The organism is Nevskia ramosa DSM 11499 (genome assembly GCF_000420645.1).
In the GTDB taxonomy this organism is placed as follows: domain Bacteria; phylum Pseudomonadota; class Gammaproteobacteria; order Nevskiales; family Nevskiaceae; genus Nevskia; species Nevskia ramosa.
This window is the reverse complement of record NZ_ATVI01000012.1, coordinates 56,959-114,629: the sequence shown is the minus strand read 5'-3', so window position 1 is coordinate 114,629 and position 57,671 is coordinate 56,959. Positions and strand designations below refer to the sequence as shown.

The 57,671-nt window shown below is 66.2% G+C and carries 43 protein-coding genes and 1 tRNA gene (2 of these 44 only partly in view); 28 read left to right on the top strand and 16 right to left on the bottom strand.

Going from position 1 to position 57,671, the window contains the following annotated elements; all coding sequences use genetic code 11:
* From G513_RS0119320 to G513_RS0119295, 6 genes are all read left to right on the top strand, one after another.
* Positions 1 to 580, top strand: the end of a protein-coding gene (locus G513_RS0119320) for a putative porin (RefSeq protein WP_022978510.1). It extends 1,226 nt beyond the left edge of the window; the window shows 580 of its 1,806 coding nt (coding positions 1,227-1,806); the start codon falls outside the window, past its left edge; its stop codon occupies positions 578 to 580.
* Positions 581 to 614: 34 nt separating this feature from the next.
* Positions 615 to 1,253: a hypothetical protein gene (locus G513_RS0119315; protein WP_022978509.1), complete on the top strand. Its 639-nt coding sequence runs from the start codon at positions 615 to 617 to the stop codon at positions 1,251 to 1,253.
* A complete protein-coding gene (locus G513_RS24195) occupies positions 1,250 to 1,735 on the top strand; it encodes a YbjN domain-containing protein (RefSeq protein WP_022978508.1) in 486 nt (161 codons plus the stop codon). The genes G513_RS0119315 and G513_RS24195 overlap by 4 nt, the downstream gene beginning before the upstream one ends.
* An 87-nt stretch (positions 1,736 to 1,822) precedes the next feature.
* Entirely contained in the window at positions 1,823 to 13,723 is an 11,901-nt protein-coding gene (locus tag G513_RS24190) for a filamentous hemagglutinin family protein (RefSeq protein WP_156891810.1), read from the top strand.
* 199 nt (positions 13,724 to 13,922) lie between these two features.
* Positions 13,923 to 15,386, top strand: coding sequence for a substrate-binding domain-containing protein (locus G513_RS0119300; RefSeq protein WP_022978506.1), 1,464 nt, complete (start codon positions 13,923 to 13,925; stop codon positions 15,384 to 15,386).
* 209 nt (positions 15,387 to 15,595) lie between these two features.
* On the top strand, positions 15,596 to 16,441 hold the full coding sequence (locus G513_RS0119295) for an SDR family oxidoreductase (RefSeq protein WP_022978505.1): 846 nt from the start codon (positions 15,596 to 15,598) through the stop codon (positions 16,439 to 16,441).
* A gap of 119 nt (positions 16,442 to 16,560) precedes the next feature.
* On the opposite strand, the gene G513_RS24185 is transcribed toward G513_RS0119295, so the two are convergent.
* The 5 genes from G513_RS24185 to G513_RS0119270 form a co-directional block, all read right to left on the bottom strand.
* Positions 16,561 to 17,805 carry an alpha/beta fold hydrolase gene (locus tag G513_RS24185; protein WP_022978504.1) on the bottom strand — a complete coding sequence of 415 codons (1,245 nt, stop codon included), beginning with the start codon at positions 17,803 to 17,805 and terminating at the stop codon, positions 16,561 to 16,563.
* Between the two features lie 15 nt (positions 17,806 to 17,820).
* Positions 17,821 to 18,978 carry an alpha/beta hydrolase family protein gene (locus G513_RS0119285; RefSeq protein ID WP_022978503.1) on the bottom strand — a complete coding sequence of 386 codons (1,158 nt, stop codon included), beginning with the start codon at positions 18,976 to 18,978 and terminating at the stop codon, positions 17,821 to 17,823.
* A 7-nt stretch (positions 18,979 to 18,985) separates the two neighbouring features.
* A complete protein-coding gene (locus tag G513_RS0119280; RefSeq protein WP_022978502.1) occupies positions 18,986 to 20,125 on the bottom strand; it encodes an acyl-CoA dehydrogenase family protein in 1,140 nt (379 codons plus the stop codon).
* A 195-nt stretch (positions 20,126 to 20,320) separates the two neighbouring features.
* A complete protein-coding gene (locus tag G513_RS24180; RefSeq protein ID WP_022978501.1) occupies positions 20,321 to 21,091 on the bottom strand; it encodes a DUF1223 domain-containing protein in 771 nt (256 codons plus the stop codon).
* A gap of 100 nt (positions 21,092 to 21,191) precedes the next feature.
* Positions 21,192 to 22,208 (bottom strand): hypothetical protein, encoded by a 1,017-nt coding sequence (locus G513_RS0119270; protein ID WP_051144512.1) that lies wholly within the window; start codon positions 22,206 to 22,208, stop codon positions 21,192 to 21,194.
* A gap of 136 nt (positions 22,209 to 22,344) precedes the next feature.
* On the opposite strand from G513_RS0119270, the gene G513_RS0119265 reads away from it, so the two are divergent.
* Both G513_RS0119265 and G513_RS24175 read left to right on the top strand, forming a co-directional pair.
* Positions 22,345 to 24,096: an FMN-binding glutamate synthase family protein gene (locus tag G513_RS0119265; protein WP_022978500.1), complete on the top strand. Its 1,752-nt coding sequence runs from the start codon at positions 22,345 to 22,347 to the stop codon at positions 24,094 to 24,096.
* A gap of 141 nt (positions 24,097 to 24,237) precedes the next feature.
* Positions 24,238 to 24,774 (top strand): GDSL-type esterase/lipase family protein, encoded by a 537-nt coding sequence (locus tag G513_RS24175; protein ID WP_169560696.1) that lies wholly within the window; start codon positions 24,238 to 24,240, stop codon positions 24,772 to 24,774.
* A gap of 19 nt (positions 24,775 to 24,793) precedes the next feature.
* On the opposite strand, the gene G513_RS0119255 is transcribed toward G513_RS24175, so the two are convergent.
* The 6 genes from G513_RS0119255 to G513_RS0119230 form a co-directional block, all read right to left on the bottom strand.
* Positions 24,794 to 25,570, bottom strand: coding sequence for an SDR family NAD(P)-dependent oxidoreductase (locus tag G513_RS0119255; protein WP_022978498.1), 777 nt, complete (start codon positions 25,568 to 25,570; stop codon positions 24,794 to 24,796).
* A 66-nt stretch (positions 25,571 to 25,636) separates the two neighbouring features.
* On the bottom strand, positions 25,637 to 26,383 hold the full coding sequence (locus G513_RS25200; RefSeq protein ID WP_156891809.1) for a hypothetical protein: 747 nt from the start codon (positions 26,381 to 26,383) through the stop codon (positions 25,637 to 25,639).
* A gap of 413 nt (positions 26,384 to 26,796) precedes the next feature.
* Positions 26,797 to 26,872 (bottom strand) — tRNA-Phe (locus G513_RS0119245).
* Between the two features lie 110 nt (positions 26,873 to 26,982).
* Positions 26,983 to 27,225, bottom strand: a complete 243-nt coding sequence (locus G513_RS0119240) for an oxidative damage protection protein (RefSeq protein ID WP_245563151.1) — start codon at positions 27,223 to 27,225, stop codon at positions 26,983 to 26,985.
* Positions 27,111 to 28,364: an A/G-specific adenine glycosylase gene (gene mutY, locus G513_RS24165; protein ID WP_022978495.1), complete on the bottom strand. Its 1,254-nt coding sequence runs from the start codon at positions 28,362 to 28,364 to the stop codon at positions 27,111 to 27,113. The genes G513_RS0119240 and mutY overlap by 115 nt, the downstream gene beginning before the upstream one ends.
* A gap of 17 nt (positions 28,365 to 28,381) precedes the next feature.
* Positions 28,382 to 30,919: an AsmA family protein gene (locus G513_RS0119230; protein WP_022978494.1), complete on the bottom strand. Its 2,538-nt coding sequence runs from the start codon at positions 30,917 to 30,919 to the stop codon at positions 28,382 to 28,384.
* Between the two features lie 196 nt (positions 30,920 to 31,115).
* On the opposite strand from G513_RS0119230, the gene rimO reads away from it, so the two are divergent.
* The 6 genes from rimO to G513_RS24160 are packed head-to-tail and all read left to right on the top strand — an operon-like array spanning position 31,116 to position 36,267.
* Entirely contained in the window at positions 31,116 to 32,444 is a 1,329-nt protein-coding gene (gene rimO, locus G513_RS0119225) for a 30S ribosomal protein S12 methylthiotransferase RimO (protein WP_028475773.1), read from the top strand.
* Positions 32,445 to 32,455: 11 nt separating this feature from the next.
* Positions 32,456 to 32,734, top strand: a complete 279-nt coding sequence (locus G513_RS0119220; RefSeq protein ID WP_022978492.1) for a hypothetical protein — start codon at positions 32,456 to 32,458, stop codon at positions 32,732 to 32,734.
* 31 nt (positions 32,735 to 32,765) lie between these two features.
* Positions 32,766 to 33,467 (top strand): pseudouridine synthase, encoded by a 702-nt coding sequence (locus G513_RS0119215; protein ID WP_022978491.1) that lies wholly within the window; start codon positions 32,766 to 32,768, stop codon positions 33,465 to 33,467.
* Positions 33,464 to 34,648 (top strand): BaiN/RdsA family NAD(P)/FAD-dependent oxidoreductase, encoded by a 1,185-nt coding sequence (locus tag G513_RS0119210; protein WP_022978490.1) that lies wholly within the window; start codon positions 33,464 to 33,466, stop codon positions 34,646 to 34,648. The genes G513_RS0119215 and G513_RS0119210 overlap by 4 nt, the downstream gene beginning before the upstream one ends.
* A gap of 44 nt (positions 34,649 to 34,692) precedes the next feature.
* The gene (tesB, locus tag G513_RS0119205) at positions 34,693 to 35,574 is read left to right on the top strand and encodes an acyl-CoA thioesterase II (RefSeq protein ID WP_022978489.1); all 882 of its coding nucleotides are present in this window, start codon (positions 34,693 to 34,695) and stop codon (positions 35,572 to 35,574) included.
* A gap of 39 nt (positions 35,575 to 35,613) precedes the next feature.
* Positions 35,614 to 36,267, top strand: coding sequence for a TetR/AcrR family transcriptional regulator (locus tag G513_RS24160; protein WP_022978488.1), 654 nt, complete (start codon positions 35,614 to 35,616; stop codon positions 36,265 to 36,267).
* Between the two features lie 18 nt (positions 36,268 to 36,285).
* Here the strand turns inward: G513_RS24160 and G513_RS0119195 are convergent, their stop codons facing one another.
* Positions 36,286 to 37,278 carry an NAD(P)H-dependent flavin oxidoreductase gene (locus G513_RS0119195; protein ID WP_022978487.1) on the bottom strand — a complete coding sequence of 331 codons (993 nt, stop codon included), beginning with the start codon at positions 37,276 to 37,278 and terminating at the stop codon, positions 36,286 to 36,288.
* 141 nt (positions 37,279 to 37,419) lie between these two features.
* On the opposite strand from G513_RS0119195, the gene G513_RS0119190 reads away from it, so the two are divergent.
* From G513_RS0119190 to G513_RS0119175, 4 genes are read left to right on the top strand one after another with little or no spacing between them, the layout of a single operon-like run.
* Positions 37,420 to 37,722 (top strand): hypothetical protein, encoded by a 303-nt coding sequence (locus tag G513_RS0119190; RefSeq protein WP_022978486.1) that lies wholly within the window; start codon positions 37,420 to 37,422, stop codon positions 37,720 to 37,722.
* Positions 37,719 to 38,675, top strand: coding sequence for an esterase/lipase family protein (locus G513_RS24155; RefSeq protein WP_022978485.1), 957 nt, complete (start codon positions 37,719 to 37,721; stop codon positions 38,673 to 38,675). Before G513_RS0119190 ends, G513_RS24155 begins: the two co-directional genes overlap by 4 nt.
* A 33-nt stretch (positions 38,676 to 38,708) precedes the next feature.
* Positions 38,709 to 39,674, top strand: a complete 966-nt coding sequence (locus G513_RS0119180; RefSeq protein ID WP_022978484.1) for an alpha/beta fold hydrolase — start codon at positions 38,709 to 38,711, stop codon at positions 39,672 to 39,674.
* Positions 39,675 to 39,700: 26 nt separating this feature from the next.
* The gene (locus G513_RS0119175; protein WP_022978483.1) at positions 39,701 to 40,477 is read left to right on the top strand and encodes an enoyl-CoA hydratase/isomerase family protein; all 777 of its coding nucleotides are present in this window, start codon (positions 39,701 to 39,703) and stop codon (positions 40,475 to 40,477) included.
* 17 nt (positions 40,478 to 40,494) lie between these two features.
* Here the strand turns inward: G513_RS0119175 and G513_RS0119170 are convergent, their stop codons facing one another.
* Positions 40,495 to 41,181 (bottom strand): hypothetical protein, encoded by a 687-nt coding sequence (locus G513_RS0119170; protein WP_022978482.1) that lies wholly within the window; start codon positions 41,179 to 41,181, stop codon positions 40,495 to 40,497.
* A 151-nt stretch (positions 41,182 to 41,332) separates the two neighbouring features.
* The gene (locus tag G513_RS0119165; RefSeq protein ID WP_022978481.1) at positions 41,333 to 42,556 is read right to left on the bottom strand and encodes an FAD-binding domain-containing protein; all 1,224 of its coding nucleotides are present in this window, start codon (positions 42,554 to 42,556) and stop codon (positions 41,333 to 41,335) included.
* 117 nt (positions 42,557 to 42,673) lie between these two features.
* Between G513_RS0119165 and G513_RS0119160 the strand changes: the two genes are divergently transcribed.
* The 10 genes from G513_RS0119160 to G513_RS24145 all read left to right on the top strand — a co-directional run bounded on the left by G513_RS0119160 (position 42,674) and on the right by G513_RS24145 (position 57,216).
* The gene (locus G513_RS0119160; protein WP_028475770.1) at positions 42,674 to 44,461 is read left to right on the top strand and encodes an ABC transporter transmembrane domain-containing protein; all 1,788 of its coding nucleotides are present in this window, start codon (positions 42,674 to 42,676) and stop codon (positions 44,459 to 44,461) included.
* A gap of 26 nt (positions 44,462 to 44,487) precedes the next feature.
* A complete protein-coding gene (locus tag G513_RS0119155) occupies positions 44,488 to 45,537 on the top strand; it encodes an AraC family transcriptional regulator (RefSeq protein WP_022978479.1) in 1,050 nt (349 codons plus the stop codon).
* Positions 45,538 to 45,637: 100 nt separating this feature from the next.
* A complete protein-coding gene (locus G513_RS0119150; protein WP_022978478.1) occupies positions 45,638 to 46,522 on the top strand; it encodes a metal-dependent hydrolase in 885 nt (294 codons plus the stop codon).
* Between the two features lie 78 nt (positions 46,523 to 46,600).
* Positions 46,601 to 47,428, top strand: a complete 828-nt coding sequence (locus G513_RS0119145; protein ID WP_022978477.1) for a transporter — start codon at positions 46,601 to 46,603, stop codon at positions 47,426 to 47,428.
* 116 nt (positions 47,429 to 47,544) lie between these two features.
* Positions 47,545 to 48,747, top strand: coding sequence for an ammonium transporter (locus G513_RS0119140; RefSeq protein WP_022978476.1), 1,203 nt, complete (start codon positions 47,545 to 47,547; stop codon positions 48,745 to 48,747).
* A 188-nt stretch (positions 48,748 to 48,935) separates the two neighbouring features.
* Positions 48,936 to 51,464: a Calx-beta domain-containing protein gene (locus G513_RS25195; RefSeq protein WP_022978475.1), complete on the top strand. Its 2,529-nt coding sequence runs from the start codon at positions 48,936 to 48,938 to the stop codon at positions 51,462 to 51,464.
* 63 nt (positions 51,465 to 51,527) lie between these two features.
* On the top strand, positions 51,528 to 52,979 hold the full coding sequence (locus G513_RS0119130; RefSeq protein ID WP_022978474.1) for a M20/M25/M40 family metallo-hydrolase: 1,452 nt from the start codon (positions 51,528 to 51,530) through the stop codon (positions 52,977 to 52,979).
* 47 nt (positions 52,980 to 53,026) lie between these two features.
* Positions 53,027 to 54,898 (top strand): ribosomal protection-like ABC-F family protein, encoded by a 1,872-nt coding sequence (gene abc-f, locus G513_RS0119125; protein ID WP_022978473.1) that lies wholly within the window; start codon positions 53,027 to 53,029, stop codon positions 54,896 to 54,898.
* Between the two features lie 162 nt (positions 54,899 to 55,060).
* On the top strand, positions 55,061 to 56,614 hold the full coding sequence (locus G513_RS0119120) for a flavin monoamine oxidase family protein (RefSeq protein ID WP_022978472.1): 1,554 nt from the start codon (positions 55,061 to 55,063) through the stop codon (positions 56,612 to 56,614).
* A gap of 38 nt (positions 56,615 to 56,652) precedes the next feature.
* Positions 56,653 to 57,216 (top strand): RidA family protein, encoded by a 564-nt coding sequence (locus G513_RS24145; protein WP_022978471.1) that lies wholly within the window; start codon positions 56,653 to 56,655, stop codon positions 57,214 to 57,216.
* A gap of 9 nt (positions 57,217 to 57,225) precedes the next feature.
* Here the strand turns inward: G513_RS24145 and G513_RS26505 are convergent, their stop codons facing one another.
* Positions 57,226 to 57,525 (bottom strand): YkgJ family cysteine cluster protein, encoded by a 300-nt coding sequence (locus G513_RS26505; protein ID WP_028475786.1) that lies wholly within the window; start codon positions 57,523 to 57,525, stop codon positions 57,226 to 57,228.
* On the bottom strand, positions 57,522 to 57,671 hold the end of the coding sequence (locus tag G513_RS0119105; RefSeq protein ID WP_022978469.1) for a GFA family protein. 258 nt of this gene lie beyond the right edge of the window; only the last 150 of its 408 coding nucleotides appear in the window; its start codon lies beyond the right edge, outside the window; its stop codon occupies positions 57,522 to 57,524. Before G513_RS0119105 ends, G513_RS26505 begins: the two co-directional genes overlap by 4 nt.

Below are 57,671 nucleotides of genomic sequence, written 5' to 3'. Positions count from 1 at the left end.
CTGCGATACCGACGAAAGCCGGCCCACCTTCGTGCAGAAGGGCAACACGCTGTTCGCGCTGCGCAACCTGCAGCTGCAGACGTCCACCGATCCGCAGTTCCAGTACTTCGGCCTGGCGTCGAAGTTCCGCATTCTCGACGTCACCGGCGAACTGGACTACCGGATCGGCGGACCGCTGCACGCGATCTTCAATGCCGATGTCGCCTGGAACACCGCTTACAACGCCGGCAAGGTCCGCGCCCGCAGCCCGGTCAACAACTTCGACGCCGGCGACAACTATCGCGGCGGCGATCTCGCCTATCTGGCGCGCTTCAAGATCGGCTATCCGGACATTGCCGAACGCAACCAGTGGAACCTGCTGGTCGGCTATCGGCGACTGGAAACCGACTCGGTCGTCGATGCACTGACCGATGCCGATTTCCATCTCGGCGGCACCAATTCCAAGGGCTATTACGTGTTCGCCAACTATGGCTTCTCGCATCGCGCCTGGTTCACGATCAAGTGGCTGAGCGCCACCGAAGCCACCGGCGCGCCGTACGCCGCCGACCTGCTGCAGCTCGATATCAATGCGCGCTTCTGAGGCCGGAACGATGCGGCCATCAGCCTCGATACCCATGGGCCTGCGCGCCGCCATCGCGGTGCTGCTGCTGAGCGCTGCGCCGGCAGTGCTGGCACAGGCCACATTGGAATCGAAGCTGCGCGACCAGCTGCGCCAGACGACCCTGGCGCTGCGTGAAGCCCAGGCGCTGAATGCCGAGCTGAAGCAGAAGGCCGATGCGGCAACTGCCGAAGCCGCTGCTGCGAAAGCCGCACCGGCGCCGGTCGAAGCCGATCCCGAACTGACCGCCAGCCGCAGCGCGCTGCGCAGCGAACAGGCGCGCGCCGTTGCCCTGCAAGGCCAGCTCGACGAAGCGAAGAAACAACTCGCTGCCGCCCAGACGCAGACCGTCGCCAGTGCCGCGCTGATCAAGCAGCGCGAAGCCGAACTGCAGCAACGCAGCACCGAACTGAAGGACGCCGCCAGCCGCAACGCGCTGCTCGATGGCCGCAACGCCGCACTCGTCGATATCGGCACCGAACTGGTCGAGCGCTACAAGCACAAGACCGTCTGGGACGCGGTGAAGGACCGTGAACCGCTGACCGGCCTGCATCGCGTGCAGTTCGAGACGCTGGTGCAGGACTACCGCAACCGCGTGCTCGATGCCGCGGCTTCCACCCCTTGTGCTGTCCCTGTTACCCCGCCTGCGCCATGACCGATCTGATCCGTACCAGCGTTTCCCCTGAAGACCTTGCCGAAATACTGCGCAAGACCGGCTACCGCGCTGCCGTCGTCGAGCAGCAGGGCGGCGGCCAAATGGGCGGCCCGCAAGTGCAGAGCGCCGCGCAGGGGCTGGGCTTCTTCATCGGCTTCGGCAATCCGCTGCCGGCCAGCGATGCCGCGCTCGGCGGCTCGCGCCAGTACGTCGATTTCGCCTTCCATTGCTGGCTGAACATCGAAGGCGAGCTGCGCCCCGATCTGGTCGACAGCTGGAATCGCGGCAAGCGCTTCGCACGCCTGTTCCACCAGGCGCCGCTGCTGGTGCTGTCGATGGACGTGGTGGTCGCCGGCGGCGTGGCCGAGGGCTTCCTGATCGCTCATTGCGAGCTGTGGGATCGCATCCTGCAGGACTTCATCGCCCATCTGCGGCTGCCCGCTGCGGCCGCTGGCGCAGCCGTCGCCGGAGCCGCTGCATGAGCCACGCGTTGCGCTTGGCGGAAGGCACGGCTGAGGTGTCACGGCAGTGTCAAATGAATGTCGTGTTGACCGGCTAAAAATGCTGCCGTGAAAAACCGCCTGACTCTTGATCCGTCCGCGTTTCCTACGGACGTGACGCTGCGCCTGTCGACACATGGCTGGCTGCAGCGTTGCGCCTGGGCCAGCGGCATGGGCTTCAGCCTGCTGGCCAGCACCGCCGCGGCGGCGCCGTTCGGCAGTGCCCAGTACTTCCAGAGTCGCGGCGTCACGGCCGCCAATCCCGGCGCACCGGTGCCGACCTCGCGAGTCGATCCGGTCACTGGCGTCACCGTGGCCACGCCGCAGCAGGCGCTGATCCGCGCCAATCGCTCGATCGCCAATCTCAGCCGCGCGGCCGAAGCGCTGGCCAGCGCCCAGGCGGCGCAGACCGCAGCGCGGCAGCTGGCGCTGATCGCGCCGAGCGATGTGCCCAATGGTCTGGCAGCCGGCGGCCTGCAGGTCGCGGTGTCGGCGATGAACCAGCTGTCGACGTGCGCGGCAACCAACAGCTGCGCCTGGCAGAACGCCAATCTGCCGGTGCAGACCAGCACGGGCGCGCAGACCACGGTCACCGTCCAGCAGACCGCGAAGAAAGCGATCCTGAGCTGGGATTCGTTCAACATCGGCCGTGAAACGACGCTGAATTTCGATCAGCGTGCCGGCACCCAGGCCGACGGCAGCAATGACTGGATCGCCCTGAACCGGGTCAGCGCCAATGCTTCGCCGAGCCGCATCCTCGGCCAGATCAAGGCCGATGGCTCGGTCTATCTGATCAACCCGAACGGCGTCATCTTCGGCGGCAGCAGCCAGGTCAACGTGCACTCGCTGCTGGTCTCGAGTCTGCCGTTGTATCTGACCACCCGGCAGACCACGCTGCGGCCGGGCGACGACGATACCGCCTACCTGGCCGAATCGAATCGCCGCTTTCTGGAAACCGGCCTGACCTCGACCAGCACCGGTACTGCCAACGGCAACATCCTGGGCCTGAATTCAGGTCAGAACGTGCAGGCCGGCGCGCTGCCCGGCGACATCACGGTCGAGGCCGGCGCCAGCATCGCCACCAATGCCCTCGGCTACTCGCTGATCGCCGCGCCGAATGTCAGCAATGCCGGCACCATCACCGCCGTCGAAGGCCAGGTGATCGTTGCCGCCGGCGTCGGCGTCGGTCTGCGCAACAGCAATACCGGCGCGTTGCTGCTGAACCCGGTGCTGACCGGTCAGGTCGTCGATGGAAGCCCGACACCCGCTGCAACCGGCAAGCTCGTCAACAGCGGCCTGATCCAGTCCCGACGTGGCGATCTGAGCCTGCTGGGGCACGACATCGACCAGCAGGGCGTGCTGATCGCGACGACCAGCGTTACCCGCGCCGGCAGCATCAGCCTGAACGCGCTCGATCAGCAATCGCTCGACGCCGCCGACATCGTGCGCCCGGGCACGTTGCGGCTGTCCGGCAACTCGGTGACCGCGCTGCTGCCCGACGCCAACGGTGAAACCACCACCTCGAGCGCTGCGGCCGATCGCGTGTTCCAGGTCGGCACCGCCAATCTGCGCGCCGGCTCGATCACCCTGGACCGCGGCTCGCTGATCGAAGCGCCTGGCCAGAACGTGCAGCTGGCGGCGCTGACCGGAGCGCTGGAAGCCGGCGCTGTTTCCGGCCGTGTCTATCTCGAAGACGGTTCGATCATCGATGTCTCCGGCCTCGCCGACGTGCAGCTGGCGATGGCAGTCAACCTGATCAGCATCAATCGCCTCGGCCTCAACGAACTGGCCGACTCGCCGCTGCAGCGCCTCGGCGTGCTGTTCGGTGCGCCGATCACCGTCGACAGCCGGGTTACCGGCACCCGCGACGATGGCACCAGCTATGTCGGCACGCCGGTCGCCAATGTCGGCGGCTTCGTCGATGCCCGGCCGCGCGGCATTTCCGAACTGCTGCAGAACGGCGGCGCGCTGACCCTGGCCGGTGCTGAAGTGGTGACCCGCGCCGGCTCGTCGCAGAATCTCGACGGCGGCTATCTGCACTATCTCGGCGGCATCATCGAGACCACCCGCCTGCTCGCTGCCAACGGCGCGGTGATCGACATCGCCGACGCCGATCCGAGCCTCAAGTACATCGGCATCGCTGGCCGTTTCGATGACGAACATCCGCGCTGGAACGTCACCAACACCTATACCAATCCGCTGATCGCCAGCGTCGGCGCGCGCTACGAGAGCGACTATCTCAAGGGCGGCAACGCCGGCACCCTGAACGTGTTTGCCAGCCAGGCAGCCGTGCTCGATGGCGACATCTCGGCACAGGCCTATGCCGGCCGCCATCAGGTCGCCGATGCGCGGATGCCGAGCGGTGGTCGCTTCAACGCGGGCGCCGGCGCCGGCAATGCGCTGATCGACAGCGTCGACTCCGGGCGCAGTTATCTGATCACCGACAGCGCGGCCGATCTCGGCACGCTGGTTCCCGGTTTCGATGCGAGCACGGCGCTGCCGGTCTCGATGTCTGCCGCCAGCGACACCGGCAACCTGCAGAACTGGATCGCGATACCCGCCGCCGAACTTGCGGCAGCTGGTTTCAGCACCATCAACATCGCTGCCGATACGCCAGCGGGTCAGGGCTTCGGCGGCGAGATTGTGGTCGCCGATGCGCTGCGCGTGCAGCCGGGCGGCAGCATCAGCCTGACCGGTTCGCGGGTCACGGTGCTGGCCGATCTGGTCGCCACTGCCGGCAGCATCAATGTCACCGCGACCGGCAATACCGACATCGCCGGCACCAGCCTGCGACCGGAAGGTACGGCGGTAACGCCGATCAGCGGCGATGTCGTGATCGGCGACGGCGTGCAGCTGTCGACGCGAGGCCAGTGGATCAACGATGCGCTCAAGGGCGAAGACGCCATCGCTGGCGGCGCGTTCGTCAATGGCGGCAGCATCAGCCTCGGCACCCTGCAGGCGTCGCTGCTGCAAGGCGCTGGCAGCGCCACCTGTCCGGACAACGCCTGCTTCGTCGACAACACCGGCTCGATCCTGCTCGGCAGCGGCAGCCTGCTCGACGTCTCCAGCGGCGGCCGGGTACTGCCTTCGGGCGCGCTGGCCAAGAGCAATGGCATCGTCCGCGGCCGCGGCGGCAGCATCGCGCTGGAAACCTATCGGCTGTCCGGCGGCGAAGAGTTCGGCACCACCAACGGCCTGGAGCTGCCAACCACGGCAGCGCTGCCAACCGCCGGCCGCATCGTCTTCGGCGGCGAACTGCTGGCCTATGGCTTCTCCGGTGGCGGCACCTTGAGCCTGCGCGCACTCGGTTTCCACATCGGCAACAACGACACGCCAGCGAACGCCTGGGACACCGTGCTGCCGGCCGACTTCTTCACCGGCCAGGGCTTCGGCAGCTACCGGCTGATCGCCGAGTACGACGCAACGATCACCGCCGGCACGGTGCTCAAGCCGCAGCAGTTCAATTTCATCCCGGACGAAGCAGCACTGCTGGCCGCGCAGACCGGCATCGATCTCTACGATCCGGCCTACACCCGCATCGGCGCGCTCGATGATTTCCATCGCCAGGCAACCAACTTCGAGCTGTATGCCGGCGATTACCTGAACTGGCGCGGTGCGGGCACGCCGGCACCGTTGCCCGACTACTCCGCAGCCGGCGTCACCGGCACCGTGCTGCTCGACCGCGATGCCGCGATCCTTGCCGACGCGCGCGCCGTGGTGACCCTGGGCTCGAATCATCAGGTGACCGTGCTCGGCAACATCGTCGCCCACGGCGGCGCGATCACCCTGACGGCGGACACCGCGCGTGGTGGCTACGCCCAGGTGCCGGGCCGCATCGATTTCCCTTACATCGACGGCAGCAAATCGGTTTTCCTCGGCGCCGGCAGTCTGCTCGACGCTTCCGGCACGACCTTGCTCGATCCGTTCCAGCAGCCGATCGAGGGCGCTGACGGCAGCCCGACGACGCCGCGCACCGGCAGCGTGCTGGCCGGCGGCAGCGTCACCCTGAGCAACGACACCGGCTACGTGATCGCGCTCGGCGCGGACGGCCAGGCTGACGGTTCGGGCGGTGCGCGCGGTGCCCGCATCGACGTCTCCGGCACCGCTGCCGTGCTCGATCTGCGCTCCGATGCCAGCGGCAACGGCTACCTCGCGACCACCGTTGCCAGCGATGCCGGCAGCATCCGCATCGGCGCCGGTGCGGGGCTGTACTTCGATGGCAAGCTGCTGGCACAGGCGGGTGGCGGCGGTGCGCGCGGCGGCAGCTTGAGTCTGGCGACGTTATTGCCGACCGCCCCGGTGACCAATCTGACCGCCGCCGGCCAGGGCTATATCGGTGCCACGCGGCTGGTGCTGCGCGAGAAGCCGATCGCGATGCCGGCCGGCGCGCTGGCGCCGGGCATGACCGTCGAAGCCGATCTGCCGGCACCATCCGGTGTGCTCTATTTCGGCGTCGATCGTCTCGATGGTTCGGGCATCGATTCCTTGCTGCTCGGCGTCGACCCGAGCCTGAACAATGTCAGCACGCCGCGCAGCATCGTCTTCGCCAACAACCTGACCCTGAACCTGGGCCGGTCGATCATCGCCAACGCCTCGAACTTCGTCGGCCAGTCCGGCAGCGATGGCCTGTCTTCGGTGAGCTTGAATGCGCCTTACGTGGCGCTGCACGGCTATGCCAACACCGGCGACTACGGCGATACGACGGCGCTGCCGGCGTCAGCGCCTGGCGTGCAGCTGACCGTCAATGCCGCGAACATCGATCTCGGTGGCCAGTTCAACCTGCGCGGCTTCGGCGAGACCCGCTTCAACGCCAGCGGCGATATCCGCCTGCTGACGCCGGCGCAGTTCGATTTCTACCGCAACGTCATCGCCAACCCCGGTGCCGCGACCGCGGTGCCCGGCGCGCTGTTCAGCGCTGGCAATCTGACGTTCCAGGCCGCCCAGCTTTATCCGGCGACCGGCAACAGCTTCATCATCAGCGCCGTGGGCGCCGAAGGCTTCGTCGACGGCATCTCGACCGGCCGCGCCGACACCACGATCCGCTTCCTCGGCAACGAGGCTTCCAGGACAGTGGCGACGCCGCTGTCGGCTGGCGGCAGCCTGCTGGTCAACGCCACGGTCATCGAGCAGTCCGGCACCCTGCGCGCGCCCGGCGGCCAGATCCAGCTTGGCGTCGCCGATCCCTTCGATCCGGCTGCGCTGACGCTGTTCAGCTTCCCGGCCAGCAACAGCAAGGGCGACCCGATCACCGCCCAGGTGCCGCTGGTTGCAACCCGCTCGGTGCGCCTGGCCAGCGGCAGCATCACCTCGGTATCGCTGGACGGTCTGATCGTCCCTTACGGCCGTACCGTCGATGGCCTGAACTACAGCTACAACGCGGCGGCGAATACCGACTTCGCCAACCAGCTGGTTGCACCGCTACTCGCTGCGCCGCCGGAAAAACGCCTGGCGATCAGCGCGGCGGCAGTGACGCTCGATAGCGGCGCCACGGTCAATCTGGCCGGCGGTGGCGATCTGCAGGCGGCGGAATTCGTCGCCGGCACCGGCGGCTCGCGCGACGTGCTGTCGCGGACCAACACCAGCTACGCGAGCGGCACCGCGCAAGCCGTACCGCTGTACGCCGATGGCCGGGCGATCTACGCGATCATCCCCGGCTATAGCGGCGCAGCGGCCTACGACCCGGCGCTGGTCGCCGGCAATCCGCTGATCGGCCAGCAGGTCTATCTAAGCGGCATCGACGGCCTCGCCGCCGGCATCTACACCTTGTTGCCGGGTCAGTACGCGGCCGTGCCGGGCGCCTTCCGCGTCGTCCAGGACACCCGCGCGCTGGACAGCCTGGCCACCGAGAACACCCGGCTCGCCGACGGCACCCTGCTGGTCGCCGGCCGTTATGTCGACCAGTACAGCGGCGCCCAGGACAGCCGCAGCACGGCGTTCTTCGTGCAATCGATGGACACCTGGCGGCAGTACTCCGAATACAGCTTCACCAGCGCCAACCAGTTCTTCACCGACGCCGCCGCACGCAATGGCAAGGCGACACCGCGCCGGCCGGTCGATGCCGGTCAGCTGGTGCTGGCAGCCACGCAGACGCTGAGCCTCGGCGCGACCTTGAACACCGCCGCCGGCATTGGCGCCGACGGCGTCAGCGGTGCCGGCGGACTGGTCGATATCGCGTCGCAGCGTCTGCAGGTCAGCGCCGCGGGCGGTGTTGCGCTCGAGGGCTATGTGCAACTGGTCGCCGGTGATCTGAGCGCGCTCGGCGCGTCGAGCTTGTTGATCGGCGGCAGCCGCAGCCGCACCGACGAAGGCGATCGCATCGCCGTGCTCGCCGACAGCGTCATCATCGACAACGGCAGCGAAGCATTGAGCGCGCCGGAAATCATCGTCGTTGCAGGTGCCGGCCTGACGGGCGGCAGTGGCGACACCGCGAACGCCGGCATCGTCGTCGCCGATGGCGCCACGATCCGCGCCAACGGCAGCTTGCCGGCCGCCTCCGCCGTCGGCCTGCTGATCGGCTCAGCCGCCGATGGCGATCTGCCAGCCGTCAGCGGCGATGGCGCGCTGCTCCGGCTGTCGAATGCGGGTGCCGTCACAGTCACTCGCAGCAATGTCGGCCGAGTGCCGGTCGGCACGCTGAACATCGGCGCGGGCGCCAGCCTGTCGGCCGATCTCGCGGCGGCCGGAAAGACCGCTACCGGTTCGGTGACCCTGGATTCCTCGGGCCGCACGGAAGTCGATGCCAATGCGCGTTTCAGCGCCGCCGCGATCGACGCCAATGCCGGCTTGGTCAGCTTCCTCGGCGATGGCGCGGCGCTGCCGGAAATCGACAGCGGCTTCGTCGTCGGCAGCGGCACCCTGGCCCAGTTCGCGGCCTCGCGGCAGGTCACCCTGCGCAGCCGCAGCGCGATCAACTTCATCGGCAATGTCAGCGCCGCGCTCGACGGCGGCCTGGCTCTGAGCGCCGGCAGCTTCAGCAGCGATGGCGGCACGGTCGCCCTGAAGGCGGCGAGCTTGAGCTTCTCGAACGATCTCGGCGCAACGGTGCCAGCGGCCGTCGCCGGCTCGGGCTTGCTGAAGCTCAATGCCGAGGAAATCGTCTTCGGCGCCGGCAGCAAATCACTCTCGGGTTTTGCCTCGGTCGATGCTACGGCAAACAAGGGCGTGCGCCTGCAGGGTGTCGGCAACTTCGATTTCGGCAACACGCCAGTGAATCTGGCGACGCCACTGCTGATCGCCGAGACCGGCGCCGACAACCGTCTGGCAACAACGGGCGCGCTGAACCTGGTCGGCATCGCGGGCGCCACGGCGCTGACGGCGGCGCCGGTCGGTGGCTCGGGCAGCCTGGTTGGCGGTTCGGTGAGCATCGATACCGCCTTGCAGGCGCTCGGCGGCAAGCTCGATGTGCAGGCCACCGGCGGCGATCTGCTGATCGGCAGCAATGCGCGGCTGTCAGTGCGCGGCGCGACCAAGACCATTATCGACGTCACCACCTACGCCCAGGCCGGCACGCTGAGCCTGAGTGCCGACACCGGCGGCGTGCAGGTGAGCAGCGGCGCGCAGCTTGATTTCGGCGCAGCCGACGACGGCCGCAATCGCGGTGGCGATGCTGGCGCGCTGAACATCAGCGCCGCGGGCATCCTGCAGCTCGACGGCAGCCTGCGCGGCGGTGCCAGCGCGGGCTTCCTCGGCGGCAGCTTCTCGCTCGACAGCGGCAGTGCCGTGGCGCTCGATGCGCTGGCGAGCGGCCTCGCCAACAGCGGCGTCGATCGCGCGATCACGGTCCGCAGCCGCAGCGGCAATCTCGAACTCGGCGCTGGCAGCACGCTGCGCGCGGCCAGCGTCTCGCTGACTGCCGATGGCGGGACCGGCAGCCTGGACAGCAGCAACGGCAACGTCCGGATCGTCGGCACCATCGACGCCTCCGGCGACAAGGGCGGCGACATCCGCCTGTACGGCCGCAGCGGCGTCGATGTCGAAGGCCGCCTGATCGCCACCGGCAGCCGCAGCGACAAGCGCGGCGGCACGGTCGCGATCGGCACCTCGGGCAGCGGCGACGGCACGTTGAACGCGGCCTACGGCTATCAGAACGTCAGCGCAGCAAGCTCCGGAACGATCACCCTCGGCAGCGGCGCGCTGATCGACCTGCGCGGCGGCACTGCCGGCGGCTTGTCCAATGGCGCTTTGAGCCTGCGCGCACCGCTGCTGTCCGATGGTGATGTCGGCATCAACGTACTGCCGGCTGCGCAGATCCTCGGCGCCCGCGACATTTCGCTGGAAGCCTATGCGACCTGGAGCTCTACCGACGCTGGCACCGACGCCAGCACCGGCACGCACCACTTCGACGGCATCATCGACGCCGCCGGCGACTACAGCCCGACCGGCGCCTTCCTGTTCGCGACCCAGCCGCGCAACACCAATCACAGCGGCTTCTATATCGACACCCTGCAGGGCTACGTGCAGGCGCCGGGCTTCAGCTTCGAACCGCGCTTTGCCGGCCTGAGCAACGTCGTCGTGCGGCCGGGCATCGAACTGGTCAACCCGAACGCGGCGGTCAACGGTGGCGACATCCAGATCGCCAGCAACTGGAACCTCGCGGCCGGCACGGTCGACAACAACGGCAAGCTGAACCTCGCCTATCGCTACAGAGGCCAGGTCGCGCCGGCACTGACCCTGCGCGCGGCCGGCGATCTCGATGTCTTCGCCAGCCTCAGCGACGGCTTCTTCCAGTACAACAATCCGGTCGATATCGACGGCTCGGGGCCAGACAACTCGGCCTCGCCGGACTCGACCTTCGGCAATCCGCTGCCGATGTCGGCGGCAGCGCTGTTCGGTGTACAGACCGCCGCCGATGGCAGCCGCTATTTCGCCGATTCGAGCAGCTATCGCCTGGTCGCCGGTGCCGATGTCGGCAGCGTCGATCCACTGCGGGTGGCGGGCACGGCAGAACGCGCGGCAGCGGGTATCGGCAACCTCGATCCGCGGACGGGCACCAGCCAGGAAGCCGGCAGCCTGAGCCTCGATTTCCACGTCAGCGGCTTCGTGCCGATCCGCAACCGACGCGGCGATATCTCCGGCTTCGCCAACGTCGTCGAAGGCACGATGATCCGCACCGGCACCGGCAGCATCGACATCGGCGCCGCACTCGATGTCGCGATCCGCGACACCACCGCGCCCGGCGTCATCTACACCGCTGGCCGGCGTTCGATCAACGACATCGCAACACCGTCCAGCGCCGTTGCCTATACGCGCGGCAGCGGCCTGCCGGCGGTGCTGGTCAATTCGATGACCAACCCGGAAGCGGCGGGCGACATCAGCATCAATGCCGGACGCGACATCCGCGGCATCCAGCAGGTCGGCGACGACGAAGAGCGCAGCGGCAATTTCCGCAACAACCTGAGCCAGTACTGGTGGCCGTGGCTGCAGCGCGACTGCATCTTCACCGGCATCTGCACGGCACCCGCCGCCGGCTCGTCGCTGAACTACAGCAACTTCGCGCAGGGCGTGCTCAGTGCCGGCGGCGACATCACGGTGAGCGCCGAGCGCGACATCGCCGACCTGTCGGTATCGGCACCGATCACCACACGCATCGACGACAGCGGCGCCAATCGCCGCAGCAGCATGATTGGCGGTGGCGACATCGAGATCACCGCCGGACGCGATCTGCTCAGCGGCGCCTACTACGTTGGCAACGGCAGCGGTCGCCTGCGTGCCGGCCGCGCCATCGCCAGCGATCTGAGCAACGGCGACGGTGCCGCGATCGCCACCTTGCTGGCGGTACAGGACGGAGGCTTCAAGGTCAGCGCGGCCGGCAATGTGGCGATCGGCGGCGTCTTCAATCCGAGCTATCTGTTCGCCAATTTCGACGGCGAGGCCTATGCCACCGATGCCTCGGTGAGCATCGTCAGCAGTGCCGGCGATATCAGCTTCAGCCGCACCCTGGGCCAATTCGGCTATGGCAGCGGCTTGTCCCTGGCCGCCGCCTATCAGTACGTCACGGTACCGACCCTGGAACTGTTCGCGCCGAACGGCGGCATCAGCCTCAGCGCCGGTGACGGCATGGAGCTGTATCCATCGGCCATCGGCTCCTTGAGCCTGATCGCCGAAGGCCGGGTGCAACTATTCAACGCGAGCGGCACGGCAAACGCATTCTTCGGCTTGATCGACGCGCCGGCCAGCCTGCTGCCGACCGCCTTGAATCCCTTGTCGGCCCTGAACAGCAACAACTCGGTGCGGCTGCCGAGCCTGATCGGCAACGATGTCAACGCCGCGTTCCGCTTCCATACGCAGACGCCGCTGCACGCGACGGACGCCGAGCCGGTGCGCATCTACAGCTCCAGCAGCGACATCATCAACGGCAACGACGTCGGCGCCGGCACCTTGCTGATCTCGGTCGACAAGCCGGCACTGATTCTGGCCGGGCGCGACATCGTCGATCTGAGCTTCATCGGCCAGAACCTGTACGCATCCGATGTGACCCTGATCCGTGCCGGCCGCGATCTCTACAACACACCGCTGCGGCCCGGCCGCTCGGTGCCGTTCATCGAACTCGGCGGCCCCGGCACCTTGGCGCTCGAAGGCGGACGCGACATCGGCCCGCTGAGCTCGGCCAATGACGCCGCGACCCTGGGCCTGCTGCCGCCGGGCACGCTGCGCTACCCCGGCGTGCGCACGGTGGGCAACGTCAACAACGCCTATCTCGACCGCGCCGGCGCCAACATCACGGTCAGCTTCGGCATTGCGCCCGGCGTGGCGCTGGACAAGTTCGCGACGACTTATCTCGATCCGGCGATCAGCCATTCCGACAGCGACATCGCCGACCCGATCGGCACCCGCAGCTACAGCGCCGAGCTGATCGCCTTCGTGCAGCAGATCGATGCCGACAATGCCGTTCGCAGCGGCCAGCCGGCACCAGCTGAAAGCCTGACGCCGGAAGCGGCCTACGCCCGTTTCGAAGCACTGCCGGACGTGCAGCGCAGCCAGCTGATCCAGACCGTGCTGCTCGACATCCTCGATCGCACCGGCCTCGACTACAACAAGCTGCCGCGCGGCCTTGCCGATCCGCAGACCGCCAGCAACAGCCTCTATGCCGGCCAGTACGGCCGCGGCTTCGCGGCGGTGGAGATGCTGTTCCCGGGCCAGTCCGGCTACACGCAGAACGATCTTTCCGGCGGCTTCAACGGCTCGCTGAGCCCGATCGCCACCGGCAACTTCGACCTGCGCGGCACCAGCGTGCAGACCCAGCGCGGCGGCGATATCTCGATCCTCGGGCCGGGCGGCAATGTGCTGGTCGGCAGCGTCTCGGCGCCGCCGCTGGTGGCGGCGACCGCGTTCTCGGCCAGCATCGGCCCGAACAATCAGGGCCTGCTGACCTTGCAGAAGGGCTCGATCGACATCTTCACCGATCGCAGCGTGCTGCTGGCGCAGAGCCGCATCTTCACCGAGCAGGGCGGCGACGTGCTGATCTGGAGTTCCAACGGCGACATCAACGCCGGCCGCGGTGCTCGCACGGCGACCGAAATTCCGCCGCCGGAATTCCTTTGCGACGTCGATCACTTCTGTCTGGTCAACGCCGAATCGCAGGTCAGCGGTGCCGGCATCGCAGTGCTGCAGACCCGGCCGGGCGATCCGACCGGCACGGCCAATCTTGTCGCGCCAACCGGTACCGTCGACGCCGGTGACGCTGGCATCCGCGTCTCCGGCTCGCTGAACGTGGCCGCCAACGCGGTGGCCAACGCCGGCAACATCTCGACCGGCGGCGGCTCCACCGGCGTGCCGACCGGTGCAGTGAACGTGTCCGCGGTGGCCGCCGGTTCGGCCGTCAGCGCAGCGGTCAACCAGAGTGCCGATGGCCTCGCCGGCGGCCGTCCACAGCAGACGGCGGCGAATCAGATCACCGTCGAAGTGCTCGGTTTCGGCGGCGGCAGCGGTGATGAAAGCGACGAGGAAGAGCGGCGCAAGCGGCGGCAATAACCGTCGCTCCGCGCCGACGACAGCGGGCACCGGCAAGCGTCGAATCGATAGTTGGCAAATGTCTTAAATCCGTAAAGGAATTGCCAACATCGATCTCTACCCTGATGCGGCTTGAGACCAGATTTCCGGCCTCATTCGTCCGCTTCGCCATTTTCTTTCCTCGCCATTCAAAGCTTCGTCATCCATTCAGGAGAAGGGTATGTCCTTCAAAATTAAGGCCGCCGGTTCTGCCGCGCTCGCCGCGTTGTTCGTGTCATCCGCTGCACTCGCCCAGACCGCTGCCCCGAGCGCCGTGCTGTACGGCGGCGGCGCGACTCTGCCGGCCACCGCCTACAACGGCGGCAACATCTACGACGTGACGCCGACCGCTCGCCTCAGCGCGCCGAACGGTGCACTGAACGCCGGCTTCACCTTCGTGCCGGTCGAATCGACCTCGCTGTTCGGCGCCTACAAGGCCTCGCCGCCAGCCCGTGGCACGACCTCGCGTCCGGACACCTCGTACTGCGCCACCGGCTCCGGCCAGGGTCGTCGTACCTTCATCGGCCAGACCGGCACCGGCACCGCCGGCGGTTCGAGCGGCAACAACTTTGCCGACGGCATCTGCCGTGACTACGGCCCGACCGCTCCGGCCGGCTTCTCGGCTCCGGCCGGTCAGCGCGCGCCGCATTTCGCGGCCACCGATCAGCCGCTGAGCGCTGGCGAACTGTCGACGTTCACCACCAACTACGGCACCAGCCGCACGGCCGCCGTGCAGTTCCCGACGATTGCTGGCGCGATCGCCGTGACCTTCAAGAACAACGACATCCCGCCGGCCCGCGTTGTCGTGTTCACCGAATCGCAGGTCTGCCAGATCTTCTCCGGCGCGATCAGCAACTGGAGCCAGCTCGGCTTCCCGTCGAAGGCGATCAAGGTCGTCTACCGTTCGGATGGCTCGGGCACCTCGTTCGCGATGTCGAACCATCTGTCGGCGGTCTGCCCGACGGCAGTGCCGAACGCGGTCGCTGGCTTCTCGACCCAGGGCACCTTCGTCTCGGCGTTCCCGGGCGGCACGGCTCCGGCCGGTTCGATCGCTTCTTCCGGCAACCCGGGCGTGACCAACTCGATCGCCGCCAACGACGGCGCGATCGGCTACGCCGAACTCTCCGACGGCCTGTCGAAGAACTCGGTCGGTGCCAACGCCGTGGCCTTCGCGACCCTGAAGAAGCAGCCGGATCGCGCCGCCGTCAAGGGCGTGTCGCCGGCCGCGAAGTTCAAGGAGTACAGCCCGCTCACGCTGAAGTCGCCGTACAAGCTGCCGGCCACCGGTGCGCTGTTCGAAGGCGTGGTCGTCGGTCCGAACGACGGCAATGGCCGTCCGACGCTGGTTGCTGCCACCACCCCGGTGCCGGCCTGCCTCAAGATCGTCGATCCGAACGCCTATGCCACCCCGGCACTGAATGCCAAGGGTGACTACGCGGCCTACCCGATCGTCGCCATCACCTACCTGCTCGCCTACAACACGGGCAACGGTGCGGATGCGGCGAACATCGCTGACCTCGTTGCTGCTCCGTTCTACGGCGCGGTGAAGAATGGCACTAGCAGCATCGGCGCCGGCACTGGCTTCGGCTTCCTCGCCGGCATTCCGAACCAGCGCAACTTCATCAAGGGCTGCATCACGCCATAAGCCTGTCGTGATCCAGTCGTGATGATCTCCGGCAGCTGATCGCCGGGACGTGATCGAGGCCCCCGCATCTTCGGATGCGGGGGCTTTTTCGTTTGCGCCCCACAGCGTCACTGCGCTGCGGAGAATCAGGCAATGAACGGGCAGGATCGAGCTACCGGGCTCGGGCGAGCGGCTTCTATCCTGACTGCCTTCAAAGCGTGGAGAACAGGATGAACAAGGTCTGGTTGATCACCGGTGCGGGCAGCGGCATCGGTGCCGAAACGGCGAAGGCAGCGCTGCGGGCGGGTGATCGCGTGGTGGCGACCGGGCGCAAGCTCGACAAGCTGCACAAGGCCCTGCATGACGTGATCAGCGATCGCCTGGCGCTGGTCGAGCTGGACGTGGCCAACGAGGCCCAGGCGCAAGCCGCAGCCGAGCAGGCGGTGCAGCAGTTCGGTCGGATCGATGTGCTGGTCAACAATGCCGGCTACAGCCTGCTCGGCAATTTCGAGGAGCTGAGCCGGGCCGAGATCGAGCAGCAGTTCGCGACCAACTTCTACGGCGCCGCCTTCGTGATGCGCGCCGTGCTGCCGATCATGCGCAAGCAGCGCGCGGGCCGCATCCTCAACATCAGCTCGGTGGCCGGTGTCGCCGGGCTCAAGCACTGCAGCGCCTACAGCGCGACCAAGTTCGCGCTCGAAGGTTTATCGCTGGCCGTGGCTACCGAGGTCGAACCGTTCGGCATCAGGATCACCGTGGTCGAACCCGGCTTCTTCCGCACCGATCTCCTGGCCGAGCAGAACGCCCGCTATCCGATCAAGGCCATCGACGACTACGCCGTCGAAGGCACGGCCAGGGACATGTGGTCGGGCTATGACGGCCAGCAGCAGGGCGATCCCGCCAAGCTCGGTGCAATCTTCGTCGAGCTGGCCGCGATGGCCGATCCGCCGAAGGTTTTCGCCGCCGGCAGCGATGCGCTGGCGATGATCACGCCGGTGCTCGAAGGCAGGCTGCAGGAGTTGCGTGACCACGCAGCCCTTTCCCGGTCGACCGACGGGGCGTTCCAGCAAAACTGAAAGATGAAACCCCGTCATGCCCGCGCAGGCGGGCATCCAGTTTTGGCCGTAGCGCGCCGTATCAGAACTGGATTCCCGCCTGCGCGGGAATGACGGAGTTCGAAGAAAATCCCTGACGATCAGCTTGTAAGGCCGCGACCAGGTGCGGCTTTCTTGGCCCGCGGCTTCGCCGCCGCTTTCCTGGGCGGCTTCGCCAGCGAGCGCTCGGCGAGCCAGTCCGCCGCCGGGCCCCAGACTTCCAGCGGCGCCTTGCTGCCGAGCACCACGCCCATGTGGCCACCGGTGGCGATGCGCCAGGACTTGTCCCGGGTCGGAAGGATGTCGACGATCTTTCTGGCGATCGAAGGCGCGACGATGCTGTCGCGATTGCCGGCGAAGATCAGAGCGGAGGCCTTGATCTTGCCGAGCTCGGCGATGCGCGTGTCGATGCGGATGCTGCCCTTGGCCAGCTCGTTGTCGATCGCCATGCGCAGCACCATGTCGCGCACCACGCCGCCGGGATAGATCAGCATCTTGTTCAGGTAGTTCGAGGTCGTCGAATGCGATTCGACGAATTCGCGATCCCAGAGCCGGGTCAGCAGATCCCAGTAGGTGGTGACGCTGGCGACCGGGCTGGTCATCTTGAAGCCGAGCGCGAGCAGCCAGCCGGGGATCGTCAGCCGCGTCGGGTCAACGCCCATCAGGCGAAAATCGCTGTACTTGCGGACCAGCCGCGCCGGCGCATCGAGCGCGCCGGCAAGACCGGCGACGACACCGCCGCCACGCAGATCGATCGGGCTGGCCACGGTGACCAGATTGCGGATCTTCGGGTCCAGGGTCAGGCCGGCGTGCATCAGGCTGAGCAGGCCGCCCATGCACCAGCCGAACAGCGAAACCTCCTGCGAGCCGGAGTGCTTGCGGATCGCGGCCAGCGCGGTGCTCATCATGGTGTCGACGTAATCGACCAGTCCCAGCGAGGCGTGCGCCGGCGTCGGCCGGCCCCAGTCGATCAGATAGGTGCGGAAGCCGCGCGCCGCCATGTAGCGGGCCAGCGAGCGCTGCGGCATCAGATCGAAAGTGTCTGCGGTAACGCCCAGCGGCGGCACCAGCACCAGCGGTACCGCATAGGGCTGACGCACCACCGGCAGGCGGCTGCCATCGGGCAGCTCGATGCTGTCCTCGTCCGGCGGGCCGTAGTAGCGCACCGACATCAGCTCGCTGTCGTGGATCAGGCTGAACCAGGTCTTGCCGGACTGGATCAGGCGATCGCGGCGGAACAGCCAGTCGAAGCCGTTGGCGACGGTGCCGGCGATCCGGCCATTGAGCTGCAGCACGCCGCGCCGCGGCGCCGCGGGCAGATGTTCGTCGATCTCGATATCGGCCATCGCCGTTCTCCTGCCTCAGACCGCGGTGGCGCGATCCATGAACCGCTTCATCAGACGCAGGTAGATGCCCTGCTGCAAATGCAGCACATGATTGCCCGGAAACCAGTGCAACTGCGAACCGCGCCAGTGCCGGTGCAGCAGATTGACCAGACTCGGCGAAGTGAAGCGATCGCCGGCACCGCCGATGATCAGCAGCCGCTCGCGATCGATCAGCGGCTGCCAGCTCAGCGGGCTGTGCAGCGCCATGCCGTGGCGCATCTCGCCGATGCCGAAGCCATGACGCCGATCGAGGAAACGCAGGATCGGACCGATCGGCTGCCATTGCAGCGCCATGTCGATCGGCACCACCAGCGGCGAGTTCGGAATCGCGAACGCGAGGCGCGGATCGACCGAGGCCAGCAGCGCGCTCAGATAGCCGCCGAGGCTCAGGCCGGAAACGCCGACGCTCGGCACGCCGGACGCGAGCAGATGATCGATGAAGATGCGGATGTCGTGGATCGCCTGCAGCATCGCTTCATTGGCGTGCGCCATGCCGCCGGCGAAGTAGCCGTAGCCGCTGAAGGGATGCCAGCGTTCGGAGCGCGCGCCGTGGAACGGCAGCGTCATCATCAGGATGTCGTAGCCCTTGCGCCACAGCCAGGGCAGCGCGAACGCGGTGCCGTTGATCCGGTAGCTGTCGAGCGTGTAGCCGTGCAGCCAGATCAGCGTCTTGCGCGGCCCATCCGGGTGATGGAGGTGCAGCGCCCGCGCCCGGCGATTGCGGCCGGATTGCGCGTAGGACGCTTGCAGCGCGGGGTTCAAGGTCTGGAACGGGCTGTCGAAGGCCAGATGCCGCACCGGAATGCCGGATGGCCGCCAATCGAAGCGGCCTGCCGGCGTTTCCTCGATCGTCACCGGCGCTGACGGGCGCGCGAAGATCGCGTCGCGATCATCACGATCGGCATACGGCTGATACCAGCGCAGCGCCTCGCGCTGCTGCGCGACACCGGCACTGCGCGCCAGCCCCGGCACCATCGCTGCCGATACCAGGGTGCCGAGGCCGGTGCGCAGCAGGCGATCGAGACCGGCCGAACCACGCACTTTCAGGCGGTGCTCGAGGTCGATCTCGGTCGCTTCTGTCAGACGGTAGTAGTCATGCGGCAGCGACTCCCACCAGCGCCCGGCTTCGCTCATGACGCGCTTACAGCGTGCGCGCGATCAGTTCCTTCATGATCTCGTTGGTGCCGCCGTAGATGCGCTGCGCGCGGGCATCGATCCAGGCGCGGGCAATCGGATACTCGAGCATGTAGCCGTAGCCGCCGTGCAGCTGCAGGCACTGGTCGATGACCTTGCCCATCAGGTCCGAGCACCAGTACTTGGCGGTCGCCGCGTCGTCGACGCCGAGCTTCTTGTTCAGCACCAGCTCGATGCAGCGATCGACATAGACGCGGCCGATTGCCAGCTCGGCCTTCATCTCGGCCAGCTTGAAACGGGTGTTCTGGAAGCTGGCCACGGTCTTGCCGAACACCTTGCGATTGCGGGTGTATTCCAAGGTGTGCTTGAGCGCGGCTTCGGCACCGGCGATCGAGGTGATGGCGATCATCAAGCGTTCCCAGGCCAGCTCCTGCATCAGCATCACGAAGCCCATGCCTTCGCGGCCGAGCACGTTCTTCTTCGGCACCCGCACGTCCTTGAAGAACAGCTCGCAGGTGTCCTGCGCATGCATGCCGATCTTCTTCAGCGGCTTGCCCTTGGTGAAGCCCTCGCGTGAGGCTTCGACCATGATCAGCGAGATGTCCTTCGAGCCTTCGCCGCTGTTGCCGGTCTTGGCGACGACGATCGCCATGTCGCACAGATAGCCGTTGGTGATGAAGATCTTGGAGCCGTTGATGATGTAGTCATCACCATCGGACACCGCCGTGGTCTTGACGCCCTGCAGATCGGAACCGGTGCCCGGCTCGGTCATCGCGATCGCGGTGACCACTTCGCCAGAGGCCATCTTCGGCAGCCATTCGAGCTTCTGCTCCTTGCTGCCGAAGTTGTTGACGTAGTGCGCGACGATGTCCGAATGCAGCGAGTAGCCGGTGCCGGCATCGCCTGCGTAGGACTGCTCTTCCATCAGGATCACGCTGTACAGGCGATCGCCACCGGCGCCACCGAACTCTTCCGGAATCGCCGTGCACAGGAAACCGAGCTCGCCGGCGCGGTTCCAGGCCTTGCGATCGATGTGCTGCTGCGCATCCCACTCTTCGCGATGGGGCACGATTTCTTCGGCGTAGAAGCGACGCACGCTGTTGCGGAAATCTTCGTGTTCAGCGGAAAACAGGGTACGGGGAATCATCGACGGCTCCGGCTCGGCAACGGCATTGAAGGGGCAGGACCAGACGCCTGGACGGGTAATCCAAGTTACATACAGTCTGGACTGTTTTATATGAACTCACAGCGCCCTTGATGCTGTCAATGCTCAAGCCGCGAATCGCCCAAGAATCGGCAAAAAATCGGGGTCAGATACAGATTACAAACGGTCGTTGCCGATCTATCGTGCCGGCACGGCACCGGTCGCCGCCACCGCCCAGACCTGGCCGAGACGATCCTGGACAACCAGCGCCAGTCGCTCGCCGCGTTCGTCCGACTTCAGGGTTTCGCGCAGGTCCAGCGGCTCATTGCGCCAATCACCGAGCTTGCGCAGCGAGCGCACCACGTTCGGATAGACGATGCGTCGGCCGCCGTTCTCGCCCCTGGCGATGTCGGTGCTCCGCTCGGCATCGAAGCTCAGCAGCCAGACCTCGCCGGCGGCGTCATCGGCTTCGGTTTTGCCGACCGTCAGCCGCAAGCCTGCGCCATCCCGAACGATCTGCGCCGGCACCGATCGCTGCGCCTTGCGCGCGGAGTCGATGCCGTCCTCGGCGGCACCACGCCGCGAGCCGACCAGCGCGGTATCGCCATCGATCACCAGTTGCGGCGTGTAGACCTGCCAGCCCTGCCGCCGCGCATAGCCTTGCTGGCGCGCGGTGAACTGCGGGCTGGCGAACGGGTCGGCCCAGCCGAGGTAGTCCCAGTAATCGACGTGAAAACCCAGTGCCAGAACATCGCTGCGGCCGGCAAGTTCGCGCAGCACGGCATCGGCCGGCGGGCAGGACGAGCAGCCCTGCGAGGTGAACAGTTCGACCAGCACCGGCCGCGCCGTGGCGCTTGATTCAGCGGCTTGCAGCCGTGGCAGGGGCGCGAGCGCCAGGGATGAGATCAGCGCCGTGCTGGCGCAACGCAGCCAGGGCCGGGCCGCTGGCTTGTTCGGGGACTCGTTCATGTCGGGATTTCGCTGGCAGCTTCAGGAAGCCCAGCCTGACGCGATGCACGGCGCCGAACGATGCCGCGGCGTCCGGATTTCGGTGTCGATCCGACGGAATCTAAGGCTGCGTGCTGTGCTTCTGCGTTTCCCAGGCACGCGCTTCCGTCAGCACCGCATCGAAGGCCTCGGCCTTGCTCAGCAGGCTGGCCTTGGCGGCCGCTGGCAGCGGCTTCTCGTGGCCGTCCTTGTCTTCCGGCATCTCGCCCTTGCGCACCGCGCGCAGGATCCGCTTGATCTCGCCGGCCGCATGCGCTGGCGTCTGCAGCAGCACCAGGTGCTGCATCTTGTTCGGATTGTTCGGCACGTGGCATTTGTCGCATTCGCCGTTGCGCATCTCCAGCGCCAGTGCCTGATAGGCCGTTTCGATGGTCGCCAGATGCGGGTTGTCGTGGCTGTACAGGCCGTCGAACACGGTGACCTGCGGCTGCGTGCGGCCGTCGGCATCGGTCCACAGCCACTTGCCGTCGAACGCGGCAGCCTCGCTCGTCGCCTCGGCCAGCAGTGCTTCGCTGACGGTGCCGGGGATGAACTGGGCGACCCTGATCTTGCCGGTCGCCGGCTTCAGCCAGAACACCAGCGCCGCGGCGGACTGATACGAACTCCACTTGGTCTTGTCGTGCCAGAACGGATACGGAAACTGCCCCGGCGGCAGGCGATTGCGGAACGCCACCGGAAGCGTCGCCTTGTACGACTGCTCGGCTTCGTCGAACTCGACCACCGCGGTGCCGGCGAACATGAACAGCGGCGCGTACAGGCCGGCGTAGACGTCCGGCGCGAACTGGGTCAGCGGCGTGTCCTTCAGTGGCTTGCCGCGGGCCCGGCCCCAGAGCAGCTCGTCGGGCAGGTCGCGACGCAGCAGCGAATCCCCGAACAGCGCCTGCCGGCAGCGATCGAACGCGGCCTGATCTTCGGGTGCGGCGATCGGGCACAGGTGGCCCAGTTCTTCGGCGAGCGCGCTGTACTGCGTCTGCAGACGGTTCAGCCGCGCCTCGCGGGTTTCCATCGTGGCGACCAGCCCGACGACCAGCCCGGCCACCGCCAGCACCGCGATCAACACAGTTCGTTTCTTGTTCAACGGCGTCACTCGGGAGCAATGTCCGGGGTCGCAGATTATCGACCAAGCCCGCGTCCGCGACGAGAGCGCCGCGCGGCCGCAGCGATGTCCGGCAACTGTGGCAGGCTCATCTCATCTGCAGCCTTGTCGAAGAACCATGAACCGCAACCTCAAGCGAAACCTGCTGCTGGTCACTGCCCTGCTCGCCACCGCCGCGTCGGCGCTGGCCGTGATGACGAATCCGTTCTGGAACGGCGCGCTGGCGGTGTTCTCGGCGTTCTCGATCATCGGCGCGATCGACTTCCTGTACCGCTATCCAACCGTCAATCGCTACCTGCCCTATCTGGCCATCCTGCTGGCGGCCGGCAGCTTCGCCGTGGTCGGCGCGATGGACCATTACTGGGTGCCGCTGTTCGCGACCTTCTCGGTGCTGGCCCTGGTCGGCACGCTCGATCTGTTCCAGCAGCGTCACAGCCTGTGGCGCAATTACCCGCTGATCTCGCGAGTGCGCTGGGCGATCGAAGCGGTGCGCCCGGAACTGCGGCAGTACCTGTTCGAGAGCGACAGCGATGGCCGGCCGTTCTCGCGGGAGGAACGTGCGCTGGTCTACCAGCGGGCCAAGGGCGCAATCGACTCCCATCCGTTCGGCACCGAACTGGATGTCTACAGCGAAGGCTACGAGTGGATCGCCCATTCGATCGCACCACGCCCGAAACCGGCGGGCGATCTGCGCGTGACCATCGGCGGCGATCACTGCACGCAACCGTACTCGGCCTCGGTGTTCAACATCTCGGCGATGAGCTTCGGCTCGCTGTCCTCCAACGCCATTCGCGCGCTGAACCGCGGCGCCAAGGCCGGCAGCTTCTATCACGACACCGGCGAAGGCGGCGTGTCGCGCTACCACCGCGAGTTCGGCGGCGATCTGGTCTGGGAACTCGGTAGCGGCTACTTCGGCTGCCGCGCTGACGACGGCCGTTTCGATCCGGAGAAATTCCGCGAAACCGCCAGCCTCGAACAGATCCGGATGATCGAGATCAAGCTGTCGCAAGGCGCCAAGCCCGGCCACGGCGGCGTGCTGCCCGGCACGAAGGTGACCGAGGAAATCGCCGAAGCGCGTGGCGTGCCGATCGGCCAGGACTGCGTTTCACCCTCGGCGCACAGCGCTTTCGACAGCCCGATCGGCCTGATGAAATTCGTCGCCGAACTGCGCGAGCTTTCCGGTGGCAAACCGGTCGGCTTCAAGCTGTGCATCGGCGATCCGACCGAGTTCATGGCAATCGCCAAGGCGATGCTCGAAACCGGCATCACGCCGGATTTCATCGTCGTCGACGGCGCCGAGGGTGGTACCGGCGCGGCACCGCTGGAGTTGTCGAACCACGTCGGCATGCCGCTGCGCGAAGGCTTGATCCTGGTGCAGAACGTGTTGGTCGGCACCGGCCTGCGCGAGCGTCTGCATCTCGGCGCTGCCGGCAAGGTCACCTCCGGCTACGGACTGGCCGCCAACCTCGCCCTCGGTGCCGACTGGTGCAACGCGGCGCGCGGTTTCATGTTCGCGCTCGGCTGCGTGCAGTCGCTGTCCTGCCATACCGATCGCTGCCCGACCGGCGTCGCCACCCAAGACCCCAAACGCGCCCGTGGCCTGGTGGTGCCGGACAAGGCCGACCGCGTCGCCAGCTTCCATCGGCACACCGTCGATGCACTGGCCGAGATCGTAGCCGCGGCCGGCTTGTCGCATCCCGAAGATCTGGAGCCGGAGCACTTGTGGCAGAGAGTCGGATCGAATCAGGTCTGCAGCGCGGCCGACTGCTACGAATTCCTGGCGCCTGGCGCGCTGCTTGGCACCCCGCCCGAGCGCTGGCAGAAGCGCTGGAACGCCGCTCGCGCTGACCGTTTCGGCTTGACTGCCTGACGCCAGGCCATGGCTTCCGAGCCGATCTCGAACGCCTTCCTTGCTTCGCCGAGATCAGCACGTTCAAGCCTCGTATCACGGCTGCTCGCGGCGGCGTTGCTGACGATCGGCGCGATAGCGCCCGCGCTCGCAGGGGAACTAGTGCCGCTGGCCGACAAGGCGGTGGTGCTCGCCTTCGGCGACAGCCTGACCTCCGGCATCGGTGGGTCCGGCGAGAATTATCCGCAGCGACTCGCGACCTTGATCGGGCACGAAGTCATCAACGCCGGCGTGCCCGGTGAGACGACGGCGCAGGGCCGCGAGCGGCTCGCTGCGGTGCTACGCGACAGCAGGCCGGGCCTGCTGATCCTCTGCCTCGGCGTCAATGACTTCCTGCGCGGCGTGCCGGAAGCACAGATCGCCGCCAACCTCGGCGCGATGCTCGATCTGGCGGCGGACGCTGCTGTGCCAGTGTTGCTGCTCGCGGTGCCGGCGCCGGGCGCGAGTCAGATCGATCCGCTGTTCGCCGCACTGGCGAGGCCGGCGCAGGTGCGCATCGATCTGCATGCCATGGCCGATACCCTGATGCAGCCCGCCTTGAAGGCCGGCCTCGTGCACCCGAACGCCGAGGGCTATCGACAGATTGCGAAAGCCGTCGCGCAGAGCTTGCGCGACGGCGGCGCCCTGATATCGCGGTAGCGACTGGAGCCGCCGAGCCCTAGTTCGCCACCATGCCGCCATCGATGACCAGTTCGGTGCCCATCACGAACTTCGATTCGTCGGATGCGAGGAACAGGCAGCCGTAGGCGATTTCGATCGGATGGCCAAGGTAGCCGGCAGGCTGTCCGTTGATGAACGCTGCTTCGGCCGCCACTGGATCCGGCATGCTGTTGATGGTCTTGCGCAGCAGCGGCGTATCGATCGCGCCGGGGTGGATCGAGTTGGCACGAATGCCCTTGCGGGCGTGGGCGATTGCGGTGCTCTTGGTCAGCAGGCGCACCGCGCCCTTGGAGGCGTGATAGGCCGCGTAGCCCTGCGAGCCGATCAGCCCGTAGACCGACGACAGGTTGATGATCGAGCCGCCACCGTTCTTGATCATTACCGGCACGGCGTATTTGGTCGCGAAGAACACGCCTTTGACATTGACGTTCATGATCGCGTCGTACTCTTCCTCGCTGGTATCGACCTCGGGCTTGCTGCTCTCGATCGCCGCGTTGTTGACCAGCACATCGAGCCGGTCGTACTTCGTTACAGCGAAGTCGATCATGGCCTTGATGTCGGCCATCTTGCCCATGTCGGCACGAAGAAAATGCGCGACACCGCCGGCCTTGGTGATGCGCTCGACAACCTCCGCACCCATCTTTTCGTTGATGTCGGCGACGATCACCTTGCCGCCTTCACGCGCGAACAGTGCCGCGGTTTCCGCACCGATGCCGGAAGCACCGCCGGTGACGATGGCGACCTTGTCCTGAATACGGCCCTTGCTCTTTTCCACGTCTCTCTCCAAGTGGGATACGGCAGTTTTTTGATATCGAATCGATGTGACGCGTGCCGGCTCCGCTCAGTTGGAAGACGCGCGAACCTGCTGGCTTTCCTGCTGCTTGATGGCATCGAGCAGCAGCTTGATCATCACGAAGAACCAGATGGTGAAGTTGATCAGCGGGATGTAGATTCCGAACAGGCCGTTCCAGCCGAAAGGCCCGGATTTGAAATAAACCACCAGGGCCGTCGGCAGAAATCCCATCGGTACCCAGATGTTCAGATAGGCCGCCCAGCGCGGAAATACCGGCTTGTCGCCCTTGTCCAGAAAGATTGCCGCAGCCAGGGCGCAGGACTGGGTCAGGAACGGCGCGAAGGTCATCGACAGGATGATCCAGCCCAGGTCATTGAGCAGCAGCATCAGCTCCGGATCGCGATCAGGGCGGAAGGAAACGGTAGTCCAGATCATCGTCGGGATCAGCACCGCGAGCATCGCGATCGAACCGCCGATGAGTTGTGCCGCCGCCAGGCTGGGATCGCTGCCCTTGATACGCCGCATCTGCGTGGAGATCACACAGACCCAGGGTACGAAGAAGATGCAGGCGGCCTGCGCGATGATCAGGCCCAGGCGCTTCATCCAGACATCGGTCTGGTAGAACGCCGCGATCTGCGCGCCGCTGGCATCCGGACGCGGCGGCGGAATGAACCCGGCCAGGAAGATCCAGCCGAGGCCGAACAGCAACAGGAAGATCAGCCCGCTCCAGACGCACCAGCGCTGAACGCGGACATTCATCGTTTCGGCCATGGGGTTGCTGTTTACATCGGACATGGAAGGTCTCTTGTTGAACTTCAGCGCCTCGGGCCAGCCGGCAGGCTGCGGTGAGACGGAGCAACGGAAATTGAGCCGAACGTGAGACGGAACGCGGGTCCAGAGGCAGCAGCGGTGGCGCTGCGGACTTGATGACGCGTTGGCGGAAGTCCCTACGCAGCGCGAAGGCCCGGGCCGGAACAGTGTGTTGCCCGGCAAGGCGATTTCTTGCGTCTCGGTAGCCCCGAACTCTACGACATGAGCAGTCCGATGTAGCGACGGGCAAACCCTAGGAGGGTTCTGTATCGCTGTTGATTCCGTCGAGCCACGGACAAATCACCACAAGCGGTCGTGGCAACTTGCAAAGGCTCTATTCGGAGTTTTTACTGCCGGCTGACTCTGCTTTTGCAGGCCGCTCTAGTTATTGAAAAATATGGTGGCCGAGGACGGAATCGAACCGCCGACACGGGGATTTTCAATCCCCTGCTCTACCGACTGAGCTACTCGGCCAACGTGCTGCTTGGATGCCCGCGTCTCAACGCGGAGCGCGATTAGACGCGACAGGGGTATCAGGCGTCAAGCACTTTCCGGCCATGGCTGGGGCTGGCCTGCAGCGGTGCTCAGGCCTTTTTCGGCGGGATGTAGCTGGTCTTGGTCAGCTCGCCGCCGCCGAAGAAGAATTTCTCCAGTTCGGTCATCAGCAACTTGCGTGATTCGGCTTCCGCCAGCGACAGGCGCATCTCGTTGATCAGCCTAGTCTGGTGCGCGATCCATTCGGCCCAGGCCTGTTTCGAGACCTGCTCGTAGATGCGCTGGCCGAGGTCGCCGGGGACTGGCGGACGCGGGAGGCCTTCGGCTTCGATGCCGAGCTTGATGCAGTGGACGGTTCGGGACACGGGTCTGGACGGGGTGGGGTCGGAGTCGTTGCGGTGGGGTAGCGGCGAGTCAGGAAGCTGAGCACTGGCGCCGGCAGGCCGGGCAGCGCGTCGCGGTGCATGGTAAGCCAGCGCTGCTCCGGTCGCTCATGCAGGGCGGTGGATGGAGCGTCGATCAGGGCGCAGAGCAGCGGCGTCAGTTCCAGCTCGAAATGGGTGAAGGCGTGGCGGAAGGCCGGCAGGGTTTCCAGCGGTTCGACGCTGATGCCGAAGCGTTCGCGCAGCAGCGTGTCGACGGACTCGCCCTCACCGGCCACCGGCAGCGACCACAGGCCGCCCCAGATGCCGGTCGGCGGACGGCGTTCGATCAGCACCGCGCCTTGCCCGTTCTCGACCAGCAGCAGCGTTGCCCGGCGCAGCGGGCGAGCCTTCGCCGGCTTCGATGACGGGAAATCTTCGGTGCGATCCGCGAGCCGCGCCACACAGTCCCCTGCGACCGGGCAGCGGGTGCAGGCCGGTGCACGCGCGGTGCACAGCGTGGCGCCGAGATCCATGATCGCCTGCGTGTAATCGGCCAGGCGCGTCTGTGGCAGGAAGCGTTCGGAAACCAGCCACAGCCTGGCAGCGACTTTCGGCTCGCCGGGCCAGCCGGGGATCGCCGCGTGGCGCGCCAGCACGCGCTTGACGTTGCCATCGAGGATCGCGTGCCGCGAGCCATAGGCCTGGGCGAGGATCGCGGCAGCGGTGGAGCGGCCGACGCCGGGCAGCGCCTGTGCCGCTTCGAGATCGTCCGGCAATTCGCCGCGATGCAGCGAGGCCACCTGCTTGGCCGCCGCGTGCAGGTTGCGGGCACGGGCGTAGTAGCCAAGGCCGGCCCACAGCGCCAGCACCTCGTCGATATCGGCGGCGGCCAGCGCGTTGAAATCCGGGAAGCGGGCGATGAAGCGCTGGAAGTACGGGATGACCGTCGCGACCTGAGTCTGCTGCAGCATCACTTCGGACAGCCAGACGCGATAGGCCGTGCGCGGTGATTGCCACGGCAGGCCGTGGCGGCCGTGGCTGTCGAACCAAGTGAGCAGGCGGCTGGCGAAGTCTTCGCCAGCCGCCTGTGTTGTGGCTTCGCTCAAGGCGATTGTCGCTGCGCTCAGGGCGCTGGAGCGGGCGCCGGTGCCGGGGCCGGCGCGGGAGCCGGTTCAGCTGGCGGCTTCTTCTTGCCGAACAGCGAGTTCAGGCCGTCCTGCAGCTTGCCCTTCAGCGCCGGATTGCCGTCGAGCTGGTTGCCGAGCTTCTTCTCGATCTGGGTATCGATCTTCTCGCGCAGCTTGTCGCCCTTCTCGCCGACCAGTTTCTCGCGCAGGCCTTCGGTAGCCTTCTGCTGCAGCGCTGCGCGGATATCCAGCGCGTACTTCGGATTTTCGAAGGTGCCAGTCACTCGGATTGGAATGACGATGCCAGCGAGGTCCGGCATCTCCTTGCCGCCCTGGCCGCTGGCGGTGTTCACGATGGTCGGCTTGGCGGTGTAGTCGATGGTTTCGCGGGCGATGTCGACCTTGCCGGCGCCATCGACCCGGAACAGCGGGCTCTTGGCATTCAGCGCGTCGGACTGCAGCACGCCGTTGGTGATCTTCGCTGCGGCGCTCAGCTCGGTGAAGTCGGTCTGCACAGGTGCGCTTTCGTTGAACTGCTGGCCCTTCAGCAGCGCATCACCCTTGCGCAGGATCTGGCCGAGATTGAAGCCCTTGACCGCGCCATTGAGGAAGCTGAACGACAGATCGCCGTTCAAGGCCTGCTTGATCGCGCCCACGGTCTTGCCGCTGGCGGTCACGTCCATCGCGAAATTGCCTTCGCCGGTCATCGATTCCTTGCCGGTGAAATCCTTGAGCAGCGGGCCGGCGGAAATCGAGGTCAGCTTCAGGGCTTCGGCATAGCGCGGCATGGCGCCCGGTGTGATTTTCGTCGTCGACGCGATGCTGCCGCCGTAGAGCTGGGCACCCAGACCAATTTCCTTCGGCAGGCCCTTGGTCGCATTCAGGCGGAACTGCACATTGGCCATGCTGAGGTTCGACACTTTCAGCTTGCCGATGTCGATGGTGCCGTTGGCGGTGAAGCCGTCGAGCGCATCGATGGGCAGTTCGACGGCATTGGCTTTCACTTTTTCTTCCGGCGTCCGCGGCGCTTCCTTGACCGGCACGGCCGGTGTCGGCAGATAACGATCGGCGTCGATCGTATCGAGCTTCAGCGCGAACTCAGCCGCCTTCGAATCGAAGCTGGTCACTGCACCGGAGCCGGTGAAGGTGCTCTGGTCCAGCTTCATGTTCAGATCGCTGATCCGCGCCGCCTTGGTCGTGGCATCGAACTTCAGCCGCAGGGTCAGCGCTTTCAGGGTTTCCGGATCGGCGGTGTCGACCTTGATGTCGAGCAGCTTCATCAGCTCGCGCGGGTTGAAGGTCTTGACCGACAGCGGGCCGACGAAACGCGGCGCATCGGTGTTCAGGCCGATGGCATCGAGGGCGATGGTCGCATCGAGTCCAGCCGCCTTGAGATCGCCGCTGGCCAGCTTCAGCGTGCCCTTTTCGCCGTCGTAGATCGCGTCACCCGCGAACGTCGCGGTCTGCTTGCCGCCGGGCACGGCCGCGCCATCGGCATCGACCTTCACGGTCAACCCCTGCGCGCGAACCAGCGGCTTGTCGTACTCGGCCGAGACCTGCACGGCAAGATCGGCATTGGCGTTGAGATCTTTCAGCGCCGCTTTCAGCTTGACGGTCAGCTTGTCGGTCAGCGCAGTCTTCTTGCCGAGATCGGCCGAAGCATTGCCGGCTACATCGATGTCAGCCGTTCCGTCCTTGGTCGTCGCCTTGACCTTGAGGCTGAGCTTGTCGGCCTTGGCGGTCTGCTTGTTCATGTCGGCGGACAGATTGCCGCTGAGGTCGATATCGGCCTTCTGGTCCGGCATCGTCGCCAGCACCTTCAGGGCCAGCTTGTCGGCGCTGTAGGTCTTCGCCTTCAGATCGTATTCCACGCGCGTCGACAGCTTGATGTCGGCCTTCGCGGCCGGCTGCTTTACCGTGGTCGAGAACGCCAGCTTGATGTCGAAGGGATCGCCGGGGCTGATCGAACCGGTTTCCAGCTCGAGGCCGGACACCGCATAAGCCTGGCCGCTCTGCTTGTCGTCATAGCGGATATCCGCACCCTTGATCGCGATGCCGCTGATGTCGATCGACTTGATGCCGGCGCCGCCGCCGGACTTCTCTTCCTCGGGCTTGGCGGCGGTCTCGTCGGTCTTGCTCAGGTCATCCCAGTTGCTCTTGCCGGTGGCGTCCTTGGCCAGGTTCAGCTTCATGCCGGTGAGGCTGATCTTGCCGATGCGAATCTCGCGGCTCATCAGCAGCGGCAGCAGGCGCACGCCGACATCGGCCTCGGCCACCACCAGCATCGGCGCGTCCCCGAACCCGGCGGCGTTGCTCAGGGAAACGTTCTTCACGTTGGCGCCGAGCACCGGATAGAAGCCGAGCTTGATGTCGCCGAGCGCGAGATCACGGCCGGTCGACTTCTTGGCGGCGGCGGTGATCTGGCTGCGGAAATCGTTCGGATCGAAGAACAGCGCGAAGGCGCCGACCGCAAGCACCACGAGCAGCAGGACGACGCCGATGACACCGAACACGATCTTCAGAACCTTGCCCATGAGGAACTCCGATATGGGGGATGACGATATTGCTGCCCTAGTCTAGCGAGGGCCGCCTGAGCTGCGTGCTCGCCGGTTTGGGACCGCTACCACGGGCCTGGGGTTCGCGACGGAGTAAAATGCCCGCTTCCCGCTTTGTCCCGGTGCTTTCATGCCCGTTGCTGCTGCCCGTCCCCGTCGCAAATCCGCCGCCGTGGTGCCGAAACTGGCTCCCAAGGTCGGCTTCGTGTCGCTGGGCTGCCCGAAAGCGCTGGTCGATTCCGAACGCATCCTGACCCAGCTGCGCGCCGAGGGTTACGAAACCGTCGGCAACTACGATGCGGCCGATGTGGTGATCGTCAATACCTGCGGCTTCATCGATTCGGCGGTCGAGGAATCGCTGGACGCGATCGGCGATGCGATGGCCGAGAATGGCAAGGTCATCGTCACCGGCTGCCTCGGTGCGCGCCGCGGGCTGATCGAAGGCAAGTTCCCAGACCTGCTGTCGATCACCGGCCCGCAGGACTACAAGGGCGTGATGGACGCCGTGCATCTGGCCGTACCGCCGCAGCACGACCCGTTCATGGATCTGCTGCCGCCCCAAGGCATCAAGCTGACGCCGCGCCATTACGCCTATGTGAAGATCGCCGAGGGCTGCAATCACAAGTGCAGCTTCTGCATCATCCCGTCGATGCGCGGCAAGCTGCGTTCGCGGCCGGTCGATGAAGTGCTGATCGAAGCCCAGAAGCTGGCCCGCTCCGGCGTCCAGGAACTGCTGGTGATCTCGCAGGACACCAGCGCCTACGGCCTGGATCTCAAGTACGCGAAGCGCACGTTCCGCGAGCGCGAATACGAAACGCGGATGCTCGATCTGTGCCGCGGCCTCGCCAATCTCGATGCGCCGAGCCAGCCCTGGGTGCGCCTGCACTACGTCTATCCGTACCCGCACGTCGACGCCGTCATCGAGCTGATGGCCGAAGGTCTGGTGCTGCCCTATCTCGACGTGCCGTTCCAGCACGCCGCCACCAGCGTGCTGAAGCGCATGAAGCGGCCGGCCGCCGCCGAAAACACCTTGCGCCGGCTCGAAGCCTGGCGGGCGATTGCGCCGGACATCACCATCCGCTCGACCTTCATCGTCGGCTTCCCCGGCGAGACCGAAGCCGAGTTCCAGACCCTGCTCGACTGGCTCGACGAAGCGCAGCTGGATCGGGTCGGCGCGTTCACCTATTCGCCGGTCGATGGCGCCACCGCCAACGCGCTGCCGGGTGCGGTGCCGCAGGAAGTCATGGACGAGCGCCTCGAACGCTTCATGACCCGCCAGGCCGGCATCAGCGCCGCCAAGCTGCAGAAGAAGATCGGCAGGACCATCGAAGTGCTGATCGACGAAGTCGGCCCCGACGGCGTCATTGCCCGCAGCCAGGCGGACGCGCCGGAAGTCGACGGCCGGGTGATCCTGAACAATGTGCCGAAGCTGCGGCCAGGCCAGCGGGTGATGGCCAAGGTCACCTCGGCCGACACCCACGATCTGTACGCCAGCATCGTCTAGCACCCGGCCTCATGGATCGCTGGCTGAAGCCGCTGACATCCTGGGGCCTGCTGCTGGTCAGCCTGGTGGCATTCGGCTTCGTCAGCGCGATCTACTTCGTGTTCTGCTGGCTGGTGTCCGGCCTGATCGACCGCACGATCACCCGCAAGGAGCGCGAGGAAAGCTATCAGCGCGCCGGCTTGCCGGAAGAAGAGATCGATCAGCTGATGCTGCCGCGCGACCGCGCAGCCCGCCTGCTGCGGGCTGCGTTCTCGTTCGGCGCGGCGGCGGCCATGCACTACGTCGGCTGACCGATGCGTCTGAATCCATGCGGCTGAACCCATGCGTCTGAACAAATTCATCGCCGAAACCGGCATCAGCTCGCGCCGCGAAGCCGATGGCTGGATCGAGGCCGGCCGCGTCTCGGTCAATGGCGTGATCGCGACCCTCGGCACCCAGGTCAACGATGGCGACACGGTGGCAGTCGACGGCAAGCCGATCGGTGCCGCGTCCAGCCACGTCTACATCGCGATGAACAAGCCGGTCGGCATCACCTGCACGACCGAGCGCCACGTCGCCGGCAACATCGTCGATTTCATCAAGCACCGCGAACGCATCTTCCCGATCGGCCGGCTCGACAAGGACTCCGATGGTCTGATCCTGCTGACCAACAACGGCGACATCGTCAACGAAATCCTGCGCTCGGAAAACAATCACGAGAAGGAATACCGGGTGACCGTGAACCGCGCGGTGACACCAAGCTTCATCACCGTGATGAGCCGCGGCGTTTTTCTCACCGAACTAGAAGAACGCACCAAGCCCTGCAAGCTCGAAGCGCTCGGCGAGTTCAGCTTCAAGATCACCTTGACCCAGGGCCTGAACCGGCAGATTCGCCGCATGTGCGCCGCCTTCGATTACAAGGTGGTGCGCCTGCAGCGGGTGCGCATCATCAATGTGCGGCTGGGCAATCTGAAGGTCGGGGCGTGGCGCGATCTGACGCCGGAAGAGCTGCGCGGCCTGCTGCCCGAGCGCAAGGTCTGGTGACCATCACCACCGACGACGTGCTGGTGCTCGGCGCCGGCGCCGCCGGCCTGTTCTGCGCGTTCACGGCCGGCCAGCGTGGCAAGCGGGTGCGCGTCATCGAGCACGCCAACAAGGTCGGCAAGAAGATCCTGATGTCCGGCGGCGGGCGCTGCAATTTCACCAATACCGGGACGACGGCAGCGAACTACCTGTCGGCCAATCCGCATTTCTGCAAGTCCGCGCTCGCCCGCTACACGCCCTGGGATTTCATCGCGCTGGTCGACAAGCACGGCATCAAGTACCACGAGAAGGAACTCGGCCAGCTGTTCTGCGACGAATCCTCGAAGCTGATCCTGCGCATGCTGCTCGACGAATGCCGCGATGCGAATGTGGTGATCGAGACCGATTGCACGATCAACGCCGTGCAGCAGCGCAACGGCGTCTTTGAGGTCATCACCGCGCGCGGCGTCTACTCGGCCGCTTCGATCGTCGTCGCCACCGGCGGCCTGTCGATTCCTTCGATGGGCGCAACCGGCTTCGGCTATCAGCTCGCCAGGCAGTTCGGCCACGACGTGCTGCCGACGCGCGCCGGCCTGGTGCCGCTGACCTTGTCCGGCAAGCCGCTGGAGGATTACGCCGATCTGTCCGGCGTCGCCTTGCCAGTCGAAGTCTCGGCCGAAGACACGAGCTTTCGTGGCGCGCTGCTGCTGACCCATCGTGGCCTCAGCGGCCCGGCGATCCTGCAGATTTCCTCGTACTGGCAGCCGGGACAGCCGCTGTCCCTGAACCTGCTGCCGAACGATGACGCCGAAACCTGGCTCGCCGCGCAACAAGCCGAACGACCGGCCAGCGAACTCAAGACAGTGCTTTCCGAAGCGCTGCCGAAGCGCTTCGCCCAGCGCTTGTGCGAGCGCTGGATCGCCAACAAGCCGCTGCGCCAGTACCGCGCCGCCGAGCTGAAAGCGATCGCCGCGCAGCTCAGCGAATGGCCGATCACCGCCAGCGGCACCGAGGGCTATCGCACCGCCGAAGTGACACTCGGTGGCGTTGATACCAATGGCCTGTCATCGAGCACGATGATGTCCAGGCATCAGCCCGGCCTGTACTTCATCGGCGAAGTGGTCGATGTCACCGGCTGGCTCGGCGGCTACAACTTCCAGTGGGCCTGGGCGTCCGGCCACGCGGCCGGACACTCGGTGTGAGCGCTCTGGGCTACCCTTTCATATCTAAGACAAGTGGAAAACCGATGAACCCCTGCCTCGCCGATCTGGTCAGCCTGCTCGATCTGGAACCCCTGGAAGTCAACCTGTTTCGGGGCCAGTCCCGCCATCTCGGCGGCCGCAGCGTCTACGGCGGCCAGGTGGTCAGCCAGGCGCTGGTCGCGGCGACGCGCACCGTCGAAGGCCAGTTGCCGCATTCACTGCACGCCTACTTCCTGCGCCCGGGCGACATGGATGCGGCGATCGTCTACGAAGTCGATCGGGTCCGTGATGGCCGCAGCTTCACCACGCGCCGCGTGCAGGCGATCCAGCACGGCCAGCCGATCCTGACCCTGATGGCCTCGTTCCAGCGCGCCGAGGAAGGCTTCGAGCATCAGGTCGAAATGCCCGAGGTGCCGACGCCGGAATCGCTGGCCAGCCAGCTGGAATTGCGCAAGCAATGGCTGGCGGACGAAGTGGCGCGCAACCCGGATTTCCCCGAGCGCCTGCGCATCGCCTTCACCAACGAGCAGGCCTTCGAGTTCGCCTGGGTAGCGCCGATGGACCCGTTCCAGCCGGAGAAGCGGGCGCCGCAGCAGGGCATCTGGTTCCGCGCCGCCGGCAAGCTGCCGGACGATCCGATGCTGCACCGCTGCGTGCTCGCCTACGCCTCCGATTTCAATCTGGCCTCGACCGCACTATTGCCGCACGGCCGCAGCTGGTTCTCCAGCGACATGATCGTCGCCTCGATCGACCACGCGCTGTGGTTCCACCGCGACGTGCGCGCCGACGACTGGCTGCTGTACGCGATGGATTCGCCGAGTGCGCAATCGGTGCGCGGCATGTCGCGCGGGCTGATCTATGACCGCACTGGCCGGCTGGTGGCGAGCGCGGCGCAGGAGTGCTTGATGCGGCAGATCACGCGCTGATTGCAACGCGCATTCTGCTGATCGGACGCATCCCGGCCCATGGCTCGCCCCCGCCTATCCACCGAAGCAGCCGACGGCGTCCGCGCCGAAATCTGCGCGGCCGCTGCGGCGCTCTATGAACGTGATGGCTACGATGCCGTGACCTTGCGGGCGATCGCCGCGGCAATGGGCCGCAGCCAGGCGCTGCCGTATCGCTATTTCAAGAACAAGGAACACATCTTTGCGGCACTGCGCGCCGTGTGGTTCGAGCGCCTGACCGCGCTGTTGGAAGCCGCCGTCGAAGGCCTGGAGTCGCCACTGCTCAAGCTGCATGCGATTGCCCGAACCGCCATCGCCTTCGCGCAATCACAGCCGTCCGAGTACCGGCTGATGTTCTCGCTGAGCCAGCCCGATCCGACCGATTTCCCCGAACTGCACGCGGCGCGGCTGCGCGCGATGGCGACAGTTCAGACCGCGTACCAGGAAGCCGTCGATGCCAGACTGATTCCCGGCGATGGGGCGACCGGCGCGCACGTCACCTGGGCAGCGCTCCACGGTTTGCTGAGCCTGCATCTGGCTGGCCAGTTGACCGTCGGCCGCAGCCTGGAAGAGTTGATCCAGCCAATGCTCGATACGCTGTTCGGACCGCGTCTGCTGGCGGTCGTCGAAGCCTCGGCGCGCTCGGAACGGCGCAGGAAGCAGGCGGCCGATTAGCCGCCTGCTACGTGGTCATCAGCCTGCGTAGGCCTGCGACGCCGCCAGCATCCGCGCCTTCGCCGCGCGGTACTCGGCTTCCAGCTGGTTGACCACTTCGGCAGTCGGCTTGATCGAGTCGATCAGGCCCACGCCCTGACCGGCGCCCCAGATGTCCTTCCAGGCCTTGGCGGTGCTGCTGTCGGCATCGGCGCCGCCGCTGCCTAGGTTCATCTTGCTGGCGTCGGCGTGCGGGAGATTGTCCGGGTCCATGCCGGCGAGGACGATGCTCTTCTTCAGATAGTTGCCATGCACGCCCGAGAAATACGGCGTGTAGACGATGTCGCCAGCGCCGGATTCGACGATCGCCTGGCGATAGCCGTCGCTGACATTCGCTTCCGGCGTGGCCAGCCAGCGGGTGCCGATGTAGGCGATGTCGGCGCCCATCGCCTGCGCGCTGAGGATGGCGTCGCCGCTGGCGATCGAGCCGGACAGGATGATCGGTCCCTTGTAGAACTTGCGGATCTCGCCGACCAGCGCGAACGGCGACAAGGTGCCGGCGTGGCCGCCGGCACCGGCGCAGACCAGGATCAGGCCGTCGACACCGGCTTCCAGCGCTTTCTGCGCGTGGCGCACGCTGATCACGTCATGGAACACCAGACCGCCGTAGCTGTGCACGGCCGGAACGATGGCGTCCGGCGCGCGCAGGGAGGTGATGATAATCGGCACCTTGTGCTCGACGCAGGTCGCCATGTCGGCTTCGAGGCGATCGTTGGACTTGTGGACGATCTGGTTGACCGCGAACGGCGCCGCCTTCTTACCCGGATTGGCCGCCTCGAACGCCGCCAGCGCGGTTTCGATCTCGACCAGCCACTCGCCAAGCCGCGACTGCGGCCGCGCGTTCAGCGCCGGGAACGAGCCGACCAAGCCAGCCTTGCACTGCTCGATGACCAGACGCGGGTTCGAGGCGATGAACATCGGCGAACAGATCACCGGCAGACGCAGGTTTTGCAGCACGGCAGGCAGGGCCAAGGGGAATCTCCGTAATACGAGTGGGCGGCTGATAGTTTGGGCGCGATTCTGCGGGCAACGGGCAGAACCAGAAAGAGACTGCAGTGGACAGGGCGCAAATATTTGTGCACGATTGTTCACATCACCAACCGGGTCGCCATCATGTCCGCAAGCACCGACGAATCATCGCGCCAGTTGCGCGGCGCCATCGCCTTACTTAAGGCTGGCATCGATCGCGGCAGCGCCCGCATCGAGGAAACCCATCTGGCGATCGCCGACAAACCGTTCCGCGTGCTGGCTTTCGTGCCGGTGGTGGCGCAGTTCAGCGGCGTGGTTCGGCAGTTCCACGACGGCATCACCAAAGGCGTGCACCTCGGCGTCCGTGGCCTGAGCGCGGTCGGCTGCGATGCGGCGATCCGGGTGCTCGACCAGATTCAGGATCAGCCGGGGCGGGTGCGCTGGTGAATCGCCTGCAAGCGGTCGTCAGCGCTACCAATGGCGTGTTCGGCGATTTCCTCGCCAAAAGCGGCAATGGCCTGGCGACCACGTTCGGCTTCCGTGATCGCCAGGGCTGCCTGCTGTCGCTGACTCGCGCGGCGCTCGCCGCCGAGCATCCGGACGCCAGCGGTGACATCGCGGTGTTCCTGCACGGCCTGTGCTGCGACGAGCACATCTGGTCGACCTATGCCGACCAGCACGATGGCGATACCTACGCCTCGAAGCTGCAGCGCGAGCACCGCTACACGCCGGTGTTCCTCCGCTACAACAGCGGCCGGCACATCTCCGAGAACGGCGAGGACTTCGCCGCCGCACTCGAAACCCTGCTCGCAAACTGGCCGGTGAAAGTGCGCCGCGTGGCGCTGATCGGTCACAGCATGGGCGGGCTGATCGCCCGCAGTGCAGCGCATCAGGCGCTCGAACAGGGCTTGTTGTGGCCGGAAAAGATCACCCATCTGGTCTGCCTCGGCAGCCCGCATCACGGCGCGCCGCTGGAGCGCTTCGGCCATCTGGCGACCAGCCTGCTCGGCATGCTCGACATCACTCGCCCGCTGGCGACGGCGATCAACGCCCGCTCGGCCGGCATCAAGGATCTGCGCCACGGCAGCCTGCGCCACGACGATTGGCGCGACCACGATCAGGACCTGATCGGTCACGACACCCGCCAGCCAGTGCTGCGCCTGCCGAAGGCGCGGCTGCACTTCATCGGCGCGATGCTCGGCGACGGCCCGCTGCATCCGCGGACGCGCTGGATCGGCGATGGTCTGGTGCTGCACGACAGCGCCAGCGGCCATCATCTGAACGAAACGCTGAAAGTGCCGTTCATCGATGGCGACGGCCTGATGTTGCCCAGCCTGCATCATCTGCGGCTGGTCAATCATCCCGACGTCTACACGCAGCTGTCGCGCTGGCTGGCCTGAAGCCTTCTCTGTTTTCGCTACCCCGGAGTTTCCGTGCTGATCCTGAAAGCCTTCCTGCTGCTGCTCGCGCTGACCATTGCCGTCTACATCGGCCTGTACTTCCTGGCGCCGAAGAAGATTGCCGATACCGCGATGAGCCTGGAGCGGATGCGCGCCGGGCTGCAGCGTTCGGAAATGGACATCGATGCCAAGGAGGGGAACCTTCACATCGTCTATCTGGAAGGCGGCCCGGCCAATGCGCCACCGCTGCTGTTGCTGCACGGCATCGGCGCCGACAAGGACAACTGGACCCGCGTCGCCGCCACGCTGACCAAGCGCTACCGCGTCTATGCGATCGATCTGCCCGGCTTCGGCGAAAGCTCGAAACCGGCCGATGCCCGCTACCGGATCAGCGATCAGGTGGAACGCGTTGCGCTGGTCGTCAGCAAGCTCGGTCTGACCCGTTTTCACCTCGGCGGCAACTCGATGGGTGGCTGGATTTCGGCGGCCTATGCGATCGCCCATCCGGAAGCCGTGCAAAGCCTGTGGCTGCTCGATCCGGCCGGCATGATGTCGGCCGAAGACTCGGAAATGAGCAAGCTGCTCGCCGCCGGCATGCCGCCGCCGCTGTTCGCCCGCAGCGCTCAGGACTTCGGCCGGCTGATGCAGTTCGTGATGCAGAAGCCGCCGTTCATTCCGGCGCCGGTGCGACAAGTGCTGATCGATCGGCAGATCGCCAACTACGCGCTCAACGAACACATCTTCGGCGAGATTCGCGAGCAGTCCGGCGCGCTCGACGCAACACTGGCTGAAATGAATCCGCCGCTGGCGACGCCGACCCTGATCGTCTGGGGCGATAAGGATCGCGTGCTGCATCCTTCCGGCGCCGCGATTCTGCATCGCCTGCTGCCGAACTCGAAAGTGTTGATGATGGCCGGCATCGGTCATCTGCCGATGCTGGAAGCACCGGGCCGGGCAGCGCAGGATTACCTGGCATTCCGCGCCGGTCTCGGCGACTGAGCCCCACAGCTGGAGGTGGCCGCGTCATGAAACTGATCGACTACCAGCACCGCTACAGCACGGCCGAAGTCAGCCGCGACGACGCCGGCGTGCTGACCGTGCGCATGCACAGCGACGGTGGCCCACTGATCTGGGGCGCGGCGCCGCATGCCGAACTCGGCGAACTGTTCGGCGCCATCGCCGCTGATCGCGACAACCGGGTGGTGATCCTGACGGGCAGCGGCGACGCCTTCATCAAGCTGCCGCCCGGCGATGGTCCCGGCGCACTGGCGCGCGGCGAATATCCGGCGGAAATCTGGGATCGGATCATCCGCGAAGGCAACCGCCTGCTGCACAACCTGCTCGACATCGAAGTGCCGATGATCGCCGCCGTCAACGGCCCGGTCACCGTGCATTCCGAACTGGCCGTGCTCTGCGACATCGTGCTGGCCGCCGACAGCACCTACTTCCAGGACGCGCCGCATTTCCCCGGCGGTCTGGTGCCCGGCGATGGCGTGCAGGTGATCTGGCCGCTGCTGCTCGGGCCGAATCGCGGCCGCTACTTCCTGCTCACCGGCCAGAAGATCGCCGCCGAAGAAGCCAGGGCACTGGGCGTAGTCGGCGAAGTGCTCCCGACGCAGGAACTGATGCCGCGCGCCCAGGCCCTGGCCGTTGACCTCGCCGGCCGTAATCCGATCCTGTTGCGCAACACCCGGCACGTGCTGACCCGTCCGCTGAAGCGGGCATTGGCCGATGACCTGCACGGCGGGCTGGCACTGGAAGCGCTGGCCTCCTTGTCCGGCGCTACCTGGTTCAAGAAGTAGTTCTGCACTACCGGGGCTCAGTGCAGGGCGGTACTCGCCATCCGCTCGATGCCACCCCGGTAGTAATCGAAGCGCACCGCCAGCTGCGCGAACACCGGCTTCAAGCCAAAGGTATCGGCCAGTTCGTGCTTCGCGGCTGAAGCGAAGTGCGAGCGGCTCATGTTGCAGTAGTAGTCCAGGCCCAGCGGCCGATTGAAGTAGCGGCGGCGATGTTCGATCCACGGCGCGCACCAGCCGGCCAGGAACAGCGCGTAATTGCCGATCTGCGACAGCACCAGGAAGCGCCGTTCGTGGCCGGCGTTCTGGGCCTCGAACATCAGATCGACGAGATAGTCGTAGTCCTGCGCTTCGCCGGCCTGCACGCGATGCAGGCGCTCGCTGTTCGAGAACAGCGCCAGCAGGTTCGACAGATAGTGGATCGTCCGGCGCTCGCCGGAATCACGGCGGCCGGCCAGCGCCCGGCGCAGCATCACGTTGAAGTAGAGCTTCGGCGAGACATCGACCCAGGCCGAAGCCGGATCGAGCATCGCATCCTGCACGTAGCGGCTTTCGAGCAGGGATTCCAAGGTGCTCGGCTGTTCGATGACCCGGCGCGCGGCTTCCACGGCATCGGTTTCCGGCACCGGGAAATGCTCGAACAGGAACAGCAGATCCCTCTGTTCCAGCGCGGTGGCACCAAACTGCGCAAAGTCGGGCGATTGCATGACGACCTCCTAGAGCGGTTGAGCTACGGGATCAACTATGCACATCCCATGCCGCGGTGGCGTCAAAATTTCCTGTTAGCACAGTGACTTGGCGGCTGCTAACGAATGCGGCCAGCAATCGGCCCGGCAATACCGCTGACCCGTCTTCGATTCAAGAAATCCGCAGTCCGGCGAGCACCGGGCGAATCTGTTCGCGCAACTGGAAGAAGCCCCTGTCGGCATGCGGCCAGAAGGCCGTGTCCCAGGCGCGACGCAGCTGCACCAGGCTGATACCCCGCGCGCGCAGATCGCGCGTCAACAGACCGAGCGCTCCGGCCGCCGGGCCGACCGACGCATGGGCCGTGACCACCTGTTCGATGCCGTGCTCGGCCAGCCAGCGCTGACGATCGGCGGTCAGCACTCGTTGGGCCGGCTGGCGGTAATGCGCGCCGGCGCGGCCCAGGCCATCGGCCAGTGCCGCTTCGGAGTAGGCGATCACCGAGTCGCTGACCGGCAGCCAGGAGCGACTCGCCGGCGACACATCGCCCGCGATCGCGACGACATCGAGGCCGTCGACGGCCGGCCAGGACTCGGCGCAGAGATCGTCCTCATGCAGCCACAGCGCCGTGCGCTTGCGCGCGTTCGGCAGCGGCAGTTCGCCGAGTTTTCCTGCCGCCGGAATCGCGTCCGCCGGCAGCGGGCTGGCGTCTTCCTTCAGCTGACCTTTCGGCGACCAGCGCTCCGCCGTGTACTGCTGGATGTTCTCGGCGCGCGCCAGGTAATGCTTGCCCTGCGTCTGCAGGCCCGCGACCCAGCGCCAGCTCAAGGTGTTCGAGGCGGGATCACCATCCAGCAGATGGCGATGGAAGAAGTCCGCTCCGAGCTGCCACGGCAGGTTCAGGGTGAAGATCCAGATCGACGCGAACCACATGCGCGTGTGGTTGTGCAGGTAGCCGGTGCTGCGCAGCTCCTGTGTCCAGGCATCGAAACAGGCGATGCCGGTATGGCCGTCGACGGCCGCCTGATAGCGCTTGCGGAACGGCCTATCCAGTCCGGAACCCTCGCTGATCTTGCCGATCAGGTCTTCGAGCTGGCTCTGATAATCGCGCCAGACCTTCGGCCGCAGTTCCAGCCAGCCCTTCCAGTAAGTGCGCCAGCAGACTTCCTGGATGAACTTCTCGGCGGCCTGGAACGAATGGCTGCCGAGCACGGCGCGGACAATCTCGTCCTCGGTGATCAGACGATGACGCACCGCGGGTGACAGCAGCGACACGTTGTCACGCTGCGTGGGGCCAAGATCACTGTTGCGCTCGTTCGCGTAGTGGCTGCCGGCGTTGGGCAGGAACTCGGCCAGCCGCGCGAGCGCGGCGGCGCGGGTCGGGATGAAGGTGGTCATCGTGGATGGGCAGGCGCGAAGATCGGGCGCCGACGCTGCGTGATCGCCGCCACGGATGCAAGCATCGAAACCGCCATCCAGCGACAATCCCCGCCGCACCAGCTTCCAGACCGTTCAATGACCGCAACCGCCGCCTCCGATACCACCCCGCCGCGCCGCAAGCTGTCCGCCCTCGCCGGCCTGCTGCCGTTCCTGGCGCCGTATCGCGGCCGGCTGATCATGGCGACGGTGACGCTGATCCTCAGCTCCGGTGCGATGCTGATGGTGCCGCTGGCGTTCCGCGATCTGATCGACAAGGGCTTCGTCGCCAACGCCGCTGCCGACAGCCACATCAACGCGCACTTCGCAGCCCTCGGCCTGCTCGCCATCTTCTGGGCGATGGCCACTGCCGGCCGCTTCTACTTCGTCAGCTGGATCGGCGAACGGGTCACCGCCGATCTGCGCAGCGCGGTCTATCGCCGGATGCTGGCGCAGTCGCCGGAATTTTTCGAAACCACGCGCACCGGCGAAGTGCTGTCGCGGCTGACCGGCGACACCACCCTGGTCCAAACCGTGGTCGGCTCCTCGGTATCGATGGGCCTGCGCAGCCTGCTGCAGTTCATCGGCGGTCTGGTGATGCTCGGCGTGACTTCGCCGCGCCTGTTCGTGATCACCGTGGTGCTGCTCGCCGTGGTCGTGGTGCCGCTGGTGCTGATCGGCCGCGGCGTGCGCCGGATGTCCCGCGATGCCCAGGATCGCCTCGCCGATACCTCGGCAGTCGCCGGCGAAATCCTCAACGCGATTCCCACCGTGCAGGCCTTCACCCAGGAAGGTCGCGAATCGGCGCGCTATGACGCCAGTGTCGACGACAGCTTCAAGTCGGCGATCCGCCGCGCCCGGCTGCGCGCGCTGATGACCGCGTCGGTGATCGCCGGCGTGTTCGGCGCCATCGTCTTCGTGCTCTGGCTCGGCGCCCACGCGGTGATCGCCGGCACCATGAGCGCCGGCCAGCTCGCCTCGTTCGTGCTCTATGCAGTGCTGACCGCCGGCGGTGTCGGCGTGATCGCCGAAGTCTGGGGTGACGTGCTTCGCGCGGCCGGCGCCACCGAGCGCCTGATCGAACTGCTGCATGCCGAAAGCCGCATCCAGCCGCCCGCCAATCCCAAGCCGCTGCCGCAGACGCGGCAGGCGCGGATCGAATTCCAGAACGTGCATTTCCACTATCCGTCGCGGCCCGACACGGCCTCGCTCGACGGCCTGACGCTGGACATCCGCGAAGGCGAAACCGTGGCGCTGGTCGGCCCCAGCGGCGCCGGCAAGACGACGATCTTCCAGCTGCTGCTCCGTTACTACGACGTCGATTCAGGTGCTGGCAGCATCCGCTTCAACGGCATCGATCTGCGCGATCTCGATCCCGCCGAGCTGCGCGCCCAGATCGGCATCGTGCCGCAGGACGCGGTGATCTTTTCCGCCGACGCCAGCGCCAATATCCGCTACGGCAACGCCGACGCCACCGACGAGCAGGTGCAGCAGGCAGCCCGCACTGCGCGGGCCGACGAGTTCCTCGATCGCCTGCCGGATCGCTATAAAACCTTCCTCGGTGAGCGCGGCGTGCGCCTGTCCGGCGGTCAGCGCCAGCGTCTGGCGATCGCCCGCGCGATCCTCAAGAATCCGCCGCTGCTGCTGCTCGACGAAGCCACCAGCGCGCTCGATGCCGAAAGCGAAGCCTTCGTGCAGCGCGGCCTCGAAGCGGCGATGGTCGGCCGCACGACCCTGATCATTGCCCACCGTCTGGCGACGGTGCAGCGCGCCGATCGCATCGTCGTGCTCGAAGCCGGCAGGATCGTCGAGATCGGAACGCCGGCCGAGCTGCTGCACAGCGGCGGCCTGTACGCGCGGCTGGCGAGCCTGCAGTTGATGGCCTGAACAAGGCCGCGCGGCATACTCGGCCGATGACCCAGCCGCTGCATCTCGATCCGATTCCGTTCATCACCCTGCCGAACTGGGTCAAGGCGGCGTCGCAGTGCGGTTTCAACATCGAGCCGGTGTTTCGTGAAGTCGGCATCGAGATGGACCTGATCCATCTCGAAAGCGCGACGGTCAGCGCTCCGCTGCTGCAGCAGGTAATGAGCGCCTGCGTGGCGCGCACCCGCGATTCGCCGCTGCATTTTCCGTTCGTGCTCGGCGAAACCTTCGCCTTCGATTACCTGCCGGACATCGACACCTACCTCACCACCAGCCCGACCCTGCGCGACGGCCTGCGGGTGTTCGACTGGGTGCGCGAACTGATCAACCCGATGATCCAGGTCCAGCTCGAAGACGCCGGCAACGAAGCGCATCTGGTGCTGAAGCTCGCGGCCGGGGTGGAGCCGCCGCCGAATCCCTATTTCAGCGAGACCACCTTCGCGTCGATCGTCAAATTCGGCCGGCGCCTGCTTGGACCCTCGGCGCCATTCCTGCGGCTGTGTTTCCGCCATGCGCGCCCGGCGCATGGCGAGGCCTACGAAGCCTATTTCCGAGTACCGGTGCTGTTCGATCAGCCCGAACACCTGCTGGCTTTCGACCGCATGCTGCTCGATCGCCCGCTCGAAGGCGCGTTCCCGGCGCTGCACAAGCAGGCCGAGTATCGGGTCGAGCAACGCCTCGCGAAGCTGCCCACCAAGCTCGGTCCCAACCAAGGTCTTGTTGCGTCGATCGAACAGGCTTTCGAGGCACAACCGGCCCTGCTCGGTCAGGGCCTGGAACGGATGGCGGCGGCGATCGGCCTGCATCCTCGAACCATGCAGCGGCGCCTGCAGGACGAGGATCAGCGCTACGCCGATCTGCAGGACCGTGCCCGCTTCCGGCTCGCCGCGAAGTGGCTGCAGGACACCCCGCAGGATCTGGAAACGATCAGCGAGCGGCTGGGCTTTTCCGATCGCCGCAGTTTCACCCGGGCATTCACCCGCTGGTCCGGGTTGTCGCCGAGCGCGTTCCGGGGTCGACAAGGTTCCGAAGGCTGAAGACTGTCGCGAAATGTTCCCTCGGGTCGCGGCCGGTCATATCCGGTCCCGGGCGTGACGCCTAGAGTCCCCTCACGAATTCCGTGAAAGGCGCAGCCCCATGAAGCAGACCACCACCGCATCCGGCTACCCGATCGTGCCGCGCACCGAGGTCGACTTCGATCTCGATGGCGACATCCCGCGCTACTGGTTCGGCGGCGACGCCTTCAAGTCGCGCTTCTTCGACGCGATGTCGACGCTGTTCCCGGAAGGCGAAAAGTTCTTCATCACCTGCGTGCGCGACTACAAGGACGAGATCGTCGATCCGGAACTGCAGCAGCAGGTCAAGGACTTCATGCGCCAGGAAGCGCAGCACGGCCGCGTGCACAAGCAGTTCAACGATCGCCTGCAGGCGCAGGGCGTGAGAGTCGACAACATCGAGGCCAACACGCGGAAGATCCTTGCCCGCATCCGCGAGCTGATGCCGGCCTCGTTCACGCTGGCGCAGACCGCCGCCGCCGAGCATCTGACCTCGATCATGGCGCACAGCTTCTTCGATCGGCCGGACGTGTTCGCCGAGGCCGATCCGCGCATCCGGGCGATGTACATCTGGCATGGCGTCGAAGAGATCGAGCACAAGGCGGTGGCCTTCGACGTGCTGAAGAACGTCGCCAAGGCCGGCTATTTCACCCGCGCCGGCGTGATGCTCTACACCTCGGTGATGTTCCCGCTGCACGTGTTCCTGATCCTGCGTCACATGCTGATCGTCGATGGCTACAGCTTCCGCGAGCGCTTCGGCCTCTGGGCGCGCGGCCTGCGCTGGCTGTACGGCTGGAACGGCCTGTTCCGCCCGCTGATGGGTCATTACCTCGCCTACTACAAGCCCGGCTTCCATCCTTGGCAGGACGGCGGCATGGGCGCCTATGAACGCTGGCGCGTTGCCTATGCGCAGAACGGCGGCAACGCGGTGGCGGCCGGCAATGAGGCTTACGCCGGGGCGGCTTGAGCCGTCGCTGGTCCGGCCCATCGATCGAGGTTCGCAAACACTAGAATCCAGCCGACATCCCCCCAGATCAGCATCTCCATGCGCGGTCCCGTCCTGCTGGCCTCGTTGCTGTCCTGCCTGCCTGCGCAATCGCTGCTCGCACAGGACCGCGAAGACTTGCCGGCAAGCCTGTTCTCGTGGGCCGGCCGGCCAGCAACGCTGGGGCCGCTGGGCGACATCAATACCGATCGGCCGGACTTCACCGACGCCAGCAGTACCGTCGGCCTGGGCGTGCTGCAGCTGGAAACGGGCTACACCTTCACCAAGGCCAGCGGCACCGAAAGCCACAGCTGGGGCGAGCCGATGATTCGCTATGGCGTGTTGGCCAACTGGATCGAATTGCGAATGGCCGTGGCGCCGGTCACCGAGCGATCGACAACGACCCGGTCTGGTATCGAAGACCTGTCCCTGGGCGTCAAGCTGACCCTGATGCAGCAGGACGGGCTGCTGCCCGGCCTCGCCGTGGTACCGCAGATGACCGTACCCACCGGCTCGGCGAAATTTTCCGCAGACAGGGTCCTGCCCGGCATCAATCTGCTTTACGGCTGGGACCTGAGCGATGCGCTGTCGATGGACGCCAGCACCCACCTCAATCTCGCGGTCGATGACGATGCGCACAGCTACACGGAATGGGCCCAATCGCTCAGCCTCGGCTTGTCGCTGACCGAAAACCTGTCGTCGTTCTTCGAGTGGTATGCGCTGTTCCCTGTCAGCAGCGCTACGGCATCGATCGAGCACTACCTCGACGTCGGACTGACCTGTGCCCTGAGCGGCGACCTGCAGATCGACCTCCGCGTCGGCAGGGGACTGAACGACGCCTCGGACGATTACTTTGTCGGGACCGGCCTGGCATTTCGCTTCAAGTAAGTCGAGCCCAAACTCAAAATGGTGCGCAACGCACCGATGTCGATCACGAATCGGCAATAATCCGCGGCCCGGCGCACCAGATAGACGCCGGATAACCCCTGGCGGAGACCAAAGCAGTGCACGACATCAAGACGCCGTCCGACGTCCTGTTCATCCTGTTGGGCGCGATCATGATTCTGGCGATGCACGCAGGCTTTGCGTTCCTCGAACTCGGGACAGTGCGGCGCAAGAACCAGGTCAACGCCCTGGTCAAGATCCTCTGCGATTTCGCGATCTCGACGCTCGCTTACTTCGTGTTCGGCTATGCGCTGGCCTACGGCCAGCATTTCTATGCGCCGGCGGCCGAGCTGTCGCAGCACAGCGGTTTCGAGCTGACCAAGTTCTTCTTCCTGCTGACCTTCGCGGCGGCAGTGCCGGCGATCGTCTCCGGCGGCATCGCAGAACGCGCCCGCTTCTATCCACAGCTGGCGGCGACTTTCCTGCTGGTCGCCTTTGTCTATCCGCTGTTCGAGCGCATTGCCTGGAACGGCGGCTTCGGCATCCAGGACTGGCTGCTGGCGACGTTCGGCGCCAACTTCCATGACTTCGCCGGATCGGTGGTGGTCCATGCGGTCGGCGGCTGGATCGCGCTGGCGGCGGTGCTGCTGCTCGGCGCCCGGCGCGGCCGTTATGCGAAGACCGGGGAAATCTCCGCGCATCCGCCGTCGAGCATTCCGTTCCTGGCGCTCGGGGCCTGGATCCTGATCGTCGGCTGGTTCGGCTTCAACGTGATGAGCGCGCAGACGCTGGACAAGATCAGCGGCCTGGTGGCGATGAACTCGCTGATGGCGATGGTCGGCGGCACCCTGGTGGCGCTGTTCGTCGGCCGCAACGATCCGGGCTTCGTGCACAACGGCCCGCTCGCCGGGCTGGTGGCGATCTGCGCCGGCTCGGATGTGATGCACCCGCTCGGCGCGCTGGCCACCGGCGGCGTGGCCGGCGGCCTGTTCGTCTACATGTTCACCCTGACCCAGAACCGCTGGAAGATCGACGACGTGCTCGGCGTCTGGCCGCTGCACGGCCTCTGCGGCGCCTGGGGCGGCCTGGCCGCCGGCATCTTCGGCTCGACCGCCCTCGGCGGCATCGGCGGTGTGAGTTTCGGCGCACAGGTGGTCGGCACCGTGCTCGGCGTGGTCATCGCCTTCACGGGTGGTGCGATCGTCTACGGCGCGCTGAAAGCCGCGTTCGGCCTGCGCCTGAGCCCGGAAGAAGAGTTCAACGGCGCCGATCTGAGCATCCACAAGATCGCCGCCACCGCCGAGCGCGATACCTACTGGTAGATCCCGACGGGCTCGGCTTTCGTTGATCGAAAACAGCGCGAAAAGCCCTTCCGCGCCAGCTTTGCGTCACCGTTTCGGGCCATTCGCGACCGGCGGTGTCAAGGCGCTGCGCAGCCGGTTGACAGGGCGTTTCAGGCCACTGCGTCGCCGCCGATACAGGTCGTACACCCTGATCTGCGGACGCGGCCATGCCCCTTTTCACCAGCACGCTGAAAACCATTTTCGCCGCTGCGCTGACTGCGGCAGTGCTGGCCACGACCGGCACCAGCGTCAGTGCAGCGCCGGCCGTGTCACCCGAACCTCAGGCACGCTTTCTTGCCGTCAGCGAGCCGCTGCCGCCGTCGCGCTTGATCGTCGCCTATGAAGACGACATCGCGGCGTTCCGCGGCCGGCGTCGCACGGCGCTGAGCTTTGAAGCCGCGCAAGCACTCGACACCTTGGCGCGCAGCCGGGTCGACGATCTCGCTGTCGGCGCAGGCCAGTCGATGCACTACCGCCGCCGGCTCGGCAACGGCGCGCTGCTGATCGATGCCGATGGCGGGCTCGATGAAGCCGCGCTCACCCGCCTTGCGGCGCGCATCAAGGCTCGCCGTCCGGCCGGGCTGCGCTATGTCGAACCGGATCGCATCCTGCAGCCGGTGCTGACGCCGAACGATCCGTACCTCGGCAACCTCTGGGGCGTCGCCGGGCCAGCGCAGGTCAACGGTCTGTCTGGCGTCAACGCCTACACCACCTGGGACCGCACGGACGGCAGCGGCGCGACCGTCGCGGTGATCGACACCGGCTACCGGCCGCATGCCGATCTCGCCGGCCAGATCGTCGCCCAGTACGACTTCATCAGCGACGCCGCCAGCGCCAACGATGGCAACGGCCGCGACAGCGATGCCTCGGACCCCGGCGATTTCCGGGTCTCCGGCTCCTGCGGCAGCAGCGGCACCTCGAACTCGAGCTGGCACGGCACCCATGTCGCAGGGACGATTGCAGCGCTCGCCAACAACGGCGTCGGCGTCGCTGGTGTCGCCTATGGCGCGAAGCTGGTCATCGCCCGCGTGCTCGGCCGTTGCGGCGGCAGCACCTCGGATATCGCCGACGCGATCATCTGGGCATCGGGCGGCACAGTCTCCGGCGTGCCGGCGAATCCGCGCCCGGCGCAGGTGCTGAACATGAGCCTCGGCGGCCAGTATCCCTGCTCGTCGTCGCCGACCCTGCAGGGCGCGATCGACAGCGCCCGCTCGCGCAACAGCACCGTCGTGGTCGCGGCCGGCAACGCGAACATGGATGCTTCCGGCTTCTCGCCGGCCAGTTGCAACGGCGTGATCAGCGTCGCCGCGATCGGCGATGGCGGCAGCCGCGCGCCGTATTCGAACTACGGTGCCTCGGTGGACGTTGCCGCACCGGGCGGCGACATGAGCCGCGGCAGCACGGTGGGAATTCTCTCGACCTACAACAACGGCGCGACGACGCCGGGCAGCGATTCCTACGCCTACCTGCAAGGCACCAGCATGGCTTCGCCGCATGTCGCGGGCGTCGCGGCGCTGCTCTATGCCGCCAAGCCCTCGATCACGCCGGACGAGGTCGAAAGCACGCTGAAGGGCAATGTCCGCAGCTTCCCCGTCAGTTGCAGCGGCTGCGGCACCGGCCTGGTCGATGCCGCCCTGGCACTCGCGGCAATCGCGCCCGGCCCGGGCAGCCTGCGCTTCAGTGCATCGAGCTATGCGGTGACCGAGAACGGCGTCGGCGCCACGATCAGCGTGCAGCGCAGCGGCGGCAATGCCGGCGCGGTGTCGGTGAACTACGCAAGCGCCAACGGCACGGCGATCGCCGGCAGCGACTACATCGCCACCAGCGGTACCTTGAACTGGGCCGATGGCGATGCCACCGCCAAGACCTTCTCGGTGCCGATGATCGACGACGCCGTCGCCGAAAGCAGCGAAACCCTGGCCCTGACGCTCAGCGCGCCGGGCGGCGGCGCAACGCTGGGCAGCATCAAGACCGCGACCTTGACGATCGCCGACAACGACAGCGCCAGCGTCAAGAGCACCCTGGCGTTCACCGCCGGCAGCGCGTCGATCGGCGAAGCGGCGGGCAGCGCGACGGTCAGCGTGTCACGCACCCCGGGTTCGACGGGCGCGGTCAGCGTCAACTACGCGAGCAGCAACGGCACAGCCCTGGCCGGCAGCGATTACAGCGCCGTCAGCGGCACGTTGAACTGGAGCGCTGGCGATACCGCGAGCAAGAGCTTCACGGTACCGATCAACAACGACAGCGCCGCCGAAGCCAACGAAACGATCATCCTGAGCCTGAGCGCGCCCGGTGGCGGCGCAGTACTCGGCGCCACGAAAACCCAGACCTTGACCATCATCGACAACGATGCAGCGCCCGGCACGCTGGCGCTGTCATCGGCGACCTACACGGTGGGCGAGGCCGGCGGCGTGGCCACCGTCACCGTGACCCGCAGCGGCGGCAGCTACGGCACGGCGGCGATCGACTACACCACGGCCAACGGCCTGGCGATGGCCGGCAGCGACTACACCGCCAAGGCCGGCAGGCTGGTCTGGGCCAGCGGTGATGCAACCAGCAAGACCTTCACCGTGGCGATCCTCAACGACACCTTGAAAGAGAAAGCGGAAACCATCCTGATCCGCCTGAGCAACCCGCAGACTGCCACGCTCGGCAGCCCGGCCAGCGGCACGGTGACGATCGTCGACAACGATTGACGACAGGAGGCACGCGGCACCGTCCTTGCGATACTTCGGCAACCCCGCCTTCCAGGAACGCCGATGAACATCGCCTACTTCCACAGGCTGCGCCCAGCCTCCTTTCTGACCTCGTCGCTGATCGGTCTGATGTTGCTCGTCGGCAGCCAGACGCAAGCACATGCCGCAGAAGACGCCAGCGAACCCGCATTCCGAGCGCTGTACAAGGAACTGGTCGAGATCAACACGACGCTGTCGGTCGGCAGCTGTACGCAGGCCGCGGAAGCGATGGCGGCGCGCCTGCAGGCGGCCGGACTGCCGGCTGCCGACACGCAGATCCTGGTGCCGCCCGAGCGGCCGAAAGACGGCTCGCTGATAGCCGTCCTGCGCGGCCGTGACGCCAAGGCGCTGCCGATCCTGCTGCTGGCGCATATCGATGTCGTCGAAGCGAAGCGCGAGGACTGGCAGCGCGATCCGTTCACCCTGGTCGAGGAAAACGGCTTCTTCTACGCCCGTGGTGCCAGCGACGACAAGGCGATGGCGGCGGTGTTCACAGACAGCCTGATCCGCTATCAGCAAAGAGGTTTCAAACCGCGCCGCTCGATCAAGCTGGCGCTGACCTGCGGCGAGGAAACCGCGGACACCTACAACAGCGTCAGCTGGCTGCTGAAGACCCATCCGGAGGCACTGAAGGCGGCCTTTGCACTGAACGAGGGCGCCGGCGGCGAACTCGATGCCAGCGGCAAACCGACGGTGCTGCAGATCCAGGCTGGCGAAAAGGTCTACCAGGACTTCCAGCTCGAGATCACCAACTCGGGCGGTCACAGTTCGCGGCCGGTGCGCGACAACGCGATCTACCGGCTCAGTGCCGCGCTGTCTCGCCTGGGTGCGTATCAGTTTCCGCTGGCACTGAACCCGGTCACCACGGCGTATTTCGAGGCGCAGTCGAAGATCGTCCCGGTCGAAGCCGCGAGCGCGATGCGCGCGGTGCTCGCCAATCCGGTCGATGGCCCGGCAACCGAGACGCTGTGGTCGCTGAACCCAGGCTGGAACAGCATGCTGCGCACCACCTGCGTGGCGACCCAGGTCAACGCCGGCCATGCGCCGAATGCGCTGCCGCAGCGGGCGCAGGCCAACGTCAACTGCCGCATCCTGCCCGGCGTGCCGGTGGCGGCGGTACAGGCGACGCTGAAACAGATCTTCGCCGACGATGGCATTGCCATCAGCACGGTCGGCGAGGACGCCGTGATCGGTCCGCCGCCGCCGCTGACTGCCGCGATGCTCGAACCGGTGAAGAAGATCGCGAAAACCCTGTGGCCGACCGCGACCCTGGTGCCGACCATGTCGACCGGCGCCACCGACAGCCGCTTCCTGAACGCCGCCGGCATTCCGAGCTATGGCCTGTCCGGCATGTTCCACGATGCCGAGGGCAGCCACGCGCACGGGCTGGACGAGCGCATCCGGGTCAAATCCCTGCTCGATGGCCGGCGCTTCCTGCACGAGGTGGTCAAGCTTTACGCGATGCAGCCGGGCTGATCCTGTTGCAGCGCACCAAGAATCGCGCCAGCCGGTAAACTGCGCGGATGATCTCCGCCTCTCGCCTCACCCTTCGCCGTGGACCGCGTCCGCTGCTTGAAGATGCCAATTTCACGATCCATCCGGGCTGGCGCTGCGGCGTCATCGGCCGCAACGGCACCGGCAAGTCGACCTTGTTTGCCGCCGTGCTTGGTCAGCTGGCGCCGGACAAGGGTGAGCTGAGCTCGCTGAAGAACCTCGCGGTCGCCACCGTGGCCCAGGACACGCCGTCCCTGCCCGATCTGGCGATCGAGTTCGCGCTCGATGGTGATGTCGAACTGCGCGAGCTCGAACGGCGTCTGGTCAAGGCCGAAGACGCGCTGGACATCGACAAGATCAGCGCCATCCACGAGCGCCTGAACGACATCAGCGGTTACGCCGCCCGCGCCCGTGCCGCAGCGCTGCTGCATGGCCTCGGCTTTTCGCAAGAAGCGCAACAGACTGCCGTTGCCGATTTCTCCGGTGGCTGGCGCATGCGTCTGAATCTGGCCCGCGCGCTGATGTGCCGCTCCGACGTGCTGCTGCTCGACGAGCCGACCAACCATCTCGATCTCGATGCCGTGATCTGGCTGCAGAGCTGGCTCAGCACCTATCCGGGCACGATGATGGTGATCTCGCATGACCGCGAGTTCCTCGATGCGATCACCACACACACGCTGCATCTGGAAGGCACCAAGGCGACGCTCTACACCGGCAACTATTCGACCTTCGAGCGCACCCGCGCCGAGAAGCTGACCCTGCAGGCCGGCATGTTCGCCAAGCAGCAGAAGCAGGTTGCCCATCTGCAGAAGTTCATCAACCGCTTCCGCGCCAGTGCCGCGAAAGCGACCCAGGCGCAGAGCCGCATCAAGGCGCTGGAGCGCATGGAACTGGTGTCGGCGGTGCATGCCGATTCCGAGTTTTCGTTCTCGTTCTCCGAGCCGGATCGCCTGCCGTCACCGCTGGTGCGCTTCGACGACGTGGTCTGCGGCTACGGCGAAAAGGTGGTGCTGAAGAACGTGCGGATGCTGATCGCCCCCGGCGAGCGCATCGGCCTGCTCGGCCCGAACGGCGCCGGCAAATCGACCTTGGTGCAGACCATCGCCGGCGCGATCCCGCCGCTGAAGGGCGATGCGATGCGCGACGGCTATCTGCGCGTGGGCTACTTCGCCCAGCACACCACCGACAGCCTCGATCCGAACGCCTCGCCGATCCTGCATCTGAAGCGCATCGACCCGACTGCGACCGAGCAGAACCTGCGCGGCTTCCTTGGCGGCTTCAACTTCAAGGGCGATCGCGTCTACGAGAACGTCGAACCGTTTTCCGGCGGCGAGAAGGCGCGTCTGGCGCTGGCCATGGTCGTCTACCAGAAACCGAATCTGTTGCTGCTCGACGAACCGACCAACCATCTCGATCTCGACATGCGCCATGCGCTCGAGACCGCGATGCTGGAGTTCGTCGGCGCGGTGATGGTGGTCTCCCATGATCGCCATCTGCTGACCTCGACCTGCGACCAGCTCTGGCTGGTCGCCGAAGGCGGCTGCCGGCCGTTCGTGGGCGATCTCGACGATTACGCCAAGTGGCTGAACTCGCGCGAGCTGAACCCGGGCAGCGGCAAGAAGAAGGACAAGAAGCCGCAGAAGAGCGCCGAGGAAATCGCCGCCCAGACCAAGGCGCTGAAAGACACCGTTCGCAAGCTTGACCAGACCATGGCCAAGCTGACCAAGGACGTCGACACGCTGACTGTGAAGCTCGCCGATCCGGCGCTGTACGCGCCGGAAAAGAAGTGGGATTTCACCAAACTGCAGAAAGAGCAGGCAGCGGCCAAGAAGAAGCTCGCGGAGACCGAAGAAGAGTGGATCGCCGCGAATGAGCAGCTGGAGGCGCTGAGCGCCGCGTAGGGTGGCCAGGCTTGATCTGCCCACCGATTCGCCCCGGTTCAATGCCGGCGCACGGTGGGCAGATACGGCCTGCCCACCCTACGAGCTGAAATAGCGGCAGCGCGGCACGAATTTCGCTGCCGCTTCTCCGTCGCCCGGGCTTCCGGGCCGGGGGGATGCGCCATGCCGATCAGCCGCCGTCAATTCGTCACTGCACTCGCTGCGGCCGGAGGCCGGAAAGCGGCCTGGAGCGCGATGCGCGCGCTCGGGCTGGTGGCCATGCCGAGCCTTGCCACCACGCCACAACTGACGGCCGGCAGCGGCCGAGGCCGCAAGGTGGTGATCCTCGGCGCCGGCATCGCCGGGCTGGTCTCGGCCTGGGAGCTCGGCAAGGCCGGCTATCAGTGCATCGTGCTGGAAGCGCGGGATCGAGTCGGCGGCCGCAACTGGACGGTGCGCAAGGGCGATCGCATCGAGATGGACGACGGCAGCCGGCAAACCTGCGAGTTCGACGACGGCCACTATTTCAACGCCGGCCCGGCGCGGCTGCCCAGCCATCACCAGACCATCCTCGGCTATTGCCGCGAGTTCGGCGTGGCGCTGGAAGTGGAAGTGAACATGAGCCGCAGCGCGCTGCTGCAATCGGACACCGCCAACGGCGGCAAGCCGATCGAGATGCGCCAGGCGGTGCACGACATGCGCGGCCAGGTCTCCGAGCTGCTGGCCAAGTGCACCAACCAGCACGCGCTCGACCAGGAACTGACCGGGGTCGACATCGAAAGCTTTCTCGGCTTCCTGAGCGGCTACGGCAATCTCGACAAGAACCTGCATTACGCGGGTTCGAGCCGCGCCGGCTACAGCGCCTTTCCCACGGCGGGCGATGCGGTCGGTGTGCTGCGCGAGCCGCTGAGCTTGCCGACCCTGCTCGACCCGGTGTTCTGGCAAGGCCCGATGTTCGACGACACCTTCGAGATGCAGCCGACCATGTTCCAGCCGGTTGGCGGCATGGATCGCATCCCCAAGGCCTTCCACGATCGGCTGAAATCGGTCGTCCGCCTCGGCACCGAGGTGAAGGAAATCCGCAACGGCGATCAGGACGTGAAGATCGTCTACCGCGACAAGAAGACCGGCCGCGTGCAGACGATCACTGCCGACTACTGCATCTGCACCATTCCGCCGCGAGTGCTGGAAAACCTGCCGGCCAATTTCTCGAAGCCGTTTGCCGACGGCATCCGGCAGATTCCTTCAGGCGGCGCGAACAAGATCGCCTGGCAGTCGCCGCGCTTCTGGGAGACCGATCGCCAGATCTACGGCGGCCTGAGTTTCGTCAAGCGCGACGTGCAATTGATCTGGTATCCCAGCGGCGGCTACTTCCAGCCCAGCGGGGTGCTGATCGGCTGCTACAACTTCGACGACGTGGCGCTGCGCTTCATGCAGCAAAGCATTCCCGATCGGCTGCAGGCTTCGCGCGATGCCATCGAAGCGCTGTTTCCCGGACGCTCGCAATTGCTGGCACGCGGCCTCACCGTGGCCTGGAATCACGTGCCCTATAACCTGGCACCGTGGACGCACTGGGAAGAGCCGTACAACGCTGTCTATCGTCTGCTCGACCAGCCGGACGGTCGCGTCTATCTTGCCGGCGAGCACATGAGCCACATCAGCGGCTGGCAGGAAGGCTCGGCGCAATCCGCGCATCGGGTGCTGAAGCTGATCGCCGAACGCAACGCAGCAGCCTGAGCTCAGAACGACAAACGCAAGAACGAGGAGCTAGACCCATGACCAACACTTCCCTGTCCCCACGTCGTCGCGCGCTGTCCTGGCTTGCGGCCGGTGCGCTGCTGTCCGCCGGCTTCGCCGCGCAGGCGCACGACGAAGTCACCCGCACGGCGATCGGCGATCCCAAGTTTCCGATCGCTGCCGCAGTGACCGTGCCGCACGGCTATTCGACGACCTATCTGAGCGGCAACCTGCCCGACGTCGCCAATGCACAGGCGCCGAAGGGAACTGTCGAGGCCTATGGCAATACCGAAACCCAGACCGCTTCGGTGCTGAAGAAGCTGGGCGACACGCTGAAGTCGCTGGGCTTGAGCTACGGCGACGTGGTGTCGGCCACCGTCTATCTGGTCGGCGATCCGGCGAAGGGCGGCGAGATCGATTTCGCCGGCATGAACGCGGCGTTCTCGACGGTGTTCGGCGCGCCTGCACAGCCGAACAAGCCGGCGCGTTCGACGGTCAAGGTTGCGGGTCTGGTGCTGCCGGGCGCGCTGGTCGAGATCGATCTGATCGCCGTGCATCGCCATGGCGGCGACAAGGCCAAGGCGACGCCAGACGCGAAGTGACGGCAGGCTTCAGCCGGGTGCGGTTGCCTGCTCGAGCCGGCCGAGAAAAGACAGCGCCTGCACGCGGCTGACACCGCACATCTCGGCACTGGGCTTGAGCCCCGCGCAGACCGCAGGCCGGCGCGGGTCCCCGAAGATCGCGCAGCGCTCGTCGTCGAGCAATTGGACGCAGCGCACGCCAGCGGGCTTGCCGTGAGGCATGCCAGGGATCGGCGACGAGATCGACGGCGCGATGCAGCAGGCTCCGCAGCCGGCGCGGCAAGTGGTTGGCCTTGCTGGGGCGCCGGCTGCGGAATTCACCAACTTCAGGCCGGCATCCGCTCGAACGCGGGAATGCCTTCCGGCAGCGCATGGAAGCTCTGCTTGTCGATCGTGAAGACCACGAAGTCGGCCTTGCCGAACAGCTCCGGCTTGTCGAGCGAACCGACCTTGACCAGCACGATGCCGGGGATGCC

Excerpts from the sequence above, each read along its gene's own strand:
- G513_RS0119150 (WP_022978478.1), top strand. The coding sequence starts at position 45,638 with ATGAAGCAGACCACCACCGCATCCGGCTACCCGATCGTGCCGCGCACC.
- G513_RS24185 (WP_022978504.1), bottom strand. The coding sequence starts at position 17,805 with ATGGCCGATATCGAGATCGACGAACATCTGCCCGCGGCGCCGCGGCGC.
- G513_RS0119145 (WP_022978477.1), top strand. The coding sequence starts at position 46,601 with ATGCGCGGTCCCGTCCTGCTGGCCTCGTTGCTGTCCTGCCTGCCTGCG.
- G513_RS24145 (WP_022978471.1), top strand. The coding sequence starts at position 56,653 with ATGACCAACACTTCCCTGTCCCCACGTCGTCGCGCGCTGTCCTGGCTT.
- tesB (WP_022978489.1), top strand. The coding sequence starts at position 34,693 with ATGAACCCCTGCCTCGCCGATCTGGTCAGCCTGCTCGATCTGGAACCC.
- G513_RS0119300 (WP_022978506.1), top strand. The coding sequence starts at position 13,923 with ATGTCCTTCAAAATTAAGGCCGCCGGTTCTGCCGCGCTCGCCGCGTTG.
- G513_RS24160 (WP_022978488.1), top strand. The coding sequence starts at position 35,614 with ATGGCTCGCCCCCGCCTATCCACCGAAGCAGCCGACGGCGTCCGCGCC.
- G513_RS0119170 (WP_022978482.1), bottom strand. The coding sequence starts at position 41,181 with ATGCAATCGCCCGACTTTGCGCAGTTTGGTGCCACCGCGCTGGAACAG.
- G513_RS24180 (WP_022978501.1), bottom strand. The coding sequence starts at position 21,091 with ATGAACGAGTCCCCGAACAAGCCAGCGGCCCGGCCCTGGCTGCGTTGC.
- G513_RS25195 (WP_022978475.1), top strand. The coding sequence starts at position 48,936 with ATGCCCCTTTTCACCAGCACGCTGAAAACCATTTTCGCCGCTGCGCTG.
- G513_RS0119155 (WP_022978479.1), top strand. The coding sequence starts at position 44,488 with ATGACCCAGCCGCTGCATCTCGATCCGATTCCGTTCATCACCCTGCCG.
- G513_RS0119230 (WP_022978494.1), bottom strand. The coding sequence starts at position 30,919 with ATGGGCAAGGTTCTGAAGATCGTGTTCGGTGTCATCGGCGTCGTCCTG.
- G513_RS0119315 (WP_022978509.1), top strand. The coding sequence starts at position 615 with ATGGGCCTGCGCGCCGCCATCGCGGTGCTGCTGCTGAGCGCTGCGCCG.
- G513_RS0119160 (WP_028475770.1), top strand. The coding sequence starts at position 42,674 with ATGACCGCAACCGCCGCCTCCGATACCACCCCGCCGCGCCGCAAGCTG.
- G513_RS0119265 (WP_022978500.1), top strand. The coding sequence starts at position 22,345 with ATGAACCGCAACCTCAAGCGAAACCTGCTGCTGGTCACTGCCCTGCTC.
- G513_RS0119190 (WP_022978486.1), top strand. The coding sequence starts at position 37,420 with ATGTCCGCAAGCACCGACGAATCATCGCGCCAGTTGCGCGGCGCCATC.
- G513_RS24195 (WP_022978508.1), top strand. The coding sequence starts at position 1,250 with ATGACCGATCTGATCCGTACCAGCGTTTCCCCTGAAGACCTTGCCGAA.
- G513_RS0119285 (WP_022978503.1), bottom strand. The coding sequence starts at position 18,978 with ATGAGCGAAGCCGGGCGCTGGTGGGAGTCGCTGCCGCATGACTACTAC.
- G513_RS0119175 (WP_022978483.1), top strand. The coding sequence starts at position 39,701 with ATGAAACTGATCGACTACCAGCACCGCTACAGCACGGCCGAAGTCAGC.
- abc-f (WP_022978473.1), top strand. The coding sequence starts at position 53,027 with ATGATCTCCGCCTCTCGCCTCACCCTTCGCCGTGGACCGCGTCCGCTG.
- G513_RS0119280 (WP_022978502.1), bottom strand. The coding sequence starts at position 20,125 with ATGATTCCCCGTACCCTGTTTTCCGCTGAACACGAAGATTTCCGCAAC.
- G513_RS0119295 (WP_022978505.1), top strand. The coding sequence starts at position 15,596 with ATGAACAAGGTCTGGTTGATCACCGGTGCGGGCAGCGGCATCGGTGCC.
- G513_RS0119215 (WP_022978491.1), top strand. The coding sequence starts at position 32,766 with ATGCGTCTGAACAAATTCATCGCCGAAACCGGCATCAGCTCGCGCCGC.
- G513_RS0119165 (WP_022978481.1), bottom strand. The coding sequence starts at position 42,556 with ATGACCACCTTCATCCCGACCCGCGCCGCCGCGCTCGCGCGGCTGGCC.
- G513_RS25200 (WP_156891809.1), bottom strand. The coding sequence starts at position 26,383 with ATGTCCGATGTAAACAGCAACCCCATGGCCGAAACGATGAATGTCCGC.
- G513_RS0119120 (WP_022978472.1), top strand. The coding sequence starts at position 55,061 with ATGCCGATCAGCCGCCGTCAATTCGTCACTGCACTCGCTGCGGCCGGA.
- G513_RS0119130 (WP_022978474.1), top strand. The coding sequence starts at position 51,528 with ATGAACATCGCCTACTTCCACAGGCTGCGCCCAGCCTCCTTTCTGACC.
- G513_RS0119220 (WP_022978492.1), top strand. The coding sequence starts at position 32,456 with ATGGATCGCTGGCTGAAGCCGCTGACATCCTGGGGCCTGCTGCTGGTC.